Source organism: Afifella sp. YEN Y35 (assembly GCF_047553465.1).
Lineage (GTDB): Bacteria > Pseudomonadota > Alphaproteobacteria > Rhizobiales > Afifellaceae > Afifella > Afifella aestuarii.
The window spans coordinates 3,817,501-3,873,966 of the sequence record NZ_CP180203.1 but is presented as its reverse complement, the minus strand read 5'-3'; the positions used below and the strand labels follow the sequence as shown (position 1 = coordinate 3,873,966).

Here is a 56,466-nt window from a genome sequence, read left to right as displayed (position 1 = left end):
ATGCGATCACATGCGGATGCTTGCGCTGGATCAGAACCCTTCGAGGATATCTTTCTCCGGCCCCATCGCTTCGTTGACGCCATAGACGCGCGCCGGCTTCGACAGCCGATCCAGGGCGCGCTTGTCGGCGACGACATCCGACTCGTCCGCATCGAGCCCCGGAAGATCCGGCTGCCCCGGCTCGACGGGCTTCGCGATCTGTTCCTCCGCCATGCCCGGATGGCGCTGCTGCTGAAGCCCGCCTTCCTCGCCAAGGGAACCCCGCCTGGTGCCGTCCTCGTCGGATGGCATTAGGCGGTCGTCGGTACCGCGCACCTGGCCGCTCCAGTCGTCGGGGCGCGGTGCCGGTTTGTCCTCGTAGCCGCCTTCGGAAAGCTGTGGGGCCGGCAGAACACGCTGCGTGAAGTTGCGATCTTCGTAATAGCGCAGCTTCTTCGCCCGGATCGGCGGCAGGCCGGAGACCAGCACCAGTTCATCCGCGGACGGCAATTGCATCACCTCGCCGGGCGTCAGCAGCGGCCGCGCGGTCTCCTGCCGGCTGACCATAACGTGGCTCAGCCACGGCGCTAGGCGGTGGCCGGCATAGTTGCGCTGCGCCCTGAGTTCCGTCGCCGTGCCAAGAGCGTCGGAGATGCGTTTCGCCGTCCGCTCGTCGTTGGAGGAAAAGGCGATGCGCACATGGCAATTGTCGAGGATGGCGTTGTTCTCGCCATACGCCTTGGATATCTGATTGAGCGACTGCGCAATGAGGTAGGCACGGATGCCATACCCGGCCATGAAGGCCAGCGCCGTTTCGAAGAAATCAAGCCGCCCCAGCGCCGGAAACTCGTCGAGCATCATTATGAGCTGATGCCTGCGGGTCTTCTTCGGGTCTCCTTCCAGCCGCTCGGTCAACCGCCGCCCGATCTGGTTCAACACCAGTCGCACCAACGGCTTGGTGCGCGAGATGTCGGATGGCGGGATGACGAGATAGAGCGAGACCGGATGTTCGGCATCCATGAGATCGGCGATGCGCCAGTCGCAGGCCGAGGTCGTCGCCGCGACGGTCGGGTCGCGATAGAGTCCGAGGAAGGACATGGCGGTGGAGAGCACACCCGAGCGCTCGTTCTCCGACTTGTTCAGCACCTCACGCGCGGCCGAAGCCACGACCGGATGGACTCTCGGGTTCTCCGGCGTGCCGAGATGGTTGGTCGCCATCATCCGCCGCAGCGTCGCCGCGAAGGACCGGCGCGGATCGGACAGGAAGGTGGCGACTCGCGCCAGCGTCTTCTCCTCCTCGGCATAAAGCACGTGCAGGATGGCGCCGACCAGCAAGGCGTGACTGGTCTTTTCCCAATGGTTCCGGCGCTCGAGCGCACCCTCGGGGTCGACCAGTATATCGGCGATGTTCTGGACGTCGCGCACCTCGTCCGGCCCCTTGCGCACCTCCAGCAACGGATTGTAGCGGGCCGACCGCAGGTCGGTCGGGTTGAATAGCAGGCAATGCGAAAATTTCGCGCGCCAGCCAGCGGTCAACTGCCAGTTTTCGCCCTTGATGTCGTGGATGACGGCCGAGCCGGTCCAGGTGAGAAGGGTCGGGACGACGAGGCCGACGCCCTTGCCCGAGCGCGTCGGCGCGAAGGCCATAACATGCTCCGGTCCATCATGGCGCAGATACTGGTCGGCGAACCTACCGAGGAACACGCCTGCCGGACGGAACAGGCCGGCCTTGCGGATCTCGCGCGGCAAGGCCCAGCGCGAGGAGCCATAGGTCGTTACAAGCCTGCTCTGCCGCGCCCGCCAGAGGGAACCGGCGATCGCGGCGGCGCACCCTATGAAGCCGCTGGCGGCGGCCAGCATCCCGGCCTTGTCGAATACCTCCGGCGCATAGGCCTCGTAGAAATACCACCACTCGAACAGCTTCCACGGCTGATAGACCGGCCAGCCGAACAGGACGAACCAGGGGCTGCCAAGCTGCGCCTGATAGCCCAACATGTCGGCGCACCACTGCGTCGCCGCACATACGCCGAGGATGACGATGGCGAAGACGACGGCGATCTGGCCGATCAGGAGCTTGGTGGGGGTCATGGGCGTCGTTCCGCTGCTTGAGACAAACGGAACGATAATCGAGCGATGCGACAGAAGCGCTTATGGTCTTTATATACGATGGAATGCGATCGACGTTCTCCGATCAGGACAACCACTTGGCATAATGAGTCGCCTGCCAAACGAAGTATGCCGCCGAGGCCATGTGCACAACTCCCACAATAGGATCGACGGAGGAAGACCCCGCCACTACGACCCGAAAGAGCAGCAGCGTGCAGGCCATGTGGAAATGCCGAAAGACGGTTCTAAGACATAGGCCCCTACAAGAACGACATCGGACAATTAAGTGGCTATGTTGGTACCCTCCGCGCCAACGGCAATGCCGGCATCGGCCTTTCTTCGAACCGACAGCAGGACAGCACCCTTGCTGCTCGACGGCGCCATGCGCGGTCGTGCGTTTCCGACCAAGTCGAACAGGTCCTGGGACCGACGCTCAGGCCCGGCGAAACTATCGTCATGGACCTGTCTGGACGCCCCCGTTGATGCAAGAAGAATCTTTTCGAAGAGTTCGGAGCGTAGTCGGGTGCTGACATGTGTCCGGCCTCTGTTGCGGCTATCACACGCTGCGGGCCCGTATGGGGATTTCGCGGATTGGGCCAATACAATCTGGCGCGCTCGAGGTGCGCATCCATGATCTGGTTTTCCCGATCCCGTCTTATTGACCGTGGCGCCTTACTCTCCGTTCGACCTTCTCACACTTTCGCAGCCCGCTAGAGGAGCGGACTAACCTGCTACGACCGGCGTTCGATAGGTTCCGCTTTTAGAGCAGAATTCGTTCATGCTGCATCGTATCCGGCGGCGGCGATGTAATTGGCACATTCGTGCACTGTGAAGGTTGGGATCAGGCTGCCGATCCTGTCCCACAGGCCGTCGATGGTGCGCTCGGCTGCCTTCCTGAGCATTGCCTTGAGCTTCGAGAAGTCCGGGCTGTAGGGCGGAAGAAACAGCAACGGCGCTCCCGCTGTTTCGATCATCTGGCGAGTCCGCGGACCCTTATGGCTGGACAGATTGATGGGGTGGACGCCCCCTCAACCTGTCCAGCCATAAGCGGGCCGCCGTGCGCCGGGCCATCGAACGGGCCGGCCTCCAAATGCACCTTTTCCAGGACTACAACTCCGACTTAAATCCAGTAGAAATAGCCTTCTCCACGCTAAAAGCATTCCCATAAAGAAGCATGCGCCGCGGCTCGTCAATGAGCTTTGGGACACTATTGCTCACGGCATCGACGCCATCTTTCTCGTCTACGTCTCCACTACCTCGCTGCTGCCGATTATGACTGGTGAGTGATCGAAAAATGCTTAGGTAAGAACGTTGCATCAAGATTCAACCGGTTCGCTCATTCAGCCGGGTCTAGTTGTTTTGGTCCCGCTAAACCTTTAGCCCGCCCATCTGACCATGACACTCCCGGCCAGCATGCTCATGCCAATCGCGAGGAGTAAAGGACCAGCGAATTCCTCTGCAACAATGCTTGAGGTCGAGGAAACCGACAGCAGCATCAGGCTGAATTCTCCTCCGTGGGCCAGGATGATCCCAGTGCGCCATGAGGTCTGAAGCGACTCGCCGAAAAGTCGGGCGACGACCAAAACAATCAGCGTCTTGCCCGCGAATATGATCGCGAGCCAGATCAGCACGACAGGCCATGCAGATGGAATGATCCAAAGTGGCAATTGCGTTCCGATGCCGACAAAGAAAATCCCGACAAACAAATCGCGGAAGGGCCTAATCTCGTTCTCGACAGCATGGCGCGCATCACCCTCGCCAATAATCATGCCGGCCGCGAATGCAGCGAGTGCCGGAGAAAGACCGGCGGAGGCCGCGACAATCGCAGACCCTAGTGCAATGGTGAGCGCGAGGAGCTGGGCAAGTTCCGGATCGCCACGCGACGCTACCCAACGGGCAAGCACCTGCAACGGGCCACGGGCAATGAACAGAGCTGCAACCAATGCCATTGCACTGGCGACGACCGTTATCACGCCATACCCTTCGGCGGCTCCACTCATCGAATCGTGCAGAAGCAGGAATGCGACAGCTGCCAAGTCTTGAAACAGAAGCACTGCAATGGCCAGACGTCCTTGGGCCGATCCCAGAGCGTTCGCGCTTGCGAGCACCTTGAGGCACATGGCTGTGGATGACATGGCAACGGCCCCGCCGATGAGGATTGCGGGGACGGGCGCGAGATCGAAGATCAGACTCGCTACCAACGACACCGTTATCGTTGTGACTGCGACCTGCACGGCTCCAAGACCGAAGACATGCTTCCTGAGCGTTACGAGCTTCTCGAACGAGAATTCCAGGCCAAGAGCGAACAGCAGGAGTACAACTCCGATCTCGCCAATGCTGCTCAGGGCAGCGTTCTCGGCAATCAGGCCGAGGCCGGCAGGTCCGATGACTATGCCGGAAAGAATGTAACCGACAATGCTGGGCACGCCGATCCGTGAACATATCGTCACGAGCACGAACGCGGCAAAGACCAACAAGGCCGCACTTTCGACAAATCCGGTCACGCCATGCATGTTCTTCTCCTGATGGCATGGCGCAGGTAAGGCCAATACCTGTAAACTCTAGACGTGCGAGCGCGCCCACTGCGCTATCTGCGCGGTAGGCATTGCACCGCTCGTTCTCGCAATTTCCTTCCCGCTACTGAACAGGATCATGGTGGGAATGCCGCGGATCCCGTGGCGGCCGGCGGTCTTCTGTTCGGCTTCCGTATCGAGCTTACCAAGGCGGAAATTTGGTTCGAGCGACTGCGCCGCCGCCTCGAATTGGGGCGCCATCATCTTGCATGGCCCGCACCACTCGGCCCAGAAATCGACCAGCAATGGCAGTTCGGCATTCGCATGACGGTCAAAATTAGCCGCTGTAAGCGTGACGGGCCTGCCTTGAAAGAGAGGCGCGCCGCAGCGTCCGCAATTGGGATTATCGGTCAGGCGCTCTTGCGGCACTCTGTTGGTGGAATTGCACTGCGGGCAAGCGACCGTGGGCATCCTGTATCCTTTCGTTGACGAGCCGGTCTTGGCGGCCCGGCTGATGCAAGCGTTCAGCGCGTGGATATGGCGCGGCGCGCCTCTCGCTGCCGCGGCTCGGGCAGGTATTCCACGCCACCGCCCTGGCGCCGAACCGGCTGCGGATAAAGCGTCATCAGTTCCAGTATTTCCTTGGGCATGTCCGTTCCAACGGGCAGGCCCATGTCGCGGGCCTCATCGGCAGAGATGGGATAGTCGTGGGTCCAGGTGCCCGTCGCCAGCTTCGCCGCCACGGACGCCGCGCGGTTCTCGTCCATCTTGTCGGACAGCAGACGTTTCGCGAATGCCTCGATCTGCGCAATGGCCTTGCGACCAACATCGGCCATGATCAGGGTCTGGTCGTCGATCTCGGCGATGGGCTTCTCCTCGACGACCTTGATGAGCGAGGCAGCAGGCAACTGGCCAAGTTGCGGATCGACGGGTCCCAGCACGGAGTGTTCACACATCACGATCTCGTCGGCAGCGAGTGCGATCAGCGTGCCACCGGACATCGCGTAATGTGGCACGAACACTGTGACCTTGCCCTTGTGTCCCTGAATGGCGCGGGCAATCTGTGTTGCCGCCAGCACAAGGCCGCCAGGTGTGTGCAGCACGATGTCGAGCGGCACTTCGTCGTCGGTCATCTGGATCGCGCGCAGGACTTCCTCCGAGTCATTGACGTCAATGTAGCGCATCAGGGGGAAACCCAGCAGGTTCATGGTCTCCTGCCGATGGATCAGCAGAATGACGCGACTGCCGCGCTTCTTCTCGATGTTGGCGATCTTGCGTGTGCGCATCGCCTCAAGATACCTGCGCTGCAGTACAGGCTGCAGAGCGGATATGATGAAGAACAGCCAGAACAGCTGCATTATGTCCATGGACCTTGTCCTCCTTCTCGTCGGCCATCCGGCAGAAAGCCATAGATGCCCTCGTCGCGATAATAGTGGCGATAGGCATCGGCGCGCCTTCGCAGGAGTGGCGTTACGAGCCAACCGGCGAGAAACCCGCCGATATGCGCCCACCAGGCGATCCCGCCCGTGGCCTGATCGCTGCCGAGCGACAGAAAGCCGGGAATGACCTGCATGAAAAACCAGATCATCGCGAAAATGACCGCGCGCACTTCGAAGAAGAGGGGAATGAACAGAATCGGCACGATCACCACCAGCCGAGCCGCCGGAAACATGCGCGCGTAGCAACCGATCACGCCCGCGATCGCCCCCGATGCGCCAAGCGCGGGAACGACTGAGTCGGGGTTCGCCAGCGCGTGAGCCAGTCCGGCTGCCACACCACAGAACAGATAGAACAGCGTGAATCGACCCGGTCCGAGCCGATCTTCGACGGCGGGGCCGAAGATCCAGAGCGTCCACATGTTCAATATGAGGTGCAGTCAGCCCCCGTGCAGGAAGATGTTGGTCAGGAAAGGAGTCCAGTCGGACGGGGCGACGAGGCTCAGTTGCCCGAAGAAGCGCGAGGGCACCAGCGCGAACTCGAAAAGGAACCGATCCAGCGCGTGCGGCGGCAGGCTGGTCTGATAGAGGAACGCGAGGACGCTCATGCCGATGACCGCCCATACGATGACGGGCGGGTAGCGGCGCGCGACGCTGTCAAGATAGGGAAACAAGCGGCAGATCCTCGCTCGCGCTAGACATTCCGTTCATTGTTCTTTCCCGGCTATCGTCACGCCCGTCCAGGCCGGGGGATCGGAGGCCGGGAAGGATTCGAGCGAGGCTTCGAGCACCGGATCGAATTCGGCCTGTTCTTGCGACGACAGGTCCACCGTGCCTTTCTCCTCGACCGCGCGCCGGAGGCGGTGATCCGTGCGACCGTGATCCACGCGGGACGGTATACGATAGGCTTCCGGCGCATCGGCTCCCTTGTAGAGCCGATGCCATTCCTCTCCCCGCCAGTGGTGCGGCGCACGTCGGTGAGTCGTGTCCTCGCGCACGAGGTAGCGCCAGTCCTGCCGCTCCGCGAATGCCACAGCGCTTTCGCGGTCGGGAAACTTCAGCCGGATCGGACGATAGGGATCGTCGCTGGAGGTATATCCCATCAGCGGCTCGATGTGGGGCGGGCGCGACGGCTCGAATTCCAGTATCCAGTAGTTAGGCCGCGGCGCCGATGTCATCGCGGAACGTGCCGGCCGGTAAATGATCGCGGTCGGAACGTCCCACGACCTCATGTTGGTCCCGGGTATCTTCGGCGGAAAGGGCGGGCGGTTATGGCCGCGCATCATGATCTTCCTCCTTCTTAATCGTAGCGACCTCCGCTTCAAAATTGAGATCGTCAAGTTGTTCCATTCGGCTCGAATTTCGGCGAATGGCGCACGCTGTATCCATTGACGTTGGAGGCATGTTGTGAAGGACATCAGACCGCATCGCCATCGTTAGATCGGCGACGGATTGCATCACCTTCTTGCCGTCACTCTCTGACAGCGCGCCGTCCGCGAAACCGGACAACAATGCTTCGAGAACGACCTCAAAACGAGTCACAACCTCTTTGCTGGCCACTATGGCCAGCTTGTGATTGAGAATCTTCAGGTCATCGATCAGTGCGGCATCATGACCTACGTTTTCGACAATTTCCGCCACCTTTTCTATGCAGGACATGTATACGCCGAACTGCTGCTGAAGGATTATCACTCTTCCTTCTTTTTGAAGCTCGAGCTCTGTCTGACGATTGAGGAGAGCCGCCGTCAGCGCGATCGTGACGACGGCGCCCAGAAAGACCAGCGTCATCTCTTGGGCGAACGGCAGAGGCTCTTCCACGAAATACATGGCGCGGAACATGAAATAGACGCCGATTCCCAAGGCGGCGGCGACAACCAGATAGGCAACGTCGCGCAGTCTGTAGTTCATTGGCGATCGTCCTCGTCGAAACCGTTCTTCAGCCGAATATCGGGCGTCTGGAAGCTATGTTTTTGGCTCGCCTGCCGCAGGAAGACCGGTGTCGGACCGCTGCCGAACGGGTTGAAGCCAGCCTTGAGACAACGATCGAAGATCGTCTCGTCCCACCGGGTGAAATCGTCCTCGTCATCAACGGGCCGCCGGGTCTTCCTCGAGTGCGTCATGTGCCAGCGGGCTGGTCGGCGTCACGAGCCTTGGCGCGGTCCGTCTGATTTTCGCGGCGTAGCCGCAAGCCGAGCAGGATCATCATTGTTCCGAAGAAAGTGGCGTAGAAACCGAGAAGCCAGCCAAGGGCAAGGAAGGTTTCGAGCGGGCGCGTCAGCAGCATCCAGGTCACGACGACACCCAGGGCGACCGAGATTAGGCCGCTCAGGATGAGCCAGATTTCGCCCTTGATTTCCTTGCGCAGGCGGATGGCCGATACGACCTCCATGACGCCTGAGAATACGGACCAGAAGGCAATGCTGACCCACAGGAAGATCGCAAGAACGAGCGTCGCGACGAAGGGCGAGACCACGACCACGACACCAGTGGCGCAGCCCAGAATGCCGCTGAACAGCAGCCAGCCCCAGCGTTCGCCCTTGCGGATATTGCGTATCGCCGCGACCATCCCGAACAACCCGTCGGCGAAAGAGAAGGCGCCAAACACCAGGGTCAGGGCAAGCAGCGACTCCGCCGGCATGATAAAGGCGAGCACTGCGATAACCAGCGCGAGCACGCCGCGCAGCACGAAGGCCCACCAGTTCCGGGACAGGGTGCACATCACGGTCTGCATCGTGATCGAAGATGTTTCAGAGGTTGTCGTCATCGGTCTATCTCCTTGTCAGGTATCGAGTCAGGTGCCGGAGCTGGCACCCTCGCCGGCCAGCGCGGCGGCCAGGCGGCGGCGGTCGTCGATCGGCTGGGGCAGGCGCGTTGCATGGGCGATTTCCCGTTCGACGCGCGCGAGCTCCGTCGCCTCGGAGATCAGCCCGGCTTCGACTAGCTTCGCGCGCAGTGTCTCGCCCGCCTTCTCTGCGATTTCTTTGACCTCTGCCTCGGAAAGGCCCAAGAGGTCCGCCGTCTCCGCAACCGTGGCGTCGTCTAGGTGGAGCCGATAGAGAACGCGGCGTTCGGCCGGCGAAAGATCGGCGATTGCCCGGTGCAGCGCCATGCCGATCTCATGCCGATTCGCTTCGGTCTCAGGATCCGTGCCGTCGTCGTCGGCGATGAGCTCCTCGAGCAGCAGCACGTCGTCGGGCTGGTAGAACTCGAACATCTCCTCATCCGACTCAGTAGGCTCCCCGGCCAGCACCTCGGGCGCCACGTCGATCGGGGCGGCATCCTCGGGCACCGCGCGGCGCGCGGCCTGCGCCTCGGCCTCGATGGTCTCGAAGGCCAGTTGCGTCAGCCAGTCCCGGACGGAGAATTCGGTCGGCCGCCGCTCGAAGCGATCGAGCCCATTGAGGATCGTCGCATCGACGATATCGCGAACGGCAAGATAGCCCTGTGGTACCGATCCGCTGCATTCGAGATAGGTCAACTCACGCCTGACGGTGTCGTAGACCGTATCGAGATGATCCTCGATCAGGTCGAAGAAGAGTTGGCGCCGCTCCGCCTCCGCCGCATCCCGCGCGGGCGGCAGGGGGGCGCCGATCCGGCGCCGGCGGGCGGGACGCTTGTACTCCGGCTCGTGCTTGAGGCGCGCCACATGCCGATCGACTTGGCGGCGCAAGTCGGCAAAGGCCTTGCGCAGGACCGGCTCGATCTCGAACCCCTCTTCCTGCGCCGCGATCACGCCCGATGGCAGTTGCAAGCGCAAGCTGACTTTGATGCGCGTCTTGCCCCTCGTCTGGGAGGCGACGACTTCGAGCCGGACGAGATTCTCGCGGAAGCGTACAAGATGCGGTTCAAGTTGCCGCACCTCTTCCTCGATGACCTCAGGCGCGCGCTGTTGGCCGTGCCGGTCAAGATTACGAAATGCTCTGATGACTTCCATGCCGTGTGACCTTGCTTGTCGCTTTTTGACGAGATGAGCCGGCGCGACCGTCATCGCGCCGGCCAGTCCTCCACGACGTCACCCGGTAGACTTATCGTCCTTGGACTGCTCCCTATCCTTGGTGTCGACCGGGACATCGGGTGTCGGAGCGTCCGCCTTGTTTTCGGCAGCTTCGCTGGACTCGTCGATCCCGGCCTCGGCCTGATCGTCCGGGCTATTGTCACCGGTGTCCTTTGCGATCTTTTCGAACACGACCTTCTGTTCGTCCGCTGACCAAGCGACGCGGACCTTGTCACCATCCTCGATCCGCCCGGAGAGCATTTCGCGGGCCAACTCGGTCTCCAACTCCGACCGGATCAGCCGGCGCAGCTCGCGGGCGCCGAATTCGGGACGGAAGCCGACCGCGCCGAAGTGATCCACGACGCTCACGTCGAATTCGAGTTCGACCCCCTGCCCCAGTGCAGTCCGCTTCACCCGGTTCAGCTGCAACTCGACGATCTGGCGGATCTCGGTCTGGTTCAGCGAGTGGAAGACGATGATCTCGTCGATCCGGTTGATGAACTCTGGCCGGAAATGACCGCGCAACACCTCCATCAGTTCGGATTTCTGCTTGGCCTCGTCGAACTCCTTGGTGCCGCGCTTCTTGAGGTTGCGCTGGATGATGTCCGAACCGAGGTTCGAGGTGGCGATGATGATGGTGTTGGTGAAGTCCACCACGCGGCCCTTGCCATCTGTCAGGCGGCCATCGTCGAACACCTGAAGTAGGATGTTGTATACATCCGGATGCGCCTTCTCGATTTCGTCGAGGAGCACGACCGAGTAGGGCCGACGCCGCACCTTCTCCGTCAGTTGCCCGCCTTCGTCGTATCCGACGTAGCCCGGAGGCGCGCCAACCAGCCGGGCAACCGAGTGGCGCTCGCCATACTCCGACATGTCGATGCGGATCATCGCATCCTGGTCGCCGAAGATCACCTCGGCGAGCGTCTTGGCCAGTTCCGTCTTGCCAACCCCGGTCGGCCCGAGGAACAGGAAGGTCGCAGTCGGACCGGAGCCTTCGCGCAGACCCGCACGCGCCAGGCGCACCGCATCGGCCACGGCGCGGATCGCTTCTTCCTGGCCGATGACGCGCTCGTGTAGCTTCTCCTCGAGCTTGAGGAGCTTGTCCTTCTCCTCGGTGGTCAGCTCGGTGACCGGAACGCCGGTGATCTTCGAGACGATCTGCGCGACATGATCGGCGCGCACCTCGGCGGTCGCCGAAGCCTGGTCGCGCTTCCAAATCTCCAGAAGCTCGTCCAGCTCCTTCTGCTTCTGTTCGAGTTCCCTCTTCAATTCCGCTGCCCGGTCGAATTGCTTGCGGGCTGCGGCATAGTCCTGCTCGCGCTTGATCTGCGCGACCTCGGCCTCTAGCTCCTGGACGTCCACGGGGCGCGCTGTGGCGCTGATCTTCACACGTGCGGCGGCCTGATCGATCAGGTCGATCGCTTTGTCAGGCATGAAGCGGCCAGTGATGTAGCGGTCCGAAAGCTCGGCCGCCGCGACGATGGCCTCGTCGGTGATCGTCACCTTGTGGTGCGCCTCCAGCGTGTCGCGCAGACCCCGCAGGATCATGATGACCTGAGCGACCGTGGGTTCCTCGACATAGACCGGCTGGAATCGGCGTTCGAGTGCTGCGTCCTTCTCGATGTATTTCTGGTACTCGTTGAGCGTCGTCGCACCGATAAGGTTCAGCTCGCCCCGCGCCAGCGCCGGCTTGAAGGTGTTGGCGATGTCGAGACCGCCTTCGCCACCGCCCTGACCGGCGCCGACGATGGTATGGATCTCGTCGATGAACAGGATCAGACTGTCCTTCTCCTCGGTGATCTCCTTGAGGATCTTCTGCACCCGCTCCTCGAACTCGCCGCGATACTTCGACCCGGCCACCATCGAGTTGATGTTGAGTTCGACCAGCCGCTTGTCGCGCAGCGCCTCAGGCACTTCGCCCGCGACGATCCGTTGTGCAAGTCCCTCGACGATGGCGGTCTTGCCCACGCCGGGCTCGCCGATCAGCACCGGGTTGTTCTTTTTCCGCCGGGCCAGCACTTCGATCGTCGTCTCGATCTCGCGGGCGCGGCCGATGACGGGATCGAGCTTGCCCTCGCGGGCGAGCTTCGTCAGGTCACGGCTGAACTGGTCGAGATCGGGCGTACTGGAAGGCGCCTCCACGCGGCCCTCCTCGGCACCCTTGCCCACGACCTTGGTCACCTGCTGGCGCAGCGCCTGCGGCGTGAGGCCGTATTTGCGCAGGATCGACGCGGCCAGGCCTTCACCTTCCTCGGCAAGGCCGATTAGCAGGTGCTCGGGACCGACATAGGAATGGCCGAGTTCGTTCGAGGCGATGAAGGCCCGGTTCAGCGCGTCCTTCAGGCGAGGACTGACGCCGATTTCGTCCTCCGTCCTGGCCTCTCCACGCTTCGCTTCCTTCTCGACCTGGCGCCGCAGGTCGTCCACATCGACCTTGAACTGTTCCAGGATCGTTTTGACGACGTCGGACGAGGTCAGTGCCAGAAGCAGATGTTCGGTATCGACCTCGCTGCGCCCGAATTCTCCAGCCTTCTGTGCGGCATCCTGCAACAGTTTGTTGCCCTGTTCGCTCAGCCGATCGGCGATGGTGCGTCCGCCGCCGCGCCGCGATCCGCGGCGCGGCGCTTCCTCCCCGAAGGTGGCATCCACGACGTCGTCCTCACCCGCGCCCGTGGCGCCCAGTGCGCCACCCCGCAGCGGGCTGTCGCTGAACAGGCTGCCGAACCCGCTATCGCCGAAGAATTCGTCAAAAAGGGAATGTCGTCCGAACAGGGACTCCAGCGGCGATGCGCTGCGGCCCGACCGGCGCACCATTTCGCGGTAGTGCTGATCGCACAGCTCCATGTTCTGAACTTTGCCGTTCACCGAGGCGCGCACGCGCGCCGTCGCCGGGCGACCGCAAATATCGCAAGCTCCGTTTGCCATTTTTCCTCTCCGTTTCTTTATCCAGTCAGGGTTGTCCGCCGATCATCTGCGTCAGTGACGGTGTCACGCAGCGACCGCTTCCGTTCTTTTCACCTTGGCCCCAATTGCCACCAGATCGGGCTCGTCCAGTGTCTCCCGGTGCAGGAGATCCTGCGCAGATTGCTCGAGCAGCGCCCGGTTGGCTTCGAGAAGCGAGAGGGTGCGCTTGAACACGCCATCCACGATATCGCGCACCTTCGCGTCCATCCGCTCGGCAGTGGCCTCGCCGTAGCGGCGGTTCAGCCACGACGACTGGTCACCGGTGCCGAGAAAGCCGGGCCGATCGGTGTCGTAGCTGACATGCCCGAGGTCTTCGTCCATCCCGTACCGCGCGACCATGGCGCGGGCGATATCGGTGGCCTTGACCAGATCGTCCGCCGCCCCGGTCGAGAGGTGGTCGTAGACGATCTTCTCGGCCGCGCGCCCGCCCAGCAGCACGGCGATCTTGTTCTCCAGCTCCTCGCGGGTCATCAGGAAGCGGTCCTCGGTCGGCCGCTGGATGGTGTAGCCGAGCGCGCCGATGCCGCGCGGTATGATCGAGACCTTGTGCACCGGATCCACCCCCGGCAGAGCCATCGCGACCAGCGCGTGCCCCATCTCGTGGTGCGCCACGATCTCGCGTTCGCGCGGATTGAGCACGCGGTTCTTCTTTTCCAACCCGGCGATGATGCGCTCGACGGCATTGTTGAAGTCGTCCATCGTCACCGCATCAGCCTTACGGCGCGTGGCGAGCAATGCTGCCTCGTTGACGAGATTGGCGAGGTCCGCCCCGGAAAAGCCGGGAGTAAGCGCTGCGACCTTCTCGGCATCGACGTCCGGGGCGAGCTTCACCTTTTTCATGTGAACGCCGAGAATCTGCACACGTCCCTTCTTATCCGGCCGATCCACCAGCACCTGCCGGTCGAAGCGTCCCGCACGCAGCAGCGCGGGGTCGAGGATCTCTGGTCGGTTGGTGGCGGCCAGGAGCACGATGCCCACCGAAGGGTCGAAGCCGTCGAGCTCGGTCAGAAGCTGGTTCAGCGTCTGCTCACGCTCATCGTGGCCGCCAGCGATCTGGCCGGAGGAGCGCGCCCGCCCGAGAGCGTCGAGTTCGTCGATGAAGATGATCGCCGGCGCGGATTTCCGAGCCTGCTCGAAGAGGTCGCGCACCCGCGCGGCACCGACGCCCACGAACATCTCGACGAACTCGGAGCCCGAGATCGAAAAGAAGGTCACGCCGGCCTCGCCTGCCACTGCGCGCGCTAGAAGCGTCTTGCCGGTGCCCGGCGGCCCGACAAGCAATATGCCTTTGGGGATATGTGCGCCCAGCTTTCCGTATTCGGCGGGGTTCCTGAGGAACTCTACGACCTCCTCGAGCTCGGCCTTGGCCTCGTCCACACCGGCCACGTCGGCGAAGCCGACGCCGGTTTCTTTTTCCATGTAAACCTTGGCCTTGCTGCGGCCGACCTGCATGAACCCGCCGAAACCCTGTTTGTCGGCGAACTTACGGAACAGCAGCATCCAGATTCCGAAGAAGACAAGCGCTGGCGCCACCCAGGAAATCAGCGTGCCGAGAAAGGTGTTCTGAGGAACGCCCGTGATCTCGACGCCGGAGCGGTCGATCCGCTGCAGGATCGCGGGATCCACGACCGTGGTGACGAACTGGCTCTTGCCGTCGACGGGGTCGGTGAAGGTGCCGGTGATCGTGTCCGCGCCGACAGCGACGGACGCGACCCTGCCATCCTCGAGATAGCTCTCGAACTGGCTGTAGCTGATCGGCGCGACGGATTGCCAGCCGGCGATCAGGTTCTGGATGAAAAGCACGGCTATGAAAGCCACCACCCAGTACCAGATGTTATATTCGGTCTTCCTTTCCATGCCGCTTGTCCCTTTCACTGACGCCCGAGCCGCGCCCTGATCCGCTCGAGCAGCGCCAGCAGGATGCGCCTTTCGTCTGCCGACAGATCCTGCAGGATTTCATGTTCGAGCGCCGATTGCCGCGGCGCGAGTTCCTCCAGCATCGCCCGGGCCTTCGACGTTGCGGTGACGATCTGCGACCGCCTGTCGTCGAGCGAGGGCGACCGCTCGACCCAGCCGCCCCGGACCATGCGATCGACGAGCTGGCCCGCAGTGGCCGGGCCGACCTCAAGTCGGTCGGCCAGATCGCCGATGGTCAGCCCGGGCGCATCCTCGACATGCGCCGCCGCCATCCAGGACAGGCGGGTCAGGCCGCTGTCGCGGATGTCTTGGTCGATCCGCTGCTGGATGAGCTGCGCGACCCGGTGGATCGTCGTCCCGATCAGCGCGATGTCCGAAGAGATCATGGGTATCCTTCCTCCGGTTGCATGAGACACAGGATAGACCGCACTCCATCCAAAGTGCAATGCACGCATCATATATGCTTGCATAATAAATGGAACCGCCTATCTTGATGGGCGGTCTCCGAACCCACATCCGGCCGGCACCGTTGCCCGGTCCCTCCATGCCGACGGTTCGGGGGCATCGATCAGCAACAGGAGGCCAGCAATGCTCTACCCGACATATCTGCGCCGCAGCGATCCCTTTGCGCTGATGCGCTCCATGATGCGCGATCTCGACCGCGGTTTCTGGCCGCCGTCCCGCGCGGCGTTCCCGGCGGTGAATGTCTGGCAAGGCCCTGAGGCCGTTGCCATCGCCGCTGAACTTCCCGGCATCGAACCGGGCGACATTGAGATTTCGGTTAAGGACAACGTCCTGACGCTTTCGGGCGAACGCAAGGCGCCCGAGGTTCCCGACGGTGCGCGCTGGCACCGCAACGAACGCGGTTTCGGCAGGTTTTCCCGCACTATCCGCCTGCCGTTCGCGGCCTCGGATGACAAGGTCGAGGCGAGGATGACGAACGGCGTATTGCGGATCGTCATCTCCCGGCCCGAGGAAGAAAAGCCGAAGAAAATCGAGATCAAGGCAGCCTGAGAGGAGCTGGAACGATGAGCACCGACATCACGCAAGCCGCCGAAAAGACGCCGACCGACTCGCCCGAGACCACCGGCGGCGGACGCATCTACCGCCCGTTGACCGATATCGTCGAGACCGATCAGGGTGTCTCCATGATGCTTGAAATGCCTGGGGTCGCCGCCGATGCGGTCGAGATCACGCTCGAAAATCGTGTGTTGACGATCCGCGGCAAAGTTGACCCGGTGCGGCCGGAAAACCTCGAACTTGCCTATGCCGAATATGGCGAGGGCGATTTCGAGCGTGCCTTCACGCTTTCCGAGGACTTCGACCCCAACAGGATCGAAGCCGAGATGCGTGGAGGTGTCCTCACCTTGACGCTCCCCCGAGCCCCTGAAGCGCAGCCGAAAAAGATCGCCGTCAAGGGCGCCTGAAAACCGAAGGAGACCATATCATGCAGATCAAAGACCTCATTCCCTGGGCGCGCAAGGACGGCGCGCCAGATGCCAAGAGCAGCGAAGACAACCCGATCGCGACACTCCAGCGCGAAATGAACCATGTGTTCGAGAACTTCTGGAACCGTGTCGGTCATTTCGAATGGCCCTTTGGCAGCGGCGAAGCGAAATCCGACGTGGTCGAGACCGACAAGGCGATCGAAGTATCGATCGAGCTGCCGGGCATGGAGATGAAGGACATCGAGGTGACGGTCAACGATGACATGTTGACTGTGAAGGGGGAGAAGAAGATCGAGCGCCAGGAGGAGAAAAAGGGGTATTACCTGTCCGAGCGCAGCTACGGCGCGATCTACCGGACAATTCCGCTCCCTCCCGGTGTGGATGGCGAAAAGGCGCAGGCATCCTTCAAGAACGGGGTTCTGACGATCAAGCTGCCCCAAACTCCCGAGGCGCAGGCGAAGGTCAAGCGCATCGAGGTCAAGAACGGCTGATTTGCCACATTGGGTGTCGCCGGTTTGCGGCGTCCCCTCCGCTCCGTGCGATATCGCACCGTCTGGAGAAGCCCCGGGGAGCTTGTCTCTCCGGGGCGGTCTTCGAGAGGCAATCATGAAAGACTTGCAACGATCCGGGCTGACCCGTGAACAATGGTCGGCGATGACGCTCTACGAGAAGTTCGAGCAAGTTGTCATCTTCGTCCTCAGCGTCATCATTGCGGCGATCGTCGTGGCGTCGGTCTGGGCGCTGATGCGCGAAGTCGTGAACCGCCTGGTTCTGGGGGCATTCGACACTCTCGATTACGCCACCTTTCAGGTGGTGTTCGGCATGATCTTCACCGTGGTGATCGCGCTCGAGTTCAAGCGCTCCCTTCTTGTTGCGACCGAACGCAGCTTCGGGATCCTCCAGGTCCGCACGATCGTGCTGATCGCGCTCCTCGCCATCGCGCGCAAATTCATCATCCTGGACCTCGGCGAGACGGAATCATCCAAGATTGCCGCACTCGCGGGCGCGGCGCTTGCGCTCGGGGTTGTCCATTGGCTCGTGCGCGATCAGGACCGACGCGAACAGCCCCCTACTGAAAATGCAGATGGCGGTCAATGAACCGAACCTTTTTCATTCGACTTGTTTCAGCAACCTCTGCCGCGCTCCTTATCATAATTGTGTGGCAGAGCTTTCCTATCATTCAGGGCGTTGTGCTCGGTCGGTTTGCCGAACCGCGCGCCGTGGCTCCGCGCGGCGACCTGGCGGCGTTTGAACAAAGCACCATCACGGTATTCAACGCCGCTCGAGACAGTGTCGTCTTCATCACGACGGCCGAGCGTGTAGTCGATCCCTGGACCCGGAATGCCTATGACGTTCCGCGCGGGAACGGTTCAGGATTCGTCTGGGACGAACTCGGTCATGTGGTGACGAACAATCATGTTATCGCCGGCGCGAGCCGGGCAGTCGTCAGGCTGGCTGATGGCCGTGCCTTCTCCGCGCGCCTGGTGGGGCGTGCCCCCGAGCACGATCTGGCAGTCCTGCATATCGGCGTAGGTTCTGACCGGCCACCGCCAATCCCCATCGGCACCAGCAACGAGTTGCGTGTCGGTCAGAGCGTGTTCGCCATCGGCAATCCGTTTGGCTTGGACTGGACGATGACGACCGGAATTGTCTCGGCTCTCGGCCGCGAATTGCCGGGAGAAGGCAGTCTCCCGATACGTGGCCTGATCCAGACGGACGCAGCAATTAACCCCGGAAATTCCGGTGGCCCTCTGATTGACAGCGCGGGGCGTCTGATCGGCGTCAACACGGCGATTTTCAGTCCATCCGGCGGCAGCGCGGGAATCGGCTTTGCGGTGCCCGTCGATACGGTCAATCGGGTGGTGCCACAGCTCATCGCTCGCGGCAGCTATGCACCGCCACGTCTCGGCGTTTTATTCGATCCTAGGGTCGATTCAATGCTCGCGCAGAAGGGCACCTCCGGCGTCATGGTCCTCGGAGTCGATCCTGACGGCCCCGCTGCCCGCGCGGGACTGGTCCCCGCCCGCATTAGCGGCGATGGGTTCATTGTAGCCGGCGACCGGATAATCGGCCTTGGAGCGACTAGAGTTGATGAAGCGGCTGACCTGATCGCGGCGCTCGAAGCGCATCGCCCCGGGGATCAGGTTGAATTGCACCTCCGGCGCGGCGATCAACACAAGAGCCTCAGGATCACACTTGGCGAACCGCGATAGGAGCCGGAAATGCCTGCTGTCTCGACGAGGCATCGATTTATCAATCTCGTCCAATCCGCGCTCTTGCTTGGCCTTATGGCGATGATCGCCTGGGTGTCCATGACAGCGGTCGTCGGCGCGGAGGTCGGGCTGCTGCTTGCCTTCGGAATGGTTGCGGGTCTGATTTTTGCCCCCAATCTGCCGCAAGACTTCTTGCTGTCCGCATATCAGGCGGAGCGCATAACGGGACGTGATGCGCCCGGCCTTGTCGCAGGAATAGCGGAACTTGCGCGACGTGCCGATTTGCCGCGCGCGCCGAAGCTCTATCGCGTATCGAGCCCGTTGCCGAACGCCTTCGCGATGGGCAGTCCGGAAGACAGTACAATCTGCGTCACCGATGGACTGCTTCAACTCCTCGACGGTCGCGAACTCGTCGGCGTCCTGGCTCACGAAGTTGGCCACATCGCGAACCGCGACCTGTGGATCATGGGATTGGCAGATATGATGTCACGGTTGGTTTCCATCGCGAGTTGGCTTGGACAATTCCTGCTGCTCCTCAACCTACCTCTTATTTTCGCGGGCGCGGTCTATGTTCCGTGGCATATCGTGGCGCTTCTCATCTTCGCGCCCACCTTGATGGCGCTCGTGCAGCTCGGCCTGTCGCGCACCCGCGAGTATGACGCAGATCGCGCGGCGGCAGAGCTGACTGGCGACCCGGAGGGTCTCATGAGAGCGCTGAGCAAACTCGAACGTCGTGTCGGAAGGTTCTGGGAAGAAATTTTTCTTCCCGGCCGGCGCATTCCCGAGCCGTCTCTCTTGCGAACGCATCCAAGCACAGAAAGTCGGATCGCCAGGCTGCGTGAACTCACCGCCTTGGCAACACCGCAGTATCCGACAATTGCGGGCATGTCTTATAAACCACGGCTACCCTCGTTCTTGCCGCCCAAATTCCGTCGATATGGATTTTATTGGTAGAACGCGCTTGGCATTTTACCACCAAAGTTTGCTCCTGACGAGATTGCGGTATCTTTCAAGCGCGAAACCAGCCAGAAGTTTCAATCGAATTTTGGCTCGCCTGAAAACTTCTTGCGGCAGATCTTGGTGTTTGATCCCGGGCTTTGATGGTGCATTGTTTTCCCAGGAATGGAAGGATGCACTATGGGACAGTTTCTTCACGGCAGCGCCACGACGACAGAGGCGGTTCGTCGAGCAATACAGAATAGTCAAGCGAGCCTGAAAACGCTGGCCAAGCGCTACGGGATTAACCAGAAGATGGCCGCCAAGTGGAAGAACCGTGATACGGTCAGCGACCGCCGGACGGGACCGGCAGAACCACGTTCGACGGTCCTGTCGGTGGAAGAGGAAGCGGTGATTGTCGCCTTCCGACGCCACACGATGCTGCCACTGGATGATTGCCTCAATGCGCTGCAGCCGACCATCCCGGATTTGACGCGTTCCTCGTAATGGTCTTCCGAGCAACGTTCGTTTACAAAATTTCTTCCTTTGGAAACTTTTCGGCACCGTAGGGATGAACCCCAGATACACGAGCCTCCTAATTTCATGACCGTAGCCTGCGGTATGGAAGGAAGTTTGCATGAGGAACAATCTCAAAACCCTAGCGCTCTTGTCGACAACAGTTTTGGTGTCGACGGTCTCCCCTTCGCTATCGAAAGCTCTCAACTCTCATTCACTTGATAGGGAGCGGCCGATCGTACGATCGATTGCCGATGCTGACGCGGCGCTTCACGATCGGCAGGTCTTCGCGCAAGTCGAACACGGTCCGTCTGCGAAAAAAGCGTTAATCGACTTCCTCGAGCCTCCCGTTTTCCGCCCTCGCTCGGCTAGCCCACGACCGGAAGATGATACGCGGCCACCCACAGCAAATGATCATCCGCCAGGTGGCGGTACGCAGCCGGTACCGTTGATTGCGACACTGGCGGCCGATCAAGCGATCGAACGAGGTGAAAAGGCCCAAGCTCTGAAGACCGCCGTCGAGGGATTGCGGTCGGCGATACCCCCCGACCAATTCGAAAAGCTGGCCAAAGCTGAGCATGCGGTGGGGATACTTCCTCCTCCGCGTCGTCCAAAGCAAGATCGGTCGATCCCGCATTGGGCCGATCGTGAGCTTCCTGCGTCTGTCCGGGAACACTAGCCGCTCGTCCACTGTCCCCCAACGGTGGACAAGCGACGCCGTTGACACGGCACACTTTTCGTTACCGCTCTCTATCCGCACCACCACCGCGGCGGGCCTTCTTGGAGGTTATGACCTCGCTCGGCCCGGGGACGTCGCGCTTCAGGGCGACGCAGTGCTTGCCGGGATGCTTGCGTTTGCAAGTGCACTTGCTGCGATTGCCGGGCTGATGGCTTGGCTCTAGCGCGCCAGCTTTACTCATTTCGTGATCTATCGGTTGATTCTGGCGGGGTTGCTCTGGACATTTCTGGCGAAACGCATGCTTTGCAGCGCTTAGCGGAAGGTCGCGCCGTCGTTTGATCAACACCGCGATTGTCAATTGAAGCCCCCTGCCGACGGGTCTTTCCCCACGAATGACTACGTTATGTTCGGCCCACCCCTCTGCCTTCCAATTGTCCAGGAGATGCCGTCGTCGCGCATGATGCCGGAGACCTGCTTGCCGACATGGCGTTCGAGGATGGGGCGCCATGGGACGAGGGTGAATTCGCGGCTGTTCTCGACGAGCGCATATTTGCCGCTGGCGAGTTGGACGGAACGGCGGAGCGTCCCCTCCACCGGCTCGCCGGGGCGGGCTTCGACATAGGCAAGGCCCAACTCCTCGGAGAGCTGACCGGCCACGCGAGTGAGCTCGCGCCGGCGCAAAACGGCAAGCATGTTGGCACGATAGACGATCCGATTCTGTTCCTCGTGAGCGAGGCCCTCGGCGATCAGCCATTGCCGGCGGCGGGCCTGGGCCTCGCGCACCTCCCGGCCGAAACCGGAGTCGCGGGTGGGCTCCGGATGATCCGAGACGAGCTCGCGGTCGAGCCAGGTGGCGCCGTCGGTGCCCACCTGCCGGTCGAGCGTGAGATGGGAAAGCTTCTCGACGATGACCGGCGCTGCGCGAGCCATGCTCCGCTCGTATTCCACCACCCGGTCGAGATGGTCGGGCTCGACGATCCAGGTCCCGTCGGGCTCACGGGCAACGCCACCGGTGGCGCGGCGGATGGCTTCGAGCCGCCGCACATGGGTCTCGGCGTAATCCTCTGTGGCGCGGGGATCGTGCTTGAGGTGCAGGTCGATGGTGTAGCGCCCGTCGTTGGCAGCGGCGACCTCAGCGACGGTTCGATCCACGCGCCGAGGCTCGATGTTCTTCGGCGTCACACGGACGATATTGCCGTCCGGTGTCGGCTCGGTCGCCTCGCCCCTGCCGATGTCGACGTAATGGGTCCGCCCATCTACCCCGTCGACGATCAGATAATGGCGATCTTTGAGTTCGTCGGATAGCCCGCGCGCCACCACGCGCCCGATGACGGGGCTCGCGGTCGGGTCTCCTAGGTCGAGGATGACGTAATCGCCGGGGCTGCGGGCGATGTTTTGCCCGGCCGTTTCGCGGTGCATGGTCTTGATGATGTCGCCGCGCTCGCCCATGCGGCGGAGCGTATCCTCCAGCCCCACTTCCAGCCGCCACTGGCCGGGGCGAAGTTCCTCGGCCAAGCCGAGCCGCTTCAGCTTCTGCAGCCGGCCCACGCGCAGGCTCTGCTGGAAGGCGTCGCGGTCAGTCGCGGCGACGAGACCAGCATCGTCCATGTCACGGATGAGGCGGCGATCGATGCTGGTCAGGCGCTCCTGCTCGATCTCGCGGCGCAGCCGGTTCTCGATCTCGAAATCCGAGCGCGGCCCGAAATCCAGGCTGACGATCTCCGCGGCGCGCTCGCGCATGCCGGTGGTGATGTAATCGCGGGCGATGATGAGGTCCTTGCCGCGCTCGTCGCGGCCACGCACCAGGATATGCGTGTGCGGATGGCCGGTGTTGTAATGATCGACCGCCACCCAATCGAGCTTGGTACCGAGATCTTCCTCCATGCGGTTCATCAGGCGGCGGGTGAGCGGCTTGAGGTCGTCGTATTCCGCGCCGTCCTCGGCCGAGACGATGAAGCGGAACTGATGGCGGTCGCCCTCGGAACGCTCCAGGAAGGCTTTTCCGTCCGCCCGGTCCTGCTCGGCGCCGTAAAGCTCACCCGGCTCGCCCTCGCGGGTCACGCCGTCGCGCTGGATATAGCGCAGATGCGCTCGCGCGCTTTCCATTCCCTTGGCCATCCCCTTGCCGGCCAGCTTGGCGATGCGGGATTTGATGATGACGCGGCGCTGGCGGAAGGCTGCGTAACGGTCTCGGTTCGCCAGCACGCGCCCGACGCCTGCGCCGCGCCCGATGCGGCTGCCGGTGAAGCGGGACTTGCGTGTGCCGCCCGCTCCGCCGCGCGCGAGGTTTGATGCAGCCAAAACCTGATGCAGGAATTTGCGGCCGCCCTTCGAGCCGCGCGAGCGGATCTTGCCGAGCTTGGGTTTGAAATCGTCGTCGTCGAACACGGTCCGCTCCTCATCAATCCCCATAAAATGGTAGCGAAACTGGCCTCTGGAAATTGGTGCCAAACGACCCCAGGAAAACCGGGGAGTTGCGACCCCCATGGCACCACCCCGGAGGTGCATAGCACCATCCGCCCACGGGAACATCGATGTGCAGACAAAGGCTTACGATGCGCGACACCGCAGACGGTGCCGGAGCTTCATCTTGCCTTACGCGGCTCCCATCAGCCTGTCTGCGACCATCCACGATCATCTGCGATCACATCGACTGATGGCGAGAAAGCCCGGCAGCGGCGAAGCGCGCCGCCGGGCGAAGGAAGGAGCGAGAAGCGGACTCTGCCGACGCATTTCTCGCCTCATTTTTCATCCGGTTTTCGCGTCGAAAGCGGTACGAAAAGCTCGCTACTAGGGACGGCATTTTCGTCGCCTGCGGCCTCGTTCTTCGTCGGCGAGAGCGAGAAAAAGAGCCGCTGCCCGGAGGCGATGTGATCGGGATTCCCCGTGCCGGTCGGCGGCAATTTCGCTCTGTCCGAAGCGAATCCGCGCGCGTCCGCGAGCGTCTCTGCGATGCGCGCGACATAGGCGCGGGTCTCGGCGGGAAGCGGTTTTCCGGTCCGCAGATGGTTCTCGTAGCGGCCTGGTCCGGCGTTGTAGGCGGCGAAGAGCGCCGGATAGCCGAAGCGGTCCTGCATGGCCTTGAGGTAGGCAGTGCCAGCGAGGATGTTCGCGCGCGGATCGAAGGGATCGGCGCCGAGATTATACTGGTGGCGCAATTCGGCCCAGGTCTCCGGCATGAGCTGCATCAGGCCCATGGCGCCCTTGGGTGAGACGGCGCGCACATCGCCGTTGCTCTCGGCCATGATGACCGCCTCGATCCATCTGGCGGGGATGCCGAAACGCTGCGACGCTTCGACAATGTGCGCCTGAAACTGGTGGACAGCGGCGGCCTCGGCGTGCGTGACGATGACAGCCGCCGCGAAGATAAGGGGGCTCAGTCGATCCATAGCGCGGCGAGCCTCCCGATCACGCGGGCGCTCGTCACCGGCCCGAAATAGCGGCTGTCGAAGGAGTCCGGGGCGTCGCCCAAGAGGAAGAATTCGCCCTGGACAAGGTCCCGACATCCATTCCAGCGCGGCAGAGAACGTCCTGCCCGATCCACCTTGCGCTGTCGGGCAACGATTTCGCCATTGACGATGATGGTCCCGTCGAAGGCGCAGACATCATCCCCTGCGACGGCGGCAACGCGCTTGATGAGCGGCACGCCGGCGGGCAGATAGCCGCGAATGGCGGCCAGCTTTTCGATGGATTTCGGGAGGCGAACGAAGATGAAGTCGCCGCGTTCCGGCGCGCCGGAAACGACGCGATAGAGACCGATCGGCGCGCTGGCGGAGGCGTTCCAGACAAGGCGCGGCTGGGGGTGCGCGATGGCGGAGAAGCCGACGAGCGCGATGCCCGCAAGCGTGGCGACGAGAGGAAGGAAAGCGGGCCTTTTCATCCGCGTTCTCCCTCGTCAGATGTGGAGGAATGCCGCCGTCCTTCCGACCAGGCATCGAGGTCGGCGATGTGGTAGCGGACAAAGCGGCCATGCTTGCGGAAGCGTGGGCCGTTGCCCGTCAGGCGCATCTTTTCAAGAGTGCGGAAGGAGAGGCCGAGATAGAATGCGGCCTCTCGCGTGGAGAGGAATGGCGAGCCTTTGCGGGCCTCGGCCGCCCTCGATGTGTGATCGATCATCCTTTGGCTCCTTTCGACGAAGATCGACGCGAATGGGCAAAGGATGTCGGCGGGGAGCGTGCTTGCTCAGGATCGAAAAACGGGGGGTGCCGAAAACGATCCCCCCTTCGCGATGAATGGACAAGACCGGCGTCCGGCTCGGAATCGCAGATGAACGAGCGCAGCGAGGACAAAACGCCCCGAAAGGCGGGGCTCAACGCCCCGCTTCCTCGGCCGTCACAAGCGCCTTGAGCGCTGCTTCCATTTCCGCGATCTGCTGCTTGGCCTCAATGTGCTCGCGCCTCGGCAGGCCGTTGCACAGCTCCATGTTGACGAGCCAAATGCTCTCGCGCAGCTCGTCCTCGGCGTAGAAATGGTCGCGATATTCAACGCGGATGCCGTGGGCGAAATTGATCTGGATGGACATGGGAACCTCCTTGATTGAGCCGTTCTCTTGGTCAGAGAACGGGGTCCCCGGTCATCCGGATAGAGCCTGTCAAGGACGGCGAAGCCGCCGCGAAGCGGGCGCGGGAGGAGCCAAAATGCGGAGTGGAGCGCCAGCGGAACGGAGCATTTTGGAGGGTGCCCGCGATCCTTTACAGGCTCGCCCAAGCCGGATGGCAGAATGGGAAGATCGAGACGGAAAGCCCGTCGGCGCGACCAGCGCCGACACCGTTTGGATTGCGGCGGTCGGGCGCGGCGGAATGCATGAAGATAAGCCCCGCCGGATGCGCTCCGGCGGGGTCTTCGGGAGTGGGCGGGATCAGCGCTCGCGCGGCTCCCACAGGGCGAGGTGCGAGGTGCCGTCCTCCATCGGCGTCTCCAGCTTGACGAGGCGGGCGCGCACCCAGTTGGGGCCGAATTCCGGCGCGGCGATCTTGAGGTTCAGGTAGGTCTCGCCGCTCGACTTGGCGACCTGGCTCCAGCCGGCGCCGACCTCGTAGCGCTGGCCGTTGCCGGCATAGACGCGATAGTCGGGGGCGTTTTCGGACATCTTGTCGACGGGGACGACGACGAGGCTGGCGGTGACGTTGAGGGTCTTGAGGGTCCCGGTGAAGCTGCCGTCGTTCTGCTTGGTGAACGTGCCGAGGGTGATGGCCATGGTGATGATCCTTTCGCTGTTCGTCGCAGGGACCATCCCTGCGATGGCTCCAGCGGAAAGACCGCATAGGCGGGCCGGTTCACCCGCAGCGTGAGCGAAGGGCCGGAACGAAGTGGAGGACCCGCCGGGAGGGAAAATTTGGAGCGAAGCGGGCGCGAGGAATGCCGGGAAAAGTTGACGGCTTCGCCGTCACCCCCGCGCGCTCTGCGCGCTATTCGTAAGAATAGGCGGCCATAGGCCGCCGGGGGCGCAGCGTCAGCGGAGCACTTTTCGCGGCAGGGGAAATTTTCCCGAACGGCGGGTTGAACGGACCGGCGCGGGATTTACGCGATGAGAGACATGCAGGGATGGTGACTGCCTCGATGAACAGTTGGCGAAGGAGCGCCATGGCCTTTCCCGCCACCGAGTTCACCGCATCGGACAACGGCTTGGCCGGGGTTTAGACGACACGGAAACCGCCAACCACCCGGCTTTTGACCGTACCCAGGGCATGTCCAAAGCCCCCGTTCCGCGCCGTTGACGGCATCGCCGCGCCGATGAAACTGGCGCTGGTGCGCCACTGTAGCCGCAGGCAGCGATACCAATCCAACCGCCTGCGTGCCGTGCCCCTTTCAACCGCATGCGCATGCCCCTCGGAGCCGGAGATGCAGGAAAGATGGCGATCCAGTCTAGTCTTGGGAACCGTGGCCAGCGCCACATTCTCCCCTCCAGGCCCCGCCACCATCGCGTCCGGCGGCGCGCGCCTCGGCCGGCGCTGTTGGACCGCCACCCGCCCGCTGAGCGGGCGCTCGCGCCAGGGATCGAAGCCGAAGGCCGAAACGCCGAAGGCGGTTCGGTTCACGAGAGCCCGGCGCGCGGGGCTTGTCCCGCGCGGGCGCCCATTGGACAGAGAGATACTCGATGTGTTTGCCAGCAAATTCTTGACGTTCTCAAGTCGTCACAGTGACAGTGGAGAAACGAAATCTGGATGGGGAGAAATAGCGTGGCGCGGCGACCGGGTAACACGTTGGAAAAATGGGAAGTCGCCATCGTCAAAGCGATGCTGGCGAAGAAATATGTGCCGCAAGACATCCAGGCCTATTTCTCGCGCCCTACGCGATCGATCAATCACGCGCGCATTTCCGAGATACGCGACGGGACCAAACACAAGGGTATAAAGCCTGCTTCCGATGCAGAACTGGATGCTTTTCTCGCGGCCTGGCCGAATATCGATCCGGCAACCGGTTTGCATCTTCAGGGCGACGAACTGCTAATCAAAGCGCGAGAAGCAATGATTGCAGCCGTCCACACCTTCAACAGCGCCGGGCTCTATTTCAGGGCCGAGCTTTTCATCGTCACCAGCATCATCGCCTGGACCTATCTCTTGCACGCCTACTACAAGCGAGAGGGCATCGACTACCGGCACAAGAAGGGCGGTGTCATCGAGAAAACACCGAGCGGCGCAGACAAATATTGGGAACTTGGCCAATGTCTGGCACACGGGAAATGCCCGCTGGAGAAAGGTATTATCAACAACCTGAAATTCCTGACCGAGATTCGCCACGAGATCGAGCATCGCTCCACGAACAGGATCGACGATGCCCTGAGCGCCAAGCTTCAGGCCTGCTGCATCAATTTCAACGATGCGATCAAGTCGCTGTTCGGTAAAGAGTTCGCCTTGGAGAAACGGCTGCCGATCGCGCTGCAGTTCGTGACCTTCGACGGTGCACAGAGGGCAATCCTGATCGGCGCGGACTTGCCGCCGCACATCGCAGCCACGATGGACAATTTCCACAATGGACTGACCGAGGATGAGCAGAAGGACCCGAAATTCCGGTACCGAGTGGCCTTCGTGCCGAAGGTATCTGGCAAGGCCGCGAAGGCCGACCTCGCCGTCGAATTTGTCAAGCCTGGATCGCCAGAAGCGGAGGCTGTCGAGAGGGTGCTGCTGAAAGAGGTGGAGCGGCCGAAATATCTGCCTTCCGAGATCGTGGCGAAGGTCAAAGCGGCCGGATATCAGGCGTTCAGCATGTATGACCACACATTGCTTGCGAGGCAGCTTGACGCACGTAAGCCCGGCAAGGGCTACGGCGTCATGGTCGCCAAAACCTGGTACTGGTACGAGAACTGGTTTGAGAAGGTAATTGAGAAACTGGCGGAAGGATGGACCCGCCCCTGACAATTTTCCGCTCACCGGAAGTGCCAGAAGGTAGCGGCGCCTATTCGGCGCCGCTGTCGAACCGCCACACCGCGATCCCCATCTTCCGCGCCTTGTCGGCGAGGCTCTGCGAGACGCCCGAGCCGGGGAAGGCGATGACGCCGATGGGCAGCGCTTCGAGCATCTGGTCGTTGCGCTTGAAGGGGTGCGGCGTTCTTGTTGCGAGCTGAGTGGTAGGCAACACGGACGCTTCCCGATACGGGTTTCCAGCTTACCTCCATCAACCGTCAGCGGCGACTTGCGGGCCGGCTTGCGACCCGTAGCAATTTCCTGAAGCGCGGGCATTCGAGGTGGGATGGTGCGGGGCAATCGGCCACATGCCTGAGCATATCGCGGAGAACGGTCAGATCCCGGATCTGATTGTCTATCTCATCGGCGCGGGCGTGCAGAGTTTGTCGCGGCAGTTCGACGACGCTCGCTTTGCCGAACATCGCCGCAATTTCCTTGAGAGAGAAGCCGGCCTTTTTGCCAAGAGAAATCAGCGACAATTGCCAGATCGTTTCCGGCCCGAACTGGCGGCGTAGCCCCCGTCGGCCGACGGAGGTAACGAGGCCGATCTCATCATAATAGCGCAGGGCAGAGGCCGGCACGCCGGTGCGTTCCGCCACCTCGCCGATGTCGAGAATTTCCATGCTTGACCTCAAGCGAACTTGAAGTGGCGGTGTGCCGCTTCAACGCGCAATCAGCAAGGACAAAGGCATGGAAATCAACGGTGCGATCACGCAGGCCCGAAGCCCGCGTCTCGGCGTCGCGGCCCTCGCCATGGCGATATTGTTGGCCTCGCTGGGGATCAGCACCGTCACCGTGGCCTTGCCCATTTTGGCGCGCGATTTCGCCCTGCCCGTGACCGGCGCCCAGTGGGTCGTTCTGGCCTACCTGCTTTCGGTGACCGTGACCATTGTCATGGCTGGACGGCTGGGTGACCTGATCGGCCACCGGCGCGTGCTCCTTGCCGGGCTGGTGATTTTCGGGGCGGCCTCCGCGTTTTGCAGCATTGCACCGACCATCGTTATGCTGATCGCCGCGCGGGTCACCCAGGGCGTGGGTGGCGCCATTCTCATGGCCCTGCCGGTTTCGATTATCCGTGAGGCAGTCGTGAAGGAGCGAACCGGATCCGCCATGGGGCTGCTCGGCACCATGTCCGCCATCGGAACCGCGCTCGGACCGTCTCTCGGCGGGTTGTCATCGCCTGGTCGGGGTGGCGGGCGACGTTTCTCATCCTTGCCCTGATGGCTCTCGTGGCCTTGATCTTCGCGGCGCGGGCGCTCCCCACAGACCGGATCGGCCAGCGCGGGGAACGTAAAAGTCTCGACTTGCCGGGCGCACTGGTTCTCGTGCTCACGCTGGCAGCATATTCCTTGTCCATGTCCGGTGGCGGGAATGGCTTTTCGATCACGAACGCCCTGCTGCTGGCCGGCGCGGCGCTGGGCGTCGTCGTCTTCGTTATCATGGAGCACGGCAGGGAAACGCCCCTCGTTGACCTTGCAGCGCTCGGCAGCCGCACGGTTTCGGTATCGCTGCTGATGAACCTTCTCGTCTCCAACGTCATGATGGCGACGCTGGTGGTCGGGCCGTTTTATCTGACCTTTGCCTTGCACCTGAACGAAGCCCTCGTCGGCCTGGTCATGGCGGTCGGGCCGGTCATGGCCGCGCTATCCGGCGTTCCAGCCGGGAGGATTACTGACCGGTTCGGGGCCGGACGCACACTGATTGTCGGCCTGGGGCAGATGGTCATCGGCCTGCTGTGTCTTTCCGTCTTGCCGGGTATTTTCGGCGTGGCGGGCTATATCCTGTCCCTGATGCTGCTGACGCCGGGCTTTCAGCTCTTTCTGGCCGCCAACAATACGACGGTCATGCTGGCGGCCAGGGACGACCAACGCGGCATGATTTCCGGCCTGCTCGGCCCGTCGCGCAATCTCGGCTTCATGACCGGCGCATCAGTCATGGGAGCGGTTTTTGCCATGGCGGCCGGCACGCCGGATATCGTAGGGGCCGCGCCCGAGGCCATCAGCGCCGCATTTGCGACAACGTTCCAAATGGCGGCAGGCCTGATGGCATTCGCCATCCTGCTGACCGTTCTTAAGCGCGGTCCATCGCGATAAGCGGGAGGAGAACGGCGCCTATTTGGCGCCGCCCTCGCCGAACCGCCACACCGCGATCCCCATCGTCCGCGCCTTGTCGGCGAGGTTCTGCGAGATGCCCGAGCCGGGGAAGGCGATGAGGCCGATGGGGAGCGCTTCGAGCATCTGGTCGTTGCGCTTGAAGGGGGCTGCGTTCCGATGGCGGTTCCAATCGGGCTTGAAGACGATCTGAGAAACGCCGCGATTGTCGGCCCAGCAGGCGGCGATCTTCTCGGCGCCCTTGGGCGATCCGCCATGGATGAGCACCATATCGGGATGCTTGGCGCGGGCCTTGTCGAGGGCCTCCCAGATGCGGGCGTGATCGTTGCAGTCGACGCCGCCGGTGAAGGCGATCCTGGGGCCGGCGGGCAGCAGCGGCTCGATCTCGGCCCGGCGCTTGGCGGCCAGAAAATCGCGGCTGTCGATCATGGCCGCCGTCATCGTCCGCCGGTTCGTCATCGAGCCGGATCGCGGCCGCCAGGCGGAACCTGTCGCGGATTCGAACTGGACGGCGGCAAGGTCGCGGAGGCTCTCGAAGGCGGCGCGGCGTTCGAGCAATGCCTCGCCACGGGCAGTCAGGCGCTCGAGTTCGACCGATTTGACCTCCGAGCCGTCCTGCTCGCTTGCCAAGCGCCGCTGCGTCATCTCGTTGTCGTCGAGCAGGCGGTCGAGCCAGCCGACGCGGCGGTGGAAGAGATTGGCGAAGCCCCAGAGGACGTCATCGAGATCGTCATCGAGCGCCGTATCGGCCATGAGGGCAATGAGGGCGGCTGCGGCGGTTTCGATCTCCTGCTCGGCACGGTCGGCTTCGGGCACGGTCAGGAGCTCCGGATCGTCCGGGCCGGGACGGGTACCGTGAAGCGCCATTTCGTCGAGGACATGGGCGGTTGGCGATGCCGCGTGATGGGGTTCGATGGCGTCGTCGGTGAAGAGGTCGTGCAGCATGGGGCTGTCTCCCAGTTCCGAGGCCGCGTCCGTCGCGGCCTTTCCGGGGATCGCCCGCCAGCGCCAAGGGGCGGCTTTGCACCCGCCGGGCCGCAACGAAGTGGAGGACGGCCGCAAGGCCGTTGCAAAGCCGGCCGGCGCTGGCAGATCCCTCTCTTGGAAAGGCCGTGGCGCGGCCCCTTGTGAACCGGAAGGCCGGCCCCGATGCCGCTCCTCGCCCGTCCGGCGCTGACGGACTTCACATGCATCGCCTCTGCTCATCCGCGACCAGGAAACGCTGAACATCGTCCGGAGCGAGCTGCTCGGCGAGCCATGCCCTGAGTCGGTCCGGGCCGAGCGTCAGGAGATCGGCGTTGAAATCCTCTGTCCTCGGGGCGAGCGCGCGGATGTCGATATCGTCGGCTCTGGAGCGGGCGCGCAATCGTTCCACCGCAAAGCGCCCGGCCCCATCATTGTCGCGCGCGACATAGAGGCGACGCAGCGACGACGGCAGAATCAGGGCAGCGAGGTGGGCGGCGGAGAGTGCGGCGACGATCGGCATGGCGGGCATCACGGTCTTGAGCGCCAGCGCCGTTTCGATGCCTTCCGCCGCCGTCAGGACGTCGGAGGCAACGCCGAGCCGGACCGCGTTTCCGGCGAGATGACCCATGGCGCGGCGGGGCTGATCGAGAGGCGCCTTGGCGCCGCCAGGATCAAGCCAGGTGCGATGCACGCCAGTAATGGCGCTGTCGAGATCGGTGACCGCTGCGATGAGCGCCGGCCATATCTCGCGCCCCGCAGGCCCGCGATGAAAGCAGCGCGGATGAAAGCGCAGGACGGATACGTCCGCAGGCAGAATGATGCCGCGGCTTTGAAGATAGCGTTCCGCCAGCGTGCCTTGGATCGGCTTCGACGCGGCGAAGAGCCGCCGCGCCGCTTCGGAAGAGTTCGTCGGCACGGGCGGGACGACCTGGCGGACCGGCAGAACAGGCAGGCTGAGGAATCCCCGCGCCTCAGCGAGCGCGGCGCGGAAGCCGAGGCCGCGATTGAGGGCGATGAGGTCGAGAAGATCGCCATGTGTTCCATCAGCGGCATCGCAAAACTTGCCGACACGTTCGCCGGAAAGGCGGACATAGAGGCTCCGCCCCGGCGTTCCCATGACATCGCCGCAGATCCAGTATCGGCCCTGGCGGCGACCGTTCGGCAAGTAATAGCGGCACACCGCCTCGGCCTGTTCACCGAGATGGCGCGCCAGATCGGCGGCGCGGGACATATGTCACCCCCGATCCGCGATTTCGGTGAGCGGCCAACGGTCGGTGAGACTCTCGAAAATCGCCTTGCCGGATTCGCCCACAGGCACGAACAGCCGCAGCTTCCAGGAGATGATCTCACTGAACAGACCGCGCGCTTTCAAGGCATCGATCATGCCGGTGGTGAAGCCGGTGAGTTCGATGCGGTGTTCGTTCATCACCCGCACGCGGCGCAGGCTGAGACCGTCGACGAGATGCACCGTGACCTTGCCGTCGTTGACGAGGCCCCAGGCGTCCGCCGCCGACATCTGCGGCGCATCGATGCCGAGATTGCGGCAAACCGCCTCCGCCTCGACGGGCGACAGCATGCGGCCGATGATGCGCTCGCCATCATCGGTTTGGAGGCGATAGACGCGGGCGTTGGTCTCCGGAAGACGCCGCCAGATCGGCAGCAGGAGGCCGGTGACGAGGTGGAACGTGCTCGTCGAGAATTCCGGGATTCCGGCGATCTCCTTTTCCCATGCGGCGATAAACTCTTCCCTCTCCGCCTCCTTCCAGTGCGTGGCGGCGAAGTCATCGACGCTCATCGTGTCGCGCTGCATGGGGCGGATCAGCCGCACGCGGCGTTCCACGCTACCATCGTCGTGCATCAGGCTCGGCGCGGAGGTTTTGACAGAAGCCCGGCCCGAGCGCTCATTGACCAGAAGCTTGCCATCGCGGATCGTTAAGGCTTCATCGACGGAAAGCGGCTGATTGCGATCTTTCCGCTGGACGGTGAACAGCCGCGTCTCGGCTCCGCTGTCATGCCGCCAGACGGTACGCCGGTCGGTGACGATCAGGCTTTCGGCGCGGATCGTCTCCAGCCCGACATCATGGATGCCCGCTGCAATGGCTGCTTCGATCCGGGCGTTCAAAAGCTCTTCGAAGGCCGTGAAGACGGTGTTCTGCAAGGCGATGGGCAGCGCCAGCAGGCGGTTGAGGAAGGTTGTGATCGGCGGCAGGTCTTCCTTCAGTGTCCCGCCCTCAAAGGTGAGCGACAACCCCGTGGCTTCCTCGAACCGCTGGAGCGAGCAGCCCTCGATACCGCCCTGCACCAGCAGCATGTAGAATTGCCTGAGCGCCGCCCGCGCCTGATCGCCTTCGAGATTGTCCTCGGCACGGAACAGGCCCTGACCGCCGGTCTGACGCTGCCCGCGGGTGATTGCGCCCAACGTGTCGAGCCGCCGCGCGATGGTGGAGAGGAAGCGCTTCTCGGCCTTCACGTCCGTGGCAATGGGGCGGAACAGCGGCGGCTGCGCCTGATTGGTGCGGTTGGAGCGGCCGAGGCCCTGGATGGCGGTGTCGGCCTTCCAGCCGGCTTCGAGCAGGTAGTGGACGCGCAGGCGCTGGTTCTTCGCGCCCCGGTCGGCATGGTACGAACGGCCCGTGCCGCCGGCGTCGGAGAAGACCAGGATGCGCTTCTCATCGTCCATGAACGCCTGCGTCTCGCCGAGATTGGCCGAGGGCGGACGGTTCTCGACGCACAGGCGATCGCCGTTGCGCACGATCCGACGCGAGCGGCCGGTCACCTCGGCGACCTTGTCCGTTCCGAAATGCTGCACAATCTGATCGAGCGCGCCGGGCACCGGATCGAGCATGGCGAGCTGCTCGATCATGCGGTCGCGCGCGGCGACCGCCTCCCGGCATTGCACCGGGTTGCCGGATTCGTCGAAGACAGGGCGGGAATGCAGATTGCCGTCCTCGTCGGTATAGGGCTCGAAGAGTTGGGTGGGAAAGGCATGGCTCAGGTAGGAGCAGACGATCTCGCGGGGAGATAGATCGACCGACAGGTCGCTCCATTCCTCGGCAGGGATTTCCGCGAGCTTGCGCTCCACCACCGCCTCGCCGGTGGACACGAGCTGGATCACGGCAGCATGGCCGGCTTCCATATCCGCCTCGACGCTTTTGATCAGCGTCGTGCACTTCATGGCCGTCAGGAGATGCGAGAAGAACCGCTGCTTGGCCGACTCGAAGGCCGAGCGGGCGGCGGATTTGGCCTGGCCGTTGAGCGTGCCGGTCGATCCGGTGATGTTCGACGCTTCGAGCGCGGCGTTGAGGTTCTGGTGTATCACTTGGAACGCTTCGGCATAGGCGTCATAGATGGCGACCTGCGCGGGGCTAAGATCGTGCTCGACGATGTCGACCTCGACTCCCTCGTAGGAAAGGGAACGCGCCGTGTAGAGCCCGAGGGCCTTCATATCGCGGCTCATCACCTCCATGGCCGCGACCCCGCCGGCCTCGACCGCCTGCACGAATTCGGCTCGATTGGCGAACGGGAAATCCTCACCGCCCCACAGGCCGAGCCGTTCGGCATAGGCGAGGTTGCGCACATCGGTGGCACCGGTGGCGGAGACGTAGACCACGCGGGCGTCCGGCAACGCCCGCTGCAGGCGCAGCCCTGCGCGGCCCTGCTGCGAGGGGAGCTGCTCACCGCGCTCGCCCTTGCCGCCGGCGGCGTTCGCTAACGCATGGGCTTCGTCGAAGACGATCACGCCATCGAAGCTCTCCCCGGCAGAGCCTGCCCCCGCGCAGGCGTGGGAGCCGGCGTCAGCCCCCAGCCATTCAATGATCTGCTGAAGACGCGAGGCTTTGCCTTCGCGTTCGGCGGAACGCAGGGTGGCGTATGTGACGAAGAGGATGCCTTCGGTCAGCCGGATCGGCGTTCCCTGCTTGAAACGCGACAGCGGCTGAACCAGCAAGCGCTCCATGCCGAGCGCCGACCAGTCGCGCTGCGCGTCCTCGATCAGCTTGTCGGACTTGGAGATCCACACCGCCTTGCGGCGGCCCTTGATCCAGTTGTCGAGGATGATGCCGGCGACCTGTCGGCCCTTGCCGCAGCCGGTGCCGTCGCCCAGGAACCAGCCGCGGCGGAAGCGCACGGCATTCTCGGCGCCTTCCGGTGCGGCATGGATATTGTCGAAGGTCTCATCGACCAACCACGATCCGGCGAGATGCCCGGAATGCACATCGCCGGCGTAGATGACGCTCTCAAGCTGAGCGTCGGAGAGAACGCTACTCTTTATTAGATCCACCGGAAGATGCGGCCGATAGGAAGGGTGCGGCGGCGCCACCGACGTCATAGCCGCCGACTGCACCAGCTTCGTAGGATGCGGCCTGGCGCCTGGGATATGGATCGATTGCAGGGCGTAGCCCTCGTAAAGCGCGTCGGTCAGGTCGGCGCCCTCGGCCGGCTTCCATTCGATGGGCTCATAGGTGAGCTCGACGGCATCGGGCGCGGCAGAAATGACGGGCTGCGGCCTGCGCGCGATTGGCGCGACTTTGCGCACAACCGCGGGCTTCGCCGCTGTACCGAGCCCGATCTCACCGTACACCTCCAAGCGAGGCGGCACATGTTCGATGACACGGGCGAGCAAGTCGGCGGCGTTCTCCGCGCGCGGCGAAACCGGCGGCGAAGCCGTTTCGAGCGTTCGGCGCTGCAATCGATTCACTGGATCGATTGCTGGCCCTTCGGGCCAACGCGCCTCACTGTCGATGACGGTGAGGCGCGTGTCGAAGATGGTCCCGTGCTTGTAATAGACGGAGCCGTCCACAACGCAGGTGAAACGCACCGCGCCGTTCAGCTTATCGGCGGGGAAATTGTGGCCGGTGATGGCGACCAGGCGACCGCCCTCGGGCAGGCGCGCCAACGCCGAGCGCACGTGGTGGAAGTCGGCTTGCGCCACGCGCCCCTGCACGTGGAGCGCCGCCGAGAAAGGCGGGTTCATCAGCACGACCGACGGCGCGATATCGTCCGCCAGCCGGTCATCGATGCTGGCGGCATCATGTGTGCTGACCAGGCTATCCGGGAACAGCCGCCGCAGAAGCGCCGCCCGCGTTTCGGCGATCTCGTTGAGCGCCAGCCGCGCACCCATGATCTCGGCGAATACGGCAAGCATCCCCGTGCCGGCTGACGGCTCCAGCACCGCATCGTCGCCGGTAAGGCCCGCCGCGATGCTGGCCACATAGGCAAGGGGAATAGGGGTGCTGAACTGCTGGAACTCCTCGGATTCCTGCGTGCGGCGGGTGTGGGTGGGAAGAAGCTCGGCGATGCGGGAAAGCATGGCGAGCATCGCTACGGGCGAGCCCGCCTTCTCCCGCATGGCGCGACCATATCTGCGGAGGAACAGCACCTGCGCGGCTTCGCAGGCTTCGTATGCGGCCTTCCAGGTCCAGAAGCCCTCGGCGTCCGAACCGCCGAACGCCTCCTCCATCGCTTGCCGCAGGACGCGGGCCTCAATGAGAACGCCGCGTTCGAGACCGGTGAGAATGCGCTCCGCCGCCTTGAGGATGCAGGCGGCCTCTTCTTCGGGCGCACGGATGAGCGCGGCGGCCGTCACCGCCGCCGCTGGTGTCATCAGCTTCATGAGACTGCTCCGGGATTGAGGTTTCAGGAAAAGGCCGGGGCAGGCTCTCTCTTGCCCGCTCCCGGCCCGCCCTCATCCCGGTCTGCTCTCACTCTGGCGGCCGGTAAGCCTCGTAGGGATTCCCCTCCACCAGATGGCCGAAGGGCGTGAAGAGGTATTCGCCACCGTTGCGGCCGACGGTGCATATGACGTAACGCGGCGCGTCGGTTTCGGCGTCCGCGCATTCCATCAGCGCCAGGTCGCCGTTTTCGGCGGCGCGCATGAGGGTCTGGAAATTGGCGCGGATGTGGTCAGGGATCATGACGCCGCCCTCCGCGCGATGGTCGCGTCAGCTACGGTGGGGCCGTCGCAGAGTGCGTGGCGATCGGGATCGATGACGAAACCGAATTCGCCGCGCCGGTCATATTCGGCATCCGGCACGAGATAGCGCCGCTCAGCGGAATCGGGCTTGCCCCATTGCCCGCGCTTGCCGCCAAGAGTGGCGATGCACTCGACCATGCCGGAATGCTGGTCCGACCTGATGGCGCTGATCACTACCCAGTCTTGCGCATGGCATTCGTGGAAGAGGCGCTGGTCCTTGATGTGGGAGTCGCCGGGGGCGAGGGTTTCGCCGGTGACCGCCTCATATTCATCCGGGCACCAATCCTTTAGCGTCCGGATCGCGGCCTCCTGCTGCTCACCGGTGAAGCATTCGCGAAAGGCGAAGGCGACCTTGGCCCAGGCGCAGTCCTCTTCGAACCACCCGTCCTTTTCGCGCAGGGCGGGATGCATCTGAGCCATGCGTTCGGCGGAAAGTTTGAAGCCGCCATGGGACGGCGTGCCGTAGAAGACGATGCCCTCGGCGTATTCGCGGGCGTAATCGGCGACGCCCCAAGGCGTGTGGACAGGTCTTTCGTTCGGGAAAATCATGCGTTCGCACTGCATGTGACGTCTCCGGAAAAAGGCGAAGCCCGGCCAGTCTTTCGACTTGCGCGGGCTGACGCCGCGCGGGGCCGGGCTTCATGTGGTTGGGATTGACGGGAACAGCCGGAGCGATCACTCAGCGGCGGTGAGGAACTCAGGCAGATCGGCAGCCGATTCTCCTTGAGGCTGACCGTCCGGTTCGGCCTCAGCGCCTTCACCGGCATGCGAAGCTGTCTCGACGCCGGGCGTGCGCAGCGGCTCGGGTAGCCAGCCGGTATCGGCCAGAAGCCGCTCGGCCTGCTCGGCCATGTCGGACTTCTTCAACCCTTCGATCAGTTCCGCCATGCCGGCGCCCTTGGCCTCGGTGACCGCCTCGAGGATGCGGGCCTTCGGCACGCGATTGAGATAGCTCTCCGCCGTCGGCTTCCACCCGGCAGCGGTCATGTCGAGTGAAACCGCGGAGGCGATTTGGTCGGCATGATGCCGGCGTCCCTGTGTCCGGTTCCACGGCTCATGCACCGCGTTGACAGTGAGCGAGACGCAATGGGCGAAGAGCGCCATGCGGCTGTCGTGGTCGAAATCGCAGAGGAACTCCCAGAGCAGTTCCGGCTCGCCGGGAAGCTGCTTCTCCCAGTTCGCGTGCCGCTCGTCGATGGCCTTCGCCGACTGGCTTTCCTTCAGCCCCGGCCCCTGAACGGTCGGCGTCGGGCTTTCGGCGCGAATCTCCAGGCAGCTCGCGGTCGGATAACGCCAGAAGGTCTGGAGCACGAGGGCATAGAGCGCGGAGAGGAAGGCGATGTCAGGGTCGCCCGCCAATGCATCGCGCAGGGCGAGTGTCCGGTGCGCTGTCAGTTCCATGACCAGGCGCTCGGACAGCGGCTTCAGGCCGTCTTCCTCACCATCCGCGTCGGCGTCGGAGGAACTCGTGTTCGTCGGATCCTGACTGGATGCGAAATGCGCGCCTTCGACGGAACCTGGTGATGCTGCATCGACATCGCCTCTTGCTTCGCCAGCACCACCCCCGTCGTCCGCGACCGGCGCCTCATCCTTGGGCCGGACATAGCCGCGCTCGACCTTCAGCCGGCCGTCGCCGTCGATGGAGACGAAGGCGCCGCCGCGCGCCACCTCTTCGGGGTCGTAGCAAACCGGCCGCTCCTCGAAGGCGTCGAGCTCCGCCTCGATCTCGGCGAGGCGCCGGTCGATCTCTTCGGGCAGATCCTCGTCGCTTTCCTGGAAATAGCGCTGCTCGATCTCCACGAGCTCCGACCGCAGGGCTTCGCGGCGGGCATACTCGTCGTCGGACAGCGGCTCCATTTCACCCATAACGCGGCGCAGGCCGGCGGTGTGGCCATAGGGGAAGTCCGGAGCGACCTCGATCCACTTCCAGCCTTCGGCCTTGATCGTCTCGGCCTCGGCCGCGAGCTTCTCGGTGACAAATTGCTCCAGCAACGCCACATCCTGGAGCCAGCCTTCGTCATTCTGCGAGAACAGGTCGCGCAGCACGATGCCGCCGGCTTCCTCGTAGGCTGCGAGCCCGACGAAGCGGGCACGCTTGTCGGTGGCGCGGACGGTGTCTTCCGTCAGCAGCTTGCGGATGTAATAGGGTTCCTTGTTGTAGCCGCGCTGCACGGTCTCCCAGACCTGTTCCTGCCGGGCAGGATCGTCGGAAATCGTGAAGGCCATCAGTTGCTCCAGCGACATGCCGTCATCGGCATAGACTTCCAGCAGCCTGGGTGACACGCTGGCCAGCTTCAGCCGCTGCTTGACGATCTGCGGCGTCACGAAGAAGCGGGCGGCGATCTCCTCCTCGCCGAGGCCCTGCACCTTGAGCGACTGGAAGGCGCGGAATTGATCCAACGGGTGGAGCGATACGCGCTGGCAGTTTTCGGCCAGCGAATCCTCTTCCAGAATGCCGTCCTCCCGCACGATGCAGGGGATCGGCGCGTTCTTCGCCAGCCGTTTCTGCTTGACCAGCAGCTCCAGCGCCCGGTAGCGGCGCCCGCCGGCCTGCACCTCATATTTTTCAGTGGGCTGACCGTCTTCGCCGATCACCGCCCGCACGCTCAGAGATTGCAACAAGGTGCGCCGGACGATGTCCTCGGCCAGTTCCTCGATCGATACACCGGCCCGCACCCGCCGGACGTTGCGGCTCGACTGCACCAACTTGTCGAACGGAATATCCCGGGACTGGGAGAGGGAGATTTTCTTGGGGTTTGCCATTTCGGTTCTCCGTGACGAGCCGGAGAAAGCCCTCTTTCCCCAACCAGGCTCGTCACGAAGACACCCACTTCCCTCTCCCTCTTCAGGTCGCCGCCCCCGCCGCTTCCTCCAGGTCGAGGTTGTAGACCTCCGCCCCGGCTGTGGCGTAGGCGCGAGCGACCACGACCAGCGGGGCATAGGAGAACGCGCCCCATGGTTCAGGGTCGGGCGTTCCGCCCACGCCGATCATCGGCCCGGAGATAGCGAGCCTGGCCACCTTGTCGAAGTCGACACAGCGGCTGTCGATCACCGCAAGTCCGGCGGCGATGGCCTGCTGTTTCACGGCGTCGCAGTCGTAGCCGGACAGGCTGCTCTGGCCGCCATACTCATTCAGGTAATGCAGACTGAACCCTCCACGACCGATCTTCAGATGGCCGCCCGGCGTGGCGATGGCCTTGGCGATGTCGGCGCCGTAATCGCGATCGTGCATCGATGTTCTCCCGCGACGGGCGGCCCGGAACCGTTCCGGACCTGAAAACCCGTCACGGGCGAAAGGGCCGCTCTCGAACTTGTCGAGAGCGGCCCTATAGGCGACCTCACCATGGGCGGCCATTAGTGCGAGGGTGGTGGATTGGACACCGGCGCCGAGCGAAAGCGCTCGCAGTCTGGTGGTGGAGGTGTCGGCCGGCGGAAGAAACGGCGCGTTCATAGCTGCCCTCCCGCCTGCAGCCGGCGCCGCCATTCGGCGGGCGGATCGAAGGTTCCGTCCCAGATGCCGCGACGCAGAAACCGGGCAGTGCCCTCGTCGCTTGTGTAGTTGTAGAGACGATTGGCGTCGCGATCGGCAACCGCCCAGCCGTTCTTCGCCACCCAGCTACTGATGTCGTCGCTACCGGCGTAGCAGACAGATACGAACCAGCCATGGGCATCGCGCGTCGTTCCCTGCCAGACTTCGCAATTGACCTTTCGGCCTTCGAGAAATTTGGCGAGCGCGGCGGCGGCCTCTCTGCCGCAAGGCCATTCCGCGCTGTCGCGACGGCGGCAGCGCTGGTCGATCTCCACGGCATCGACGCCGTAGAGGCGATGCTTCTCGCCGCCCACTTCGATTGTATCGGCGTCGATCACATTGGCCGGGCCGGAATGCTCCTCGTCGAGCGCGGGCCAAAAGGACAGAAAGGCGAAAAATACAATGCCGATGACGGCGGACAGGCGGGCGAACTGGAACATGGAAGGTCTCCTCACGGGTTGCGGGCGGGCCGGCTCTCTCTTGCCGGCTTCAGCCCTTCATCCGTCAGAGGCCTCCCTTTCCCCCTGCCGCCCGCCCCAGAAGTCTCAGGTAGCCGCCGCTGACCATCTCCTCGGCCTCGCGGACAAGCCGCTGCATGCGGGAACGGTAACCGGACTCCCAGAGCTCGTGCGCCGCCGTCTCCCCGAAGATCGCCGCCGCCACCTGCCGCCGGCTTGCGCCCGCCATTTCTCCGTCCCAGGCGCGCAGCATCATCGCCCAGCGCTTGGCCCGGCGCTCCGGCGGAAAGAGGCCGCGCGGCAGACGGCCGAGGCGGCAAAGCCCGCACAGCTGTTGCAGCGCCGGAACCTTCGCCTCCGTGTGCCGGAGACCCGACAGCAGGTAGCGGAAGCACACCGGGCCATCGAGAACACTGCCTGCCGTCACCATCAGTTGGAGATGGCGCAAGCCATCGCTGAAAAGCACGTGCTCGGATCCGCCGCAGCACAACACAGTCGCCAGTGACGCAAAGCATCGGATGTCGAAGGCGTCGGTGTGGCCGGGTGCAATGGGCTGCGCTTCCACGACGAGCACCGATGGATTGAGATCGAGCAGCCAAAAGACGTCCGTAGCCGGCAGGGCAACGCCAGTGGTGAAAGAAGACGCCCCAGTGTTCGAACGGCCCCGGATTCTGGATGCGGAGGACTCGGGGCTGAGCGGCCTTCAGCCGGGGCTCGGTGGCGGACGGACGGAGTGGAGGCGACACCTGTGGCAGCCCACCGGCAGCCGTGGCGAAGTCGGGATTGCGCTTGAGCCACTCCCAGGCGCAACCGGCCCGGTCCAGGTCGATGAGGGGTTTGTAACTTTCGGGATCGCGCCAGTCGGCGCGCGGACTTATGCCGGGGACGGTCTTCTCCTTGGACATGGGGCTTGTCTCCTCCCATGAGGCCATCCGGCCGTAGCGGACGCGGCGCGGCCATTTGACGATCCGTCGCACAGCACCTGGGACAAGCCGCCTCCTGCCAGGTCGATATCACTGGCGGGAGGGCGCCGACGACATCGATTACTATCGATAGTTGAGACACGGATTGGCTTCCGTGTTTTCGCGGCGTCTTTCAGGAAATCGTTACAATATTCGCAACGTCAGATCTGGCCAGACCTGCAAACTACAGAATTTTATTAAAGTACAAATGAACTCGGGCAGAGAAAACGAAACCCGAGATTGCCACAGTTGCGCCGCCCTCATCACAGAGCTGTCACAGGATCATCTATTTTGAAACACACACTCTACCGGGAATGGAACTTGTTAAAGGCCGGCAACCCGCTATCGGCCGAGACATCAATTTTCAGGCGATGGAGATTGCGTCATGGCCGAAACCACTTTGGTCGATTTCACGTCGGAAATTGCGTCCCCGGTACTGTCCGTCACACGGCGCATCGCCCGTAACGGCATTGTCGTTAGCCGATGCGATATCCCGATCAACCCCGGAACAAAGATCGTCACGGCACAGTTCGCCCTTTTCATGCATGAAAGCGAACCGCTGGACCTCATCTGCCGTTTGCCTGACAGCCGCCGCACCGAGAAATATCCGGTCGCTGCAGGGCACTTTCATCTGAGCCCGGCCGATCGGGCCGCCCATGTCGGCTGGACGGCCGACAAGCAGTCCTTCGTCATTGCCATGGAAAATAGCTTCATCGAACGCACAATCGGCAACGCCTTCGACGGGCGCGTACCGGAGATCAGAGGTAGAGCGGCGCTCCGTGACCCGGCGGTCGAGGAGCTGATAGCATGCCTCAGGCGCAGCTTGGTCCACGATAGCCGCTGTGGCGGGCTGTGCCTGGACCTCGTCGGCACGTCGCTCGCCCTGCGTTTGTTCGAGACCTACGGCGAAAACGGCAAGCCGCCGCCGTCGGTCCGGGGCGGTCTCGGCGCCTCGCGCCGGCGGCGGATCGTCGACTTTATCGAGGCGCATCTGGACGAAGATATCGGACTCGCAGCGCTCGCCGCGGAAGCGGGACTCAGCCCGCATCATTTCGGCAAGGCCTTCAAGGCAACGTTCGGCAAGCCGCCTTGCCGCTACATCACAGAGCGCCGGATTCAGAAGGCGAAGGAGATGCTGCTGTCGGACCGTGCGTCGATCACGGACATCGCGCTCGCCCTTGGCTTCTCCAGCCACAGCCATTTAACGGACGTGTTCCGCAAGATGACGGGGACGACGCCGTCGCTGTTCCGCAGGAATTGCACCTGACCGGAGACATTAATCGAAATATGCCCGCGGGCCCCCGGCGCCATTCCGTATTATGATAGGTGGAGCAGCGCCGCGCACCCGACGCCCGGAGGCAGCCCTGAACGGGTGCCATGGATGCGCACGGCACGGAGGACGGGTGCATGGCCAAACTCGACCCCGAGATCGCCGACGAGGTGCCGTGGGCGGACGAAATCACGTCCTATGACGAGGACCACTTCGTCACCTACCTGCGCCTGCTGGACGCCGAGGCCGAAGGCGCCGACTGGCGCGAGGTCGCCCGCATCGTCCTGCATCGCGATCCGGACGCGGAGCCCCACTGTGCTCGCCGCTGCTGGGAGACGCATCTGAAGCGCGCCCGTTGGATGACCGAGCACGGCTACCGGCATCTGCTCAATGCTGAGCGGGACGAATCAGGGAGCTTCAGCGGTCCCGGGCGCGAAGGAGCATGACCAGAGGGTCGGGACCCTGCAAAGCCATGCCGCAGCACGGCTCGAGGACGCTCGGTCCGACGTCCGTCGGACACACCCTCTATCACTCTTCACCCATTCGCCATTGGAAAAGAACTAATTTGGTGTAACACTGGTGCACCTATCGGGAGTTGCACTTGTGGCTCGGACGAAAAGTAAAAAGAACAGTGTGCGCCTGTCCGTTACTTTGGATGAGAAGGAGTACGCTGAGCTAAGCCGGATTGGAGCCGCGCTCGATTTATCGGCGGCGTGGATGATCCGACGCGCCGTATCCGAGTTTGTGGCAAGGAATCGCGAGAATGTCGCGCCAGACCTGCCACTGCGGCGGCCCGAATCGGAAGCAGGAGGAACAAAGAAAGTTGGGGGCTCAGGTGGTCACTGACCAGACCGCATTACAGCCGGGAACGGCGGTTAAGACGCAAGACCGTTCTCTGCGGTCGCTTGACGGAGTCCGCCCGCTTTACATGCTGCCAACCGATCCGCTCGCGGAAGAAGTCCTGATTCCGGGATTTCAGAAAGCGGGCAAGGTTGCCTGTATGGTCGGGTTCTTTTCAAGCGAGGTATTGGCATCCCTTGCCCCCGGATTGGCGACCTACATCGCCGGTTCGCAGAACAGCTTCCGCCTCATCATAAGCCCCCTTCTGCGCGCCGAGGATCAGGCTGCAATCGAGGACGGCCTGAAATCGGCGGAAGAGGTCGCGGACAGAATTCTGGAAGAACTGACTGTCACAGAAGACCTGCTTCAACGGCACACGTTGAAATGCCTGTCATGGTTGCTGCGGGAGAGACGAATCGAAATCAAGATCGCCTTGATGAAGGATGCACTCTTTCACCCGAAGGTCTGGCTGTTCGAAGAGCATGGAGATGTCGTTGCGGCACACGGATCGAGCAATGTGACCTATGCGGGGATCAGGAAGAACATCGAACAGATCGCGGTATCGCGGTCGTGGCAGGATCCAAACCAACGCTATATCACGGACAAGCTGCGCTATGAATTCGGTCGCCTTTGGGACAACAAGGATGAAAACTGCCTTGTCATCCCGCTTCCGGAGGCCGTCCGGCAGCGCCTGCTGCGCACATACAGCTCCGAGGTGCCACCGTCGGAGGACGAGCTTCGGGATCTTTACGGGAAGGCTTCGGGACTTGCCGAGGAACCCGAGCCATACGAGCCCGAACCGCCTTCAATCCCGACCGCAGGTTTCAAGATACCAGACTGGCTGGAATACGAGGAAGGACCGTTCGAGCATCAAGGCAAGGCCGTGGCCGCCTGGTGCGACGCCGGGTATCGCGGTGTGCTGGAAATGGCGACAGGATCGGGCAAGACGATTACTTCGATGATCGCGGCCCATCGGCTTTACGACGGTCACAAGCCGCTCTTGATCGTCGTCGCCGCACCTTATGTGCCGCTGATCGAGCAATGGTGCGATGAAATCGCCCCCTTCGGAATCAAGCCGGTCAATCTGACGACTGCGGGCAGCGCAGCCAAGCGCGCAAGCGATCTTCAGAAGATCAAGCGGCGGCTACGTACCGGCCTGTCGGACGTAGAAGCGGTGGTGGTCAGCCACGACACACTTTGTACGCCGGAATTTCTCGATGCGGTCAAGTCATTCGATTGCGCGCGGCTGCTGATAGCGGACGAAGCGCACAATCTCGGCCGTCCGTCCTTCGTCAACGATCCGCCGGAATTCTTTGAATACCGGCTCGGCCTGTCGGCCACGCCGATACGGCAATATGACGAGGAAGGAACTGAAGCTCTTTTCGGATTCTTCGGACCTGTGGCGTTCCGGTTTACGCTCGAAGAAGCGATTGGCCGGTGCCTGGTCGAGTACGACTACTACGTCCATCCCGTCTATCTCACCGAAAGTGAGATGAGCGAATGGTTCGACCTGACCGGCAAGATGAAACAGAACGCTTGGCGCGGCGAAGGCGGCAAGCCGGATGACTACCTGGCAAAGCTGCTGCGCGACCGCCGCGCATTGCTGGAAACAGCATCAGGCAAGATCGCGACGCTCAGGGGTCTTCTGGACAAGGAAGATACGGGCAGCCTGCGGCATACTCTGGTTTACACCTCCGACAAGGGGCCGGACCAGCTCGACAACGTGAACCGGCTGCTGCGAGACAAGAACATCCTGTTCCACCAGCTCACGGCTGAAGAGACTGCCAGCCGCGACCAGACGAAACGGATCATCCGGTCATTCCAGGATAGCGAGATACAGGTTTTGACGGCCAAACGCGTCCTCGATGAAGGGGTGAACATCCCGCAGATATGCAAGGCGTTCGTCCTTGCAAGCACCACCGTGGAACGGCAATGGGTGCAGCGACGCGGCCGGCTTCTGCGCACATGCAGCGCGATCGGCAAGACGCACAGCGTCATTCACGATTTGCTGGCCTTGCCTCCGGGGATGGAGGAAGGGCTCGACCCGGATGCGCGTGCGCTGGTGCGGGCGGAGCTGCGGCGCGCCCAGGAATTCGCACGGCTCGCAAGAAATGCGGGCCGACCGGACGGGCCGCTGGCGATGATCGATAAAATGGTTGACGCGGCGTATCTGTAAAGTTTTGGGGGAAAAGACATGCCATTGAATGACAAGAAGATCATCTCGATCATCCTGGAGCAATGCGAGGAGATTGAAGAAAGGTGCGACGGCTACAGGGAAGAACTGATCGAGGTGATTTCGGAGATTCTTGAATACGAGCGGGGCCACCGAGTCTCGGCGACGAATATCCAGAAAAAGATTAACGACAAATGCAACACCGCTGCCCGATTTCTCGCGGCGCAACGCGGTCACGATACGGGCACGGAGGAACTGGATTCATGAAACTGCTCCGCGCTGAATTTCAGAATTTTCGTATGCTTCGCGACCTGGCGCTTAATTTCTCCAGCGATCCAGATAAAAAGCTGACGGTTATCCGGGCGGCCAACGAGTCAGGCAAAACGACAATCCTGCATGGATTGCAGTGGGCGCTTTACGGAGACGCCGCCCTGCCCGGCAAGGGCGAAGGCTTTCGCCTGCATCCCATCGATTGGGATGCCAGCGAAGGAAAACGCGTTCCGATCACTGCCACCGTCGAGTTCGAGCTGACGACATATCGGCGTGTGTCCGGCGATGTGCGTGAAACGCGCCGGCGATACCGCCTCGTTCGCTCGGCGTTCGAGGATGTGGATAGTCAGGCGCGGCGGTCGTCTTCGACCGTCAAGCTTTTCGCTCTGAACGATACCGGCGCAAGTCCCATAGATGCCCCCGAAGCGGTGATCAACGACGAGCTGCCGCCAGAGCTGCGGGATGTCTTCTTTACCGATGGCGACCGGGCGCTCAGCTTCATCGAAGCGGATGTCGCCCTGTCCACCAAGCGCGAGCGGGTGCAACGGGCCATACGCTCCCTGCTTGGGCTTGGCGTGATAGACGACGCGATCAAGCATGTTCGCAAATCAGCGGCGGAAGTGAACAAGAAGGCGCGACAGGTCGGCGGCGACAGCGAGTTGAACCGGATCGCGTCACGCCTGGAATCGATGGAAAACGACCGGGAGAAGCTGGAAGCCGATTTCGAAGACGCGAAGCAGCAATTCGGGGCCTTCGATGAGAAGGTCGATGAGATTGACCGCAAGATTGCGGCGGCGCTCCAGAAGGGTGACAAGGAGAAGCTGCAAAAGGATCTCGATCAGGCAAAGCGCGAAATCAAGCGACTCGATGATCAGCTCGCCTCGGCGAACAAGGAACACTCGGCGCTATTCCGTAGCCGCTCCATCGCAACGGACCTGCTCGCGCCCCTGCTCGGCCGCGCTTTCGAGAAACTCGAAGAGCTGCACGATCAGGGGAAAATTCCGAACACGACGATCCCGGTGTTGCAGGACCGGCTCTCTGCGGAAATCTGCATCTGCGGTGAGACGCTTGAACCCGGCGATGCGGGGGGCGAGAAGCGGCGCGCTCATATCCAGAAGCTCATCGACGACAGCCAGCGCGCCGATGAAATTCAGGAGATCATTACGGACCTCTATTACGGGGCCAAACCGCTACAGGCCGCCGGAGATTCCGGTTCAAGCGCCTGGCTTGAGGATTACAAGACGGTCGTCGAACGCCGCGACGGCCTACAGACCTTGCGCGACGAAGCGGGCCGAAAGTTCCGCGCGCTGGAGATGCAGCTCGATGAACTGCCCGACACCGATATACAGGGTTTGCGGGAAACGCGTCGCCAGTACAAGGACCAGCGCGACCGTCACCTCTCCCGGCAATCTTCTATCGAAACCCAGCTCACCGGGCTGCGGCGCGAGCGCGAAGAGCTGGAAGGCGTCCGCGACCGTCTGCTGCGCGAGCAGAAGAAGGGCGCGCGCATCCTGGCTGAGCTTGATGTCACTCAGGATGTCACGAACGTGCTGAAAAGCGCGTATGAGCGCATTACGAACGAGGAATTGCAAAAGGTCAGCGAGCTGATGAACAGCATATTCCTCGAAATGATCGGCGCGGACCCGGAACAGGGTGCGATCATCCGGCGTGCTGAAATCAGCCGGGAATTCGACATCATCGTCTATGGCCCGAATAACAGGACGCTGAATCCCGATCGTGACCTGAACGGGGCCTCGCGCCGCGCCCTCACCCTCGCCTTCATCCTGGCTCTGACGAAGGTCAGTGAGGTCGAAGCCCCGAACGTCATCGATACGCCGCTCGGGATGACGAGCGGGTATGTCAAGCGCTCGATCCTGCGCACGGCCGTGCGTGAAAGCTCTCAGCTCGTGCTGTTCCTGACCCATGACGAGATTGCCGGATGCGAGGAGATTATCGACGAAGCCGCGGGCGTGGTCTTCACGCTGACGAACCCGGCGCACTACCCGAAGATGCTCGTCAACGATCCGGGCGTTGCCGAAAGGAAGGCGCTGCGCTGCGAATGCGACCATCGCGGCGAATGTCAACTTTGCCAGCGCCGCGCGGATGCGCAGGTCGAGCTGGAAATGGCGTCATAGGAGGCGACGATGGCGGACAGATATTTCAACCCCTTCCAGGCTATCGACATCAACGTGCCCGTCGAGTTTCACGAGGCATTCACTCGGTATTGCCAGCGGAGCGCCGACGCGGTCATCGACCAAAGTCCGTTTCCGCGCATGGTCGACCTCTGGTTTCTCTCCGTCTGCGTCGCAGCACGGCTGGGTTTGGAGCCTGCCGACACCACCAAGTACGAGACGCGAAAGATCATCGACGGTTCGATCTTCGGCAGCGACCCGTGGCGGGTTCACACGCTCATGCTGATCGCAATCGGAAGAACCGGCGACGTACAAATCGTCTCCGAGCCCCGAAAGATGATGGCGCTGGCCAGCGGCCTCGCCGTGGCCGGGTTGCCGAAGGTCATCGAAATGCTCAAGGACGGCGATGCGGAGCCGATCTGGAACCTGTCAGATGCCGTTGATGAAATATTGAGAAAACACGAGGCTGCTTGATTATCGGAGCACCACGAGAATGAATAACTGATTTGCGCCTATATGGGTTGGTGAGACTGCCATGAAGAAAATCAAAGAGCTTTTCGATGCAGAGGCGTCCAGTGAATAGCCCCGAGTTTTCTAGACGCCCTCGGTTCTCATTTTCTGCTGCCGTTCGAACTCGACGGGTGACAGCATCCCGTTCCTGACATGCTTGCGCTTCGGGTTGTAGAACATCTCGATGTAGTCGAACACATCCTAGCGGGCTTCGGCGCGGGTCTTGTAGGTTCGGCGCCGTATCCGCTCCCGCTTTAGCAGGTTTGGTCTGAGCCCGGAGGCGTCTACGAATCTAGGGGCTATTCAAGGGGCTATTCAGAAGCGCGAGCGCGCAATACCGCTGCACTCGCATGGGACTATTTGTGGCCCTGGCTCAATTAGTTACTTGTGGCATGCGAGGCAAACCTTTGCCTTGCCATACAGATCGTCGATGTCGAGAGGTTCGCTATCGGGCCTTAGCGGATTGGGCTGAACCTTCGACCGCATACGCGCGAGACGCTGTTCGTGGTCAGCTCTGATCTGCGCGATGCGCTCCGGTTGCTCCAGTTCTTCAAGGGCCTCGCCCTGGCTCCATGTAAACGGGGAACCATGTTCGACGGCGTTCTTCTCGTATGCCTTGGCTTCCTCAAACGCCTCGGGATGCTGCTCCTTGAGCCGGACCCATTCGATCTTCTGCTGGAAAAAACAGAAGGTGCAGCCGCTGCGCGTCCGCCAGGAATAGTATTTTGGCAGGCCGAGCCCTGCTCCTTCGAGAATTTCCAGGACGCCGGGCTTGTCGATACCGGCTTCCTTAAAAGGCAGCTTGATGATGAGTTTGTCGTGCTTTGATGAATATCCTTCCCGATACTCCTCGTCGCCGCGGATCGCAACGTAGCTGTAGATCGTCATGCCGTCGTCGAGCATGGGGCGTAACCAGCGCTCGAACGGACGCAGCTTTAGCTGGCGTGTGCACCAACGCGTTTGCGGCGAGGGCAGAAAATCGTTGTACTGCTTGAGCCAGAAATCAAAATCTCGATCAGGGTTCAATCGCAGAATCGGTTTTCCGAGAAAGCCTTCCAGCCTTCCGAGATATTCGTAGACTTCGGGCAATTCCTTGCCGGTGTCGGTGAAGAAATACTCGATATCGAGTTCGGGATGATGCTGCCGCATGTAAACGGCGAGCGCGGCACTATCCCGCCCGCCTGACAGACCGAGCACATGTTTTACAGATTCCGCCGTCAAGAAGCCGCCTTCCCTTTTCCGTTCTTCTTCATGGTCGGCGGCTTCTGCATATAGCGGGCGCTAAGTTCCGCCAGCGCCGCCAGAATTATGCTGCGCTGGCTGGTATCGGACTCGTCCAGCGCTGCTGCGACGCGCTCGATCAGCGCGTTCACGGCGGCGCGGTCTGAATCGGCGATATCGAATTCTTCGAGCAAGGGCGCCGGCCGCCCGTTCATGCCGACGACGACAGCCATGGCCTGCCGCTTGTCCGGACGCCCCTTGACGCGGGCATATGTCTCCGCACGAAGGAATTTTTGCGCCATATCGGCAAGCTCGATAGCGGCCTGATCAAGATCGGGATCGACCCAGTCGCGGGGCGGCTTGTTCACGGCAAGGCTGGCAATGTCCTCGAAGCGCTCATCACGTGCATCTAACGTGGAGAGCCTGTTGACAAAAGAGTCGAGCCGGAAGTCTCCCGCGAGCTGCCTGATATTTTCCGCGCGGTCGCGCAATTCCGCCAGGGACTGAGGAGAAAGGTTTGGAACCCGCAGCTCCGCAAGCATGATATCCCGCAAGCGATGCAACATTGACGGATACGCCTGAACAAGCTCTTCCAGCCCCTCCCGGACGCTTGTGATAATCCGGCGCAAATCGTCTTCGTTTGCAACGGAGGCGTCTTCGCCAAGCATTGCCGGAATATCATCAAACAGAAACTGGTTCGGGTCGTGCGCGCGTTTGAAAAGATCGCGAATCTTCACAGCATTGGATGACAACCGCATCGTCCTTGTCGTCCATTTCGGGAGACCGACATAGATTGAGACCAGTCCGCGTCCGACATCTATGGGCTCAAGATGCGCAAGCCCGTTTGTGGTATCCAGATCACGGACAATGTCTGCCATGCCCGACAGCAGGCGGCGCGCCACATCCGTGAGGTCCATCCAGCGCAGCTGGATGAAGCTCGGATCCTTGGCAAGGTAGTCCACATCCACGTCGTCAAATTTAGCCCTGAAGATCCCGTCCCGATAGACAGCAAGCTTGTCGCGCTGCGATAGCATGAAGGCGACAGAAAGGATCGGCATGAGGCCGTCCTTTAAGCCGAAAGGCGGCTTGCGCCATATATCGAACAACTCGGAGACAGGAACCGTGCGATCGGCGTTGTTCTTCACATGGTCAAACGCTGCCTGCCACATCGGGGCCAAGCGACAAGGGTCGGTCCCATCCAATGTGGGCGAGGCAAAGCGCCAGCCCTTTCCGTCTTGCGCATAGAGACCCGTCGCTTCCAGTATCGAAGCAAACAGGCCGCCTTCGGCGGGATAGCCTTCGATCCCAAGGCGCTGTTCACCTTCATTGACCACCATACGGTACAAAAGCTTGTTCTGCGCTGTTATGGCATTGCTCGACGGCTTCTGACGGCTGAGCAATTCGTTATGCAGGCACGGTGCATCGGGAAACTGCCGGTCGGCCAATTCGGAGGCAACGATGTTCAAATCGGCTTGCCGCAAGGGTTTCTTCTGGTGGTTCTTGCGGAACCACGATGCGTTGTCGAAAGCTTTATTCAGCTCCGTTTCCACCAAGGCCTGCAATGCTGCGAGGCGTGCGGAGACTTCCCGCCGCGCGACGGGATCGCCAGCGAGTTCGGGATGGTCGTTGTTGACGCTAAAGAGCGCGAACAACTCGCGCGCTAAAGGAACGATGGCCCAGGACTGTTTGGAAATCCCGACGACGATGTCACCTCTGTTGGCCCCGCTATATCGCGCCGCCTTCTGGCACAATTTGTCGGCCAGGTCTTCCTTCTCGCCTTCAGTTGGTATCGCCAGCAGGAAGTGACCTATCGCGCCGTTTTCGGGCTCCAGTTTCTCGGCGAATTCGACAAGACCGCTGAGCGGGACGACGTTCACGCCAAACCATCTGAGCGCGCCGGTCTCGTGATAGTGGCGTTTGGCAAGGATCGGCTGAAGCCCGGCGAGGGTCTTCAACTCGTCGAAGTCAAGTTCATCAATATCGTCCAGCGCGGCGCGGGTTGCCTGTTCGATATTAAAATCGCTTCCAGCAAAAATGGCATGAGCGTCAAGAAACTTTTTGAATATCGTGAGAGACCAGCCGCCCAGACGGGATAGCGCGCTCTCAAGCAGTTTGGGCGATGTCTCTGGAAGGCAGCTCTGCAACAAGCTGACACTCGGCACGAGGCCGGAGCGCTCCTTGAACAGGTCAATGACGGCAATCGTCTTAAGCAATCTGACGTGAAGAGCATCGCCACCAAGAGATTCGCAGCGTTCAAGCGCTTCGGCGGCCAAGGCCCAGCGATGCCCGTCAGGAGAGGCGAGAATAGATGGCTCCAGATTGACGCGAAGGTAGTCCCAAAGCCCGTCCGGGGTATACAGGTCGCCATCGCCCGCTTGGCTCAGAAAGTCTTGAAAACCATGTGGCTCGGATGAGTTCAGGAAGCCGAATATGCTGCGTTGGTTCTGACCGAAGCGTCGCCGCGAAACCGGTCCTAACAGACATGCGACAACCGGGTGCAGCGGCCAGCAAGCTTCCAGCATGGAGGCGAGCCGCTCCGCGTCGCCACCGCGATCGCGGCGCGCGAAATCGGCAATGGTGACTGCCAGCGCGCCAGGCTTCTTCGGATGGTGGTCGCTTTCGATCGCGCGGGAGATCAGGTCGATCTGCTCTTCACCGGCCGTATTGACAACAAGGTCGATGAAACGTCCCTGGATCTTCGCCCACTCGTCGCGCATCTCGTGCGACAGGCGGTGGGCATATTCCTCAAATGCCTGATGCAGCACGCCCACAACAAGGAACCGGCCCTGGCTCCGCGACGCCGCCTCGGCGAGTTGCTGAAGGATATAGATATCGGAACCGTCCTGGGCGGCAGCTTCGAGGAACTTGCCCATCTCGTCGATGAACAGGACCAATCCCCCGTGCGTTCTCGGCTTTTCGGCAGCCGCTTCTGTCAGCGCGGCGATGAGATTGCTCTCGGTCCAGCCGCCGCGCGGCTGACGCGATACCAGCCCCGCCCTCTTCGCGGCTTCGCCGATGACGGCGACGGGATCATCGCGACGCGCTACGACGGGAAGGATGCGCCATCCTTTGGGACCAGGCGGTAACGCCGTCCAGACCGCTTTCGTGAGCTTCTGTCCGAATACCTTTGTCGCTTCTTTCTGCAATCTCGCATTGCCATTGAGCAAGGCGCTAAGGGCCACGACAAGGCTCGACTTGCCGCTGCCGTAAGGGCCGGTCCATGTGAACGCGCCCTGTCCCGTTTCGGACACGTGACGCGCCATCGTCATGAGGATGTCAGCGGATGATTGCGGGCAAATAAACCCTTCGAGGGCAGTGGCGTCGCCAAGGTCGGAATCGATGCGGATCGACCTCAGAAAACGGCGAGCTATGCGGACACGGTCACTCAAACCCATCACGCAGCCTCCTTCCCGGCAAGCTCGCCATAATCGCCGGGAACCCACGACAACGACGTGTCCTCCCCAATATCGATGTTACGAACGACCTGTTTCAGACCGGCTGTCTCGGACCAGCGCAAGGCGCCTCCGGTCGCGTCGTCAAGCGCGGCAAGCCGGTCGGCCACATCATCTTCGTCAAACAGGAAGACCCGGCCCGGCCCGCCGGGTTCGTGTGCGACGGCCTCGAAGGAGAGCGTGGCGGCGTTTGGCGCATAGCGTGCCCAGAAGTCGATCAAGGCATAGGCAAAAACGCCGTCACTCAATGTCGTTTTCGGGCCGCGCACGAAACGGAAGCCATCCTTTTTGCCGATGGCCTTGATCAAGCCCAGCTCCGTCAGCGGCGATTCAAGCGCATCGTCATGTCCCGCTTTTCCGGAGGGCTGCCGGGCGACATAGGTCCGAATAAAGCAGGCAGTGTCGTTCTTTAGCGTCTTGTCCGCTATAGGTGGCCACCCCCGGTCTCGAATGAAACGCGCCAGAAGTTTTTCCAGCTTGTCTCTTTCAAAGCTGATGGCCGGATAATGGCTGAACGCCCAGAACCATGTTGTTTTCTCGGGACGCCCTGCCAACTGCCAATGGATCAGCCATAGCGTGGCGGGGTGTTCCATCCAAGGATCGAGTCCGTTCGGTCCGAACAACAGGCGGCCAAGCTCCGTGGTTCGAACGGAATTCGTTTCGGGCTCCTCGATAATGCGGGCTGCCTTGGCCCAATGACGCATTGAGGCGACCATGTTTTTGCCGACGCCGAATCGTGCGATGGCATCGTCACCCCAACAGGCAATGCGGTTGGCAGAGTCTTCTTCGGTCTCGGCGACACGGTCGAATACCTTCTTCAACCATCCGTAGCGCAGCGGGAAGGTTTCATGGCCCGAGAACTGCGCGTCATAGTCATGCTGAAATAGTGGTCCGCGCGACATGTTCCCCCCGGCTTACTGGATGATGCGTCCAGCTCGACTGTAGCCGAGCCCGCGTGCTATAGTCAACAGAAGCTGGAACGATGCTCCAGAAGGCGGCTATGGCGGGGACCCCGCATTGACAGAGGCACCATCACTCTATCTTACTGAAATAAAATGAGAATTGGAAACACACTCTACCTGGACCATCAGGCCTCAACACCCGTCGATGGCCGTGTTTTGGCGGAAATGGCCCCTTTTCATAGCGAATTGTTCGGCAATCCGCATTCGTCGGATCACCGACTCGGATGGGAATCCGCGCAGGCGGTCGAGAATGCGGCTGCTAGCATCGCGGCGCTGATCGGCGTGAACGCCGACGAAATCATCTTCACGTCAGGTGCAACCGAGTCAAACAATCTGGCCTTGCTGGGGCTTGCGCGCCGCGCGGTTGGCGGCAAGCGCCGGCGTGTTCTGGTCAGCGCCATCGAGCATAAATGCGTACTGGCTGCAGGAAGAGCATTGGAAGAACGACTCGGTTTCTCGGTCGAACAAATCCCTGTCGATGATCAGGGCTTCGTCGAGATTTCTGCGCTGGAAACGACACTGGATGACGACGTGCTCGCCGTATCGATCATGGCGGTCAATAATGAGATAGGAACGATACAAAATATCGGATCGCTCTCCAAACTCGTCAGAAGTCTTGGCTGCATATTTCATTGTGATGCGGCGCAAGCACCTGTTGCAATGAACATGAATTGCATTGGCGATTACGTGGATATTCTTAGCCTGTCTGGGCATAAGATGTACGGCCCAAAGGGTATTGGAGCCGGTTATGTTGCTCGGGAATTGCAAGATCGTATCGAACCGCTGATCTACGGAGGCGGGCAACAGAACGGCTTGCGATCCGGCACGTTACCAACGCCGCTTTGCGTCGGTATGGGTAAGGCGGCAGATTTACTTGCAGGCGACGATGCTGAAGAGAGACGCGCACAGCTTCGCAGTCGCCGCGATGGCTTTATCGAAAAACTCATGAATCTGCCATGGCCGATAGCGTTGAACGGCTCGGAAGGACGGGCCCGTCACCCCGGTAACGCCAATATACGATTTGGGGGGTTCTCGGCGCATGACATTCTTGGTGCATTGCAGCCGCATGTAGCGGCCTCGACGGGCTCCGCCTGTACGTCGGGCATCCCGGAACCGTCGCATGTCCTGCAGGCCATTGGCCTGACCGGTGACGACGCTGAAGCTTCCATCCGTTTTAGCCTTGGGTTCGACACAAAGGACGAAGACATAATGGAAGCGGTGGGTCAGATTGAAGGCGTTCTGAAAAGGTTGTCGCACGCTGGCCTCGTCCGCTCGGCCTGATCCGCCCTCACTGAAGCGGTGATTGAAACCCTGGCGCGACCGAATAGAACAAAGGCCGCCCTGAGGCGGCCTAAGTGATTGTTATATCTCGCATTCTATGGAGTTATAACAAAAGTGGTTGCGGGGAGAGGATTTGAACCTCTGACCTTCAGGTTATGAGCCTGACGAGCTACCAGACTGCTCCACCCCGCGGAGAGGTGAGTGACGACCGGATTTGTGTACCGCTGGGTTGCGGTTTTGGTCGTCTATGGACG

General features: G+C 62.2%; 50 protein-coding genes, 1 tRNA gene and 5 pseudogenes. 18 read left to right on the top strand and 38 right to left on the bottom strand.

Translation table 11 applies throughout. The features are described from left to right. Positions 1-30: 30 nt before the first annotated feature. From ACK8CP_RS18370 to ACK8CP_RS18300, 15 genes and pseudogenes are all read right to left on the bottom strand, one after another. Positions 31-2,067, bottom strand: a complete 2,037-nt coding sequence (locus ACK8CP_RS18370; protein ID WP_414832769.1) for a conjugal transfer protein TraG — start codon at positions 2,065-2,067, stop codon at positions 31-33. Positions 2,068-2,861: 794 nt separating this feature from the next. Next, positions 2,862-3,095: pseudogene (locus tag ACK8CP_RS18365) on the bottom strand (transposase); the annotation flags it as partial. Between the two features lie 366 nt (positions 3,096-3,461). Beyond that, entirely contained in the window at positions 3,462-4,598 is a 1,137-nt protein-coding gene (locus ACK8CP_RS18360) for a cation:proton antiporter (protein ID WP_414832768.1), read from the bottom strand. Between the two features lie 48 nt (positions 4,599-4,646). Then, positions 4,647-5,069 carry a thioredoxin TrxC gene (gene trxC, locus ACK8CP_RS18355; RefSeq protein ID WP_414832767.1) on the bottom strand — a complete coding sequence of 141 codons (423 nt, stop codon included), beginning with the start codon at positions 5,067-5,069 and terminating at the stop codon, positions 4,647-4,649. A gap of 53 nt (positions 5,070-5,122) precedes the next feature. Then, positions 5,123-5,965: an SDH family Clp fold serine proteinase gene (locus ACK8CP_RS18350; protein WP_414832766.1), complete on the bottom strand. Its 843-nt coding sequence runs from the start codon at positions 5,963-5,965 to the stop codon at positions 5,123-5,125. Further along, positions 5,956-6,456 carry a rhomboid family intramembrane serine protease gene (locus tag ACK8CP_RS18345; RefSeq protein ID WP_414832765.1) on the bottom strand — a complete coding sequence of 167 codons (501 nt, stop codon included), beginning with the start codon at positions 6,454-6,456 and terminating at the stop codon, positions 5,956-5,958. The genes ACK8CP_RS18350 and ACK8CP_RS18345 overlap by 10 nt, the downstream gene beginning before the upstream one ends. A gap of 18 nt (positions 6,457-6,474) precedes the next feature. Then, on the bottom strand, positions 6,475-6,708 hold the full coding sequence (locus ACK8CP_RS18340) for a hypothetical protein (protein ID WP_414832764.1): 234 nt from the start codon (positions 6,706-6,708) through the stop codon (positions 6,475-6,477). A gap of 33 nt (positions 6,709-6,741) precedes the next feature. Continuing rightward, the gene (locus ACK8CP_RS18335) at positions 6,742-7,320 is read right to left on the bottom strand and encodes an NADH dehydrogenase ubiquinone Fe-S protein 4 (RefSeq protein WP_086466671.1); all 579 of its coding nucleotides are present in this window, start codon (positions 7,318-7,320) and stop codon (positions 6,742-6,744) included. Continuing rightward, positions 7,304-7,942 (bottom strand): hypothetical protein, encoded by a 639-nt coding sequence (locus tag ACK8CP_RS18330; RefSeq protein ID WP_086466670.1) that lies wholly within the window; start codon positions 7,940-7,942, stop codon positions 7,304-7,306. The genes ACK8CP_RS18335 and ACK8CP_RS18330 overlap by 17 nt, the downstream gene beginning before the upstream one ends. Then, a complete protein-coding gene (locus ACK8CP_RS18325) occupies positions 7,939-8,154 on the bottom strand; it encodes a hypothetical protein (RefSeq protein WP_185926908.1) in 216 nt (71 codons plus the stop codon). The genes ACK8CP_RS18330 and ACK8CP_RS18325 overlap by 4 nt, the downstream gene beginning before the upstream one ends. Beyond that, complete coding sequence (locus ACK8CP_RS18320) at positions 8,151-8,798, bottom strand: HdeD family acid-resistance protein (RefSeq protein WP_140056108.1); 648 nt, start codon at positions 8,796-8,798, stop codon at positions 8,151-8,153. Before ACK8CP_RS18320 ends, ACK8CP_RS18325 begins: the two co-directional genes overlap by 4 nt. A gap of 27 nt (positions 8,799-8,825) precedes the next feature. After that, on the bottom strand, positions 8,826-9,968 hold the full coding sequence (locus ACK8CP_RS18315) for a sigma-70 family RNA polymerase sigma factor (protein WP_086466667.1): 1,143 nt from the start codon (positions 9,966-9,968) through the stop codon (positions 8,826-8,828). Positions 9,969-10,046: 78 nt separating this feature from the next. Next, positions 10,047-12,953, bottom strand: coding sequence for an ATP-dependent Clp protease ATP-binding subunit (locus ACK8CP_RS18310; protein WP_414832763.1), 2,907 nt, complete (start codon positions 12,951-12,953; stop codon positions 10,047-10,049). Positions 12,954-13,016: 63 nt separating this feature from the next. Continuing rightward, complete coding sequence (gene ftsH, locus ACK8CP_RS18305; protein ID WP_414832762.1) at positions 13,017-14,849, bottom strand: ATP-dependent zinc metalloprotease FtsH; 1,833 nt, start codon at positions 14,847-14,849, stop codon at positions 13,017-13,019. Between the two features lie 14 nt (positions 14,850-14,863). Continuing rightward, entirely contained in the window at positions 14,864-15,295 is a 432-nt protein-coding gene (locus ACK8CP_RS18300) for a MarR family winged helix-turn-helix transcriptional regulator (RefSeq protein WP_013651409.1), read from the bottom strand. Positions 15,296-15,551: 256 nt separating this feature from the next. Between ACK8CP_RS18300 and ACK8CP_RS18295 the strand changes: the two genes are divergently transcribed. The 8 genes and pseudogenes from ACK8CP_RS18295 to ACK8CP_RS18260 all read left to right on the top strand — a co-directional run bounded on the left by ACK8CP_RS18295 (position 15,552) and on the right by ACK8CP_RS18260 (position 20,701). Continuing rightward, complete coding sequence (locus tag ACK8CP_RS18295; protein ID WP_414832761.1) at positions 15,552-15,923, top strand: Hsp20/alpha crystallin family protein; 372 nt, start codon at positions 15,552-15,554, stop codon at positions 15,921-15,923. 14 nt (positions 15,924-15,937) lie between these two features. After that, on the top strand, positions 15,938-16,336 hold the full coding sequence (locus tag ACK8CP_RS18290) for an Hsp20/alpha crystallin family protein (protein WP_028713488.1): 399 nt from the start codon (positions 15,938-15,940) through the stop codon (positions 16,334-16,336). 20 nt (positions 16,337-16,356) lie between these two features. Beyond that, positions 16,357-16,848 (top strand): Hsp20/alpha crystallin family protein, encoded by a 492-nt coding sequence (locus ACK8CP_RS18285; RefSeq protein WP_086466662.1) that lies wholly within the window; start codon positions 16,357-16,359, stop codon positions 16,846-16,848. A 115-nt stretch (positions 16,849-16,963) separates the two neighbouring features. Next, positions 16,964-17,455, top strand: a complete 492-nt coding sequence (locus tag ACK8CP_RS18280) for a phosphate-starvation-inducible PsiE family protein (protein ID WP_086466661.1) — start codon at positions 16,964-16,966, stop codon at positions 17,453-17,455. Further along, complete coding sequence (locus tag ACK8CP_RS18275; protein WP_086466660.1) at positions 17,452-18,570, top strand: S1C family serine protease; 1,119 nt, start codon at positions 17,452-17,454, stop codon at positions 18,568-18,570. Before ACK8CP_RS18280 ends, ACK8CP_RS18275 begins: the two co-directional genes overlap by 4 nt. Before the next feature lie 9 nt (positions 18,571-18,579). Continuing rightward, entirely contained in the window at positions 18,580-19,524 is a 945-nt protein-coding gene (locus ACK8CP_RS18270; protein WP_086466659.1) for a zinc metalloprotease HtpX, read from the top strand. A gap of 183 nt (positions 19,525-19,707) precedes the next feature. Further along, a pseudogene (locus ACK8CP_RS18265) lies at positions 19,708-20,010 on the top strand (IS481 family transposase); the annotation flags it as partial. Positions 20,011-20,143: 133 nt separating this feature from the next. After that, positions 20,144-20,701: a hypothetical protein gene (locus ACK8CP_RS18260; protein ID WP_140056107.1), complete on the top strand. Its 558-nt coding sequence runs from the start codon at positions 20,144-20,146 to the stop codon at positions 20,699-20,701. A 396-nt stretch (positions 20,702-21,097) separates the two neighbouring features. Here ACK8CP_RS18260 and rlxS read toward each other — a convergent pair whose 3' ends face one another. The 6 genes from rlxS to ACK8CP_RS18230 form a co-directional block, all read right to left on the bottom strand. Then, positions 21,098-23,089 carry a relaxase/mobilization nuclease RlxS gene (gene rlxS / locus ACK8CP_RS18255; RefSeq protein WP_217895508.1) on the bottom strand — a complete coding sequence of 664 codons (1,992 nt, stop codon included), beginning with the start codon at positions 23,087-23,089 and terminating at the stop codon, positions 21,098-21,100. Positions 23,090-23,442: 353 nt separating this feature from the next. After that, positions 23,443-24,090, bottom strand: a complete 648-nt coding sequence (locus tag ACK8CP_RS18250; protein ID WP_414832760.1) for a lytic transglycosylase domain-containing protein — start codon at positions 24,088-24,090, stop codon at positions 23,443-23,445. Next, positions 24,078-24,581: a conjugative transfer signal peptidase TraF gene (traF, locus tag ACK8CP_RS18245; protein WP_414832759.1), complete on the bottom strand. Its 504-nt coding sequence runs from the start codon at positions 24,579-24,581 to the stop codon at positions 24,078-24,080. The genes ACK8CP_RS18250 and traF overlap by 13 nt, the downstream gene beginning before the upstream one ends. Beyond that, a complete protein-coding gene (locus tag ACK8CP_RS18240; RefSeq protein ID WP_085126727.1) occupies positions 24,578-24,817 on the bottom strand; it encodes a helix-turn-helix transcriptional regulator in 240 nt (79 codons plus the stop codon). The genes traF and ACK8CP_RS18240 overlap by 4 nt, the downstream gene beginning before the upstream one ends. Before the next feature lie 193 nt (positions 24,818-25,010). Next, positions 25,011-25,223: a hypothetical protein gene (locus tag ACK8CP_RS18235; protein ID WP_414832758.1), complete on the bottom strand. Its 213-nt coding sequence runs from the start codon at positions 25,221-25,223 to the stop codon at positions 25,011-25,013. Positions 25,224-25,559: 336 nt separating this feature from the next. Continuing rightward, complete coding sequence (locus ACK8CP_RS18230) at positions 25,560-25,898, bottom strand: DUF736 domain-containing protein (protein WP_142849580.1); 339 nt, start codon at positions 25,896-25,898, stop codon at positions 25,560-25,562. A 982-nt stretch (positions 25,899-26,880) separates the two neighbouring features. On the opposite strand from ACK8CP_RS18230, the gene ACK8CP_RS18225 reads away from it, so the two are divergent. After that, entirely contained in the window at positions 26,881-28,056 is a 1,176-nt protein-coding gene (locus ACK8CP_RS18225; protein ID WP_414832757.1) for a DUF3644 domain-containing protein, read from the top strand. Between the two features lie 40 nt (positions 28,057-28,096). On the opposite strand, the gene ACK8CP_RS18220 is transcribed toward ACK8CP_RS18225, so the two are convergent. Both ACK8CP_RS18220 and ACK8CP_RS18215 read right to left on the bottom strand, forming a co-directional pair. Next, complete coding sequence (locus tag ACK8CP_RS18220) at positions 28,097-28,279, bottom strand: hypothetical protein (RefSeq protein ID WP_414834316.1); 183 nt, start codon at positions 28,277-28,279, stop codon at positions 28,097-28,099. A 43-nt stretch (positions 28,280-28,322) separates the two neighbouring features. Beyond that, positions 28,323-28,727, bottom strand: a complete 405-nt coding sequence (locus ACK8CP_RS18215; RefSeq protein WP_414832756.1) for a helix-turn-helix domain-containing protein — start codon at positions 28,725-28,727, stop codon at positions 28,323-28,325. A gap of 151 nt (positions 28,728-28,878) precedes the next feature. On the opposite strand from ACK8CP_RS18215, the pseudogene ACK8CP_RS18210 reads away from it, so the two are divergent. Beyond that, positions 28,879-30,197: pseudogene (locus ACK8CP_RS18210) on the top strand (MFS transporter); the annotation flags it as partial. An 18-nt stretch (positions 30,198-30,215) separates the two neighbouring features. Here the strand turns inward: ACK8CP_RS18210 and ACK8CP_RS18205 are convergent. From ACK8CP_RS18205 to ACK8CP_RS18160, 10 genes and pseudogenes are all read right to left on the bottom strand, one after another. Then, positions 30,216-31,160, bottom strand: a complete 945-nt coding sequence (locus tag ACK8CP_RS18205; RefSeq protein WP_414832755.1) for a DUF2493 domain-containing protein — start codon at positions 31,158-31,160, stop codon at positions 30,216-30,218. Positions 31,161-31,398: 238 nt separating this feature from the next. After that, complete coding sequence (locus ACK8CP_RS18200; protein ID WP_414832754.1) at positions 31,399-32,412, bottom strand: toprim domain-containing protein; 1,014 nt, start codon at positions 32,410-32,412, stop codon at positions 31,399-31,401. Positions 32,413-32,415: 3 nt separating this feature from the next. Beyond that, entirely contained in the window at positions 32,416-36,783 is a 4,368-nt protein-coding gene (locus tag ACK8CP_RS18195; protein WP_414834298.1) for a strawberry notch-like NTP hydrolase domain-containing protein, read from the bottom strand. A 97-nt stretch (positions 36,784-36,880) separates the two neighbouring features. Then, entirely contained in the window at positions 36,881-37,093 is a 213-nt protein-coding gene (locus ACK8CP_RS18190) for a DUF6117 family protein (protein WP_414832753.1), read from the bottom strand. Next, positions 37,090-37,716, bottom strand: a complete 627-nt coding sequence (locus ACK8CP_RS18185; protein WP_414832752.1) for a DUF7007 domain-containing protein — start codon at positions 37,714-37,716, stop codon at positions 37,090-37,092. Before ACK8CP_RS18185 ends, ACK8CP_RS18190 begins: the two co-directional genes overlap by 4 nt. Before the next feature lie 111 nt (positions 37,717-37,827). Further along, positions 37,828-39,915, bottom strand: a complete 2,088-nt coding sequence (locus ACK8CP_RS18180; RefSeq protein ID WP_414832751.1) for a ParB/RepB/Spo0J family partition protein — start codon at positions 39,913-39,915, stop codon at positions 37,828-37,830. A gap of 82 nt (positions 39,916-39,997) precedes the next feature. After that, positions 39,998-40,603: a hypothetical protein gene (locus tag ACK8CP_RS18175; protein WP_414834315.1), complete on the bottom strand. Its 606-nt coding sequence runs from the start codon at positions 40,601-40,603 to the stop codon at positions 39,998-40,000. Then, positions 40,600-41,121 (bottom strand): thermonuclease family protein, encoded by a 522-nt coding sequence (locus ACK8CP_RS18170; RefSeq protein ID WP_414832750.1) that lies wholly within the window; start codon positions 41,119-41,121, stop codon positions 40,600-40,602. The genes ACK8CP_RS18175 and ACK8CP_RS18170 overlap by 4 nt, the downstream gene beginning before the upstream one ends. A 64-nt stretch (positions 41,122-41,185) precedes the next feature. Beyond that, positions 41,186-41,605, bottom strand: coding sequence for a DNA -binding domain-containing protein (locus tag ACK8CP_RS18165; RefSeq protein WP_414832749.1), 420 nt, complete (start codon positions 41,603-41,605; stop codon positions 41,186-41,188). A 334-nt stretch (positions 41,606-41,939) separates the two neighbouring features. Further along, positions 41,940-42,044: pseudogene (locus ACK8CP_RS18160) on the bottom strand (hypothetical protein); the annotation flags it as partial. A 442-nt stretch (positions 42,045-42,486) separates the two neighbouring features. Between ACK8CP_RS18160 and ACK8CP_RS18155 the strand changes: the two are divergent. The 7 genes from ACK8CP_RS18155 (at position 42,487) to ACK8CP_RS18125 (ending at position 49,260) form a co-directional block, all read left to right on the top strand. Next, positions 42,487-43,368, top strand: coding sequence for a helix-turn-helix transcriptional regulator (locus ACK8CP_RS18155; protein ID WP_414832748.1), 882 nt, complete (start codon positions 42,487-42,489; stop codon positions 43,366-43,368). A 140-nt stretch (positions 43,369-43,508) separates the two neighbouring features. Continuing rightward, positions 43,509-43,817 (top strand): DNA -binding domain-containing protein, encoded by a 309-nt coding sequence (locus ACK8CP_RS18150; RefSeq protein ID WP_414832747.1) that lies wholly within the window; start codon positions 43,509-43,511, stop codon positions 43,815-43,817. Between the two features lie 133 nt (positions 43,818-43,950). Further along, positions 43,951-44,217 carry a ribbon-helix-helix domain-containing protein gene (locus ACK8CP_RS18145; protein WP_414832746.1) on the top strand — a complete coding sequence of 89 codons (267 nt, stop codon included), beginning with the start codon at positions 43,951-43,953 and terminating at the stop codon, positions 44,215-44,217. Next, the gene (locus tag ACK8CP_RS18140; protein WP_414832745.1) at positions 44,135-46,387 is read left to right on the top strand and encodes a DEAD/DEAH box helicase family protein; all 2,253 of its coding nucleotides are present in this window, start codon (positions 44,135-44,137) and stop codon (positions 46,385-46,387) included. Before ACK8CP_RS18145 ends, ACK8CP_RS18140 begins: the two co-directional genes overlap by 83 nt. Before the next feature lie 18 nt (positions 46,388-46,405). Further along, on the top strand, positions 46,406-46,651 hold the full coding sequence (locus tag ACK8CP_RS18135) for a hypothetical protein (protein ID WP_414832744.1): 246 nt from the start codon (positions 46,406-46,408) through the stop codon (positions 46,649-46,651). Beyond that, positions 46,648-48,789: an AAA family ATPase gene (locus tag ACK8CP_RS18130; RefSeq protein ID WP_414832743.1), complete on the top strand. Its 2,142-nt coding sequence runs from the start codon at positions 46,648-46,650 to the stop codon at positions 48,787-48,789. Before ACK8CP_RS18135 ends, ACK8CP_RS18130 begins: the two co-directional genes overlap by 4 nt. 9 nt (positions 48,790-48,798) lie before the next feature. Further along, complete coding sequence (locus tag ACK8CP_RS18125) at positions 48,799-49,260, top strand: hypothetical protein (RefSeq protein WP_414832742.1); 462 nt, start codon at positions 48,799-48,801, stop codon at positions 49,258-49,260. Positions 49,261-49,380: 120 nt separating this feature from the next. Here the strand turns inward: ACK8CP_RS18125 and ACK8CP_RS18120 are convergent. The 4 genes and pseudogenes from ACK8CP_RS18120 to ACK8CP_RS18105 all read right to left on the bottom strand — a co-directional run. Beyond that, positions 49,381-49,557: pseudogene (locus ACK8CP_RS18120) on the bottom strand (IS3 family transposase); the annotation flags it as partial. 120 nt (positions 49,558-49,677) lie between these two features. Beyond that, positions 49,678-50,517, bottom strand: coding sequence for a phosphoadenosine phosphosulfate reductase family protein (locus ACK8CP_RS18115; protein ID WP_414832741.1), 840 nt, complete (start codon positions 50,515-50,517; stop codon positions 49,678-49,680). After that, positions 50,514-53,912 (bottom strand): ATP-binding protein, encoded by a 3,399-nt coding sequence (locus tag ACK8CP_RS18110; protein WP_414832740.1) that lies wholly within the window; start codon positions 53,910-53,912, stop codon positions 50,514-50,516. The genes ACK8CP_RS18115 and ACK8CP_RS18110 overlap by 4 nt, the downstream gene beginning before the upstream one ends. Further along, positions 53,912-54,871 (bottom strand): DUF4007 family protein, encoded by a 960-nt coding sequence (locus ACK8CP_RS18105; protein ID WP_414832739.1) that lies wholly within the window; start codon positions 54,869-54,871, stop codon positions 53,912-53,914. Before ACK8CP_RS18105 ends, ACK8CP_RS18110 begins: the two co-directional genes overlap by 1 nt. Before the next feature lie 153 nt (positions 54,872-55,024). Here ACK8CP_RS18105 and ACK8CP_RS18100 point away from each other — a divergent pair, with 153 nt between their 5' ends. Beyond that, on the top strand, positions 55,025-56,212 hold the full coding sequence (locus tag ACK8CP_RS18100) for a cysteine desulfurase family protein (protein WP_414832738.1): 1,188 nt from the start codon (positions 55,025-55,027) through the stop codon (positions 56,210-56,212). Positions 56,213-56,327: 115 nt separating this feature from the next. Here ACK8CP_RS18100 and ACK8CP_RS18095 read toward each other — a convergent pair. After that, a tRNA-Met gene (locus ACK8CP_RS18095) sits at positions 56,328-56,404 on the bottom strand. Positions 56,405-56,466: the final 62 nt, after the last annotated feature.

Excerpts from the sequence above, each read along its gene's own strand:
- ACK8CP_RS18130 (WP_414832743.1), top strand. The coding sequence starts at position 46,648 with ATGAAACTGCTCCGCGCTGAATTTCAGAATTTTCGTATGCTTCGCGAC.
- traF (WP_414832759.1), bottom strand. The coding sequence starts at position 24,581 with ATGAAAAGGCCCGCTTTCCTTCCTCTCGTCGCCACGCTTGCGGGCATC.
- ACK8CP_RS18310 (WP_414832763.1), bottom strand. The coding sequence starts at position 12,953 with ATGGCAAACGGAGCTTGCGATATTTGCGGTCGCCCGGCGACGGCGCGC.
- ACK8CP_RS18285 (WP_086466662.1), top strand. The coding sequence starts at position 16,357 with ATGCAGATCAAAGACCTCATTCCCTGGGCGCGCAAGGACGGCGCGCCA.
- ACK8CP_RS18235 (WP_414832758.1), bottom strand. The coding sequence starts at position 25,223 with ATGTCCATCCAGATCAATTTCGCCCACGGCATCCGCGTTGAATATCGC.
- ACK8CP_RS18350 (WP_414832766.1), bottom strand. The coding sequence starts at position 5,965 with ATGGACATAATGCAGCTGTTCTGGCTGTTCTTCATCATATCCGCTCTG.
- ACK8CP_RS18105 (WP_414832739.1), bottom strand. The coding sequence starts at position 54,871 with ATGTCGCGCGGACCACTATTTCAGCATGACTATGACGCGCAGTTCTCG.
- ACK8CP_RS18170 (WP_414832750.1), bottom strand. The coding sequence starts at position 41,121 with ATGTTCCAGTTCGCCCGCCTGTCCGCCGTCATCGGCATTGTATTTTTC.
- ACK8CP_RS18330 (WP_086466670.1), bottom strand. The coding sequence starts at position 7,942 with ATGAACTACAGACTGCGCGACGTTGCCTATCTGGTTGTCGCCGCCGCC.
- ACK8CP_RS18270 (WP_086466659.1), top strand. The coding sequence starts at position 18,580 with ATGCCTGCTGTCTCGACGAGGCATCGATTTATCAATCTCGTCCAATCC.
- ACK8CP_RS18320 (WP_140056108.1), bottom strand. The coding sequence starts at position 8,798 with ATGACGACAACCTCTGAAACATCTTCGATCACGATGCAGACCGTGATG.
- ACK8CP_RS18185 (WP_414832752.1), bottom strand. The coding sequence starts at position 37,716 with ATGCAGTGCGAACGCATGATTTTCCCGAACGAAAGACCTGTCCACACG.
- ACK8CP_RS18215 (WP_414832756.1), bottom strand. The coding sequence starts at position 28,727 with ATGGAAATTCTCGACATCGGCGAGGTGGCGGAACGCACCGGCGTGCCG.
- ACK8CP_RS18190 (WP_414832753.1), bottom strand. The coding sequence starts at position 37,093 with ATGATCCCTGACCACATCCGCGCCAATTTCCAGACCCTCATGCGCGCC.
- ACK8CP_RS18100 (WP_414832738.1), top strand. The coding sequence starts at position 55,025 with ATGAGAATTGGAAACACACTCTACCTGGACCATCAGGCCTCAACACCC.
- ACK8CP_RS18370 (WP_414832769.1), bottom strand. The coding sequence starts at position 2,067 with ATGACCCCCACCAAGCTCCTGATCGGCCAGATCGCCGTCGTCTTCGCC.
- ACK8CP_RS18295 (WP_414832761.1), top strand. The coding sequence starts at position 15,552 with ATGATGCGCGATCTCGACCGCGGTTTCTGGCCGCCGTCCCGCGCGGCG.
- ACK8CP_RS18135 (WP_414832744.1), top strand. The coding sequence starts at position 46,406 with ATGCCATTGAATGACAAGAAGATCATCTCGATCATCCTGGAGCAATGC.
- ACK8CP_RS18110 (WP_414832740.1), bottom strand. The coding sequence starts at position 53,912 with ATGGGTTTGAGTGACCGTGTCCGCATAGCTCGCCGTTTTCTGAGGTCG.
- ACK8CP_RS18200 (WP_414832754.1), bottom strand. The coding sequence starts at position 32,412 with ATGTCCCGCGCCGCCGATCTGGCGCGCCATCTCGGTGAACAGGCCGAG.
- ACK8CP_RS18345 (WP_414832765.1), bottom strand. The coding sequence starts at position 6,456 with ATGTGGACGCTCTGGATCTTCGGCCCCGCCGTCGAAGATCGGCTCGGA.
- ACK8CP_RS18175 (WP_414834315.1), bottom strand. The coding sequence starts at position 40,603 with ATGAACGCGCCGTTTCTTCCGCCGGCCGACACCTCCACCACCAGACTG.
- ACK8CP_RS18250 (WP_414832760.1), bottom strand. The coding sequence starts at position 24,090 with ATGGATCGACTGAGCCCCCTTATCTTCGCGGCGGCTGTCATCGTCACG.
- ACK8CP_RS18325 (WP_185926908.1), bottom strand. The coding sequence starts at position 8,154 with ATGACGCACTCGAGGAAGACCCGGCGGCCCGTTGATGACGAGGACGAT.
- ACK8CP_RS18260 (WP_140056107.1), top strand. The coding sequence starts at position 20,144 with ATGAGGAACAATCTCAAAACCCTAGCGCTCTTGTCGACAACAGTTTTG.
- ACK8CP_RS18290 (WP_028713488.1), top strand. The coding sequence starts at position 15,938 with ATGAGCACCGACATCACGCAAGCCGCCGAAAAGACGCCGACCGACTCG.
- ACK8CP_RS18180 (WP_414832751.1), bottom strand. The coding sequence starts at position 39,915 with ATGGCAAACCCCAAGAAAATCTCCCTCTCCCAGTCCCGGGATATTCCG.
- trxC (WP_414832767.1), bottom strand. The coding sequence starts at position 5,069 with ATGCCCACGGTCGCTTGCCCGCAGTGCAATTCCACCAACAGAGTGCCG.
- ACK8CP_RS18125 (WP_414832742.1), top strand. The coding sequence starts at position 48,799 with ATGGCGGACAGATATTTCAACCCCTTCCAGGCTATCGACATCAACGTG.
- ACK8CP_RS18205 (WP_414832755.1), bottom strand. The coding sequence starts at position 31,160 with ATGCTGCACGACCTCTTCACCGACGACGCCATCGAACCCCATCACGCG.
- ACK8CP_RS18315 (WP_086466667.1), bottom strand. The coding sequence starts at position 9,968 with ATGGAAGTCATCAGAGCATTTCGTAATCTTGACCGGCACGGCCAACAG.
- ACK8CP_RS18360 (WP_414832768.1), bottom strand. The coding sequence starts at position 4,598 with ATGCATGGCGTGACCGGATTTGTCGAAAGTGCGGCCTTGTTGGTCTTT.
- ftsH (WP_414832762.1), bottom strand. The coding sequence starts at position 14,849 with ATGGAAAGGAAGACCGAATATAACATCTGGTACTGGGTGGTGGCTTTC.
- ACK8CP_RS18140 (WP_414832745.1), top strand. The coding sequence starts at position 44,135 with ATGTCGCGCCAGACCTGCCACTGCGGCGGCCCGAATCGGAAGCAGGAG.
- ACK8CP_RS18195 (WP_414834298.1), bottom strand. The coding sequence starts at position 36,783 with ATGACACCAGCGGCGGCGGTGACGGCCGCCGCGCTCATCCGTGCGCCC.
- ACK8CP_RS18150 (WP_414832747.1), top strand. The coding sequence starts at position 43,509 with ATGGCCAAACTCGACCCCGAGATCGCCGACGAGGTGCCGTGGGCGGAC.
- ACK8CP_RS18275 (WP_086466660.1), top strand. The coding sequence starts at position 17,452 with ATGAACCGAACCTTTTTCATTCGACTTGTTTCAGCAACCTCTGCCGCG.
- ACK8CP_RS18240 (WP_085126727.1), bottom strand. The coding sequence starts at position 24,817 with ATGATCGATCACACATCGAGGGCGGCCGAGGCCCGCAAAGGCTCGCCA.
- ACK8CP_RS18230 (WP_142849580.1), bottom strand. The coding sequence starts at position 25,898 with ATGGCCATCACCCTCGGCACGTTCACCAAGCAGAACGACGGCAGCTTC.
- ACK8CP_RS18280 (WP_086466661.1), top strand. The coding sequence starts at position 16,964 with ATGAAAGACTTGCAACGATCCGGGCTGACCCGTGAACAATGGTCGGCG.
- ACK8CP_RS18335 (WP_086466671.1), bottom strand. The coding sequence starts at position 7,320 with ATGATGCGCGGCCATAACCGCCCGCCCTTTCCGCCGAAGATACCCGGG.
- ACK8CP_RS18155 (WP_414832748.1), top strand. The coding sequence starts at position 42,487 with ATGGCCGAAACCACTTTGGTCGATTTCACGTCGGAAATTGCGTCCCCG.
- ACK8CP_RS18300 (WP_013651409.1), bottom strand. The coding sequence starts at position 15,295 with ATGATCTCTTCGGACATCGCGCTGATCGGGACGACGATCCACCGGGTC.